This window comes from Methylobacterium nonmethylotrophicum, assembly GCF_004745635.1.
Taxonomy (GTDB): Bacteria; Pseudomonadota; Alphaproteobacteria; order Rhizobiales; family Beijerinckiaceae; genus Methylobacterium; species Methylobacterium nonmethylotrophicum.
The window spans coordinates 1-57,671 of sequence record NZ_SRLB01000026.1 but is presented as its reverse complement, the minus strand read 5'-3'; the positions used below and the strand labels follow the sequence as shown (position 1 = coordinate 57,671).

At 71.8% G+C, this 57,671-nt stretch carries 45 protein-coding genes (1 of these 45 running past the window's edge); 23 read left to right on the top strand and 22 right to left on the bottom strand.

Annotated elements, in window-relative coordinates:
* Positions 1–1,268: the 5' portion of a DUF4082 domain-containing protein gene (locus tag EU555_RS26885; RefSeq protein ID WP_135418460.1), read on the bottom strand. 3,796 nt of this gene lie to the left of the window's left edge; 1,268 of the gene's 5,064 nt are visible here — the first part of the coding sequence; the start codon lies at positions 1,266–1,268; the stop codon falls past the left edge of the window.
* Between the two features lie 936 nt (positions 1,269–2,204).
* On the opposite strand from EU555_RS26885, the gene EU555_RS26880 reads away from it, so the two are divergent.
* The 3 genes from EU555_RS26880 to EU555_RS26870 all read left to right on the top strand — a co-directional run bounded on the left by EU555_RS26880 (position 2,205) and on the right by EU555_RS26870 (position 6,999).
* On the top strand, positions 2,205–3,575 hold the full coding sequence (locus EU555_RS26880; protein ID WP_245524518.1) for a carbohydrate-binding domain-containing protein: 1,371 nt from the start codon (positions 2,205–2,207) through the stop codon (positions 3,573–3,575).
* Positions 3,576–3,949: 374 nt separating this feature from the next.
* Complete coding sequence (locus EU555_RS26875) at positions 3,950–5,695, top strand: type I secretion system permease/ATPase (protein ID WP_135418481.1); 1,746 nt, start codon at positions 3,950–3,952, stop codon at positions 5,693–5,695.
* Positions 5,692–6,999 (top strand): HlyD family type I secretion periplasmic adaptor subunit, encoded by a 1,308-nt coding sequence (locus tag EU555_RS26870; protein ID WP_135418459.1) that lies wholly within the window; start codon positions 5,692–5,694, stop codon positions 6,997–6,999. The genes EU555_RS26875 and EU555_RS26870 overlap by 4 nt, the downstream gene beginning before the upstream one ends.
* Before the next feature lie 505 nt (positions 7,000–7,504).
* On the opposite strand, the gene EU555_RS26865 is transcribed toward EU555_RS26870, so the two are convergent.
* Positions 7,505–9,157, bottom strand: a complete 1,653-nt coding sequence (locus EU555_RS26865; RefSeq protein ID WP_135418458.1) for a B12-binding domain-containing radical SAM protein — start codon at positions 9,155–9,157, stop codon at positions 7,505–7,507.
* A gap of 234 nt (positions 9,158–9,391) precedes the next feature.
* Here EU555_RS26865 and EU555_RS26860 point away from each other — a divergent pair, with 234 nt between their 5' ends.
* Positions 9,392–9,685, top strand: a complete 294-nt coding sequence (locus tag EU555_RS26860) for a hypothetical protein (protein WP_135418457.1) — start codon at positions 9,392–9,394, stop codon at positions 9,683–9,685.
* Positions 9,686–9,973: 288 nt separating this feature from the next.
* On the opposite strand, the gene EU555_RS26855 is transcribed toward EU555_RS26860, so the two are convergent.
* The 3 genes from EU555_RS26855 to EU555_RS26845 form a co-directional block, all read right to left on the bottom strand.
* Positions 9,974–11,740, bottom strand: coding sequence for an ABC transporter ATP-binding protein (locus EU555_RS26855; protein ID WP_135418456.1), 1,767 nt, complete (start codon positions 11,738–11,740; stop codon positions 9,974–9,976).
* Positions 11,741–11,961: 221 nt separating this feature from the next.
* Positions 11,962–13,302, bottom strand: coding sequence for an MFS transporter (locus tag EU555_RS26850; RefSeq protein WP_425375157.1), 1,341 nt, complete (start codon positions 13,300–13,302; stop codon positions 11,962–11,964).
* 65 nt (positions 13,303–13,367) lie between these two features.
* Positions 13,368–14,057, bottom strand: coding sequence for a PRC-barrel domain-containing protein (locus EU555_RS26845; protein WP_425375156.1), 690 nt, complete (start codon positions 14,055–14,057; stop codon positions 13,368–13,370).
* A gap of 530 nt (positions 14,058–14,587) precedes the next feature.
* On the opposite strand from EU555_RS26845, the gene EU555_RS26835 reads away from it, so the two are divergent.
* The 7 genes from EU555_RS26835 (at position 14,588) to EU555_RS26805 (ending at position 20,109) form a co-directional block, all read left to right on the top strand.
* Positions 14,588–15,346, top strand: a complete 759-nt coding sequence (locus EU555_RS26835; RefSeq protein ID WP_135418452.1) for a pyridoxine 5'-phosphate synthase — start codon at positions 14,588–14,590, stop codon at positions 15,344–15,346.
* Positions 15,343–15,744, top strand: a complete 402-nt coding sequence (acpS, locus tag EU555_RS26830; protein WP_135418451.1) for a holo-ACP synthase — start codon at positions 15,343–15,345, stop codon at positions 15,742–15,744. The genes EU555_RS26835 and acpS overlap by 4 nt, the downstream gene beginning before the upstream one ends.
* A gap of 136 nt (positions 15,745–15,880) precedes the next feature.
* Positions 15,881–16,672, top strand: coding sequence for a signal peptidase I (gene lepB, locus EU555_RS26825; protein ID WP_135418450.1), 792 nt, complete (start codon positions 15,881–15,883; stop codon positions 16,670–16,672).
* 95 nt (positions 16,673–16,767) lie between these two features.
* Positions 16,768–17,478: a ribonuclease III gene (gene rnc, locus EU555_RS26820; protein WP_245524521.1), complete on the top strand. Its 711-nt coding sequence runs from the start codon at positions 16,768–16,770 to the stop codon at positions 17,476–17,478.
* Positions 17,475–18,416 carry a GTPase Era gene (era, locus tag EU555_RS26815; protein WP_135418448.1) on the top strand — a complete coding sequence of 314 codons (942 nt, stop codon included), beginning with the start codon at positions 17,475–17,477 and terminating at the stop codon, positions 18,414–18,416. The genes rnc and era overlap by 4 nt, the downstream gene beginning before the upstream one ends.
* Positions 18,417–18,422: 6 nt before the next feature.
* Positions 18,423–19,346 carry a class I SAM-dependent methyltransferase gene (locus tag EU555_RS26810; protein ID WP_205821000.1) on the top strand — a complete coding sequence of 308 codons (924 nt, stop codon included), beginning with the start codon at positions 18,423–18,425 and terminating at the stop codon, positions 19,344–19,346.
* A 13-nt stretch (positions 19,347–19,359) separates the two neighbouring features.
* Positions 19,360–20,109, top strand: coding sequence for a pseudouridine synthase (locus EU555_RS26805; RefSeq protein WP_135418447.1), 750 nt, complete (start codon positions 19,360–19,362; stop codon positions 20,107–20,109).
* Positions 20,110–20,273: 164 nt separating this feature from the next.
* Here EU555_RS26805 and EU555_RS26800 read toward each other — a convergent pair whose 3' ends face one another.
* The 4 genes from EU555_RS26800 to EU555_RS26785 all read right to left on the bottom strand — a co-directional run bounded on the left by EU555_RS26800 (position 20,274) and on the right by EU555_RS26785 (position 25,111).
* Positions 20,274–21,212, bottom strand: coding sequence for a DUF3616 domain-containing protein (locus EU555_RS26800; RefSeq protein ID WP_135418446.1), 939 nt, complete (start codon positions 21,210–21,212; stop codon positions 20,274–20,276).
* Complete coding sequence (locus EU555_RS26795; protein WP_135418445.1) at positions 21,202–21,831, bottom strand: DUF2272 domain-containing protein; 630 nt, start codon at positions 21,829–21,831, stop codon at positions 21,202–21,204. Before EU555_RS26795 ends, EU555_RS26800 begins: the two co-directional genes overlap by 11 nt.
* Positions 21,832–21,842: 11 nt before the next feature.
* Positions 21,843–22,733 carry a hypothetical protein gene (locus EU555_RS26790; RefSeq protein WP_135418444.1) on the bottom strand — a complete coding sequence of 297 codons (891 nt, stop codon included), beginning with the start codon at positions 22,731–22,733 and terminating at the stop codon, positions 21,843–21,845.
* Between the two features lie 758 nt (positions 22,734–23,491).
* A complete protein-coding gene (locus EU555_RS26785; RefSeq protein ID WP_135418443.1) occupies positions 23,492–25,111 on the bottom strand; it encodes an ABC transporter substrate-binding protein in 1,620 nt (539 codons plus the stop codon).
* 236 nt (positions 25,112–25,347) lie between these two features.
* Here EU555_RS26785 and ahcY point away from each other — a divergent pair, with 236 nt between their 5' ends.
* From ahcY to addB, 6 genes are all read left to right on the top strand, one after another.
* The gene (gene ahcY, locus EU555_RS26780; RefSeq protein WP_135418442.1) at positions 25,348–26,754 is read left to right on the top strand and encodes an adenosylhomocysteinase; all 1,407 of its coding nucleotides are present in this window, start codon (positions 25,348–25,350) and stop codon (positions 26,752–26,754) included.
* Positions 26,755–27,123: 369 nt separating this feature from the next.
* The gene (locus EU555_RS26775; protein WP_135418441.1) at positions 27,124–29,607 is read left to right on the top strand and encodes a sensor histidine kinase; all 2,484 of its coding nucleotides are present in this window, start codon (positions 27,124–27,126) and stop codon (positions 29,605–29,607) included.
* Positions 29,608–29,847: 240 nt separating this feature from the next.
* On the top strand, positions 29,848–31,377 hold the full coding sequence (gene tsaE / locus EU555_RS26770) for a tRNA (adenosine(37)-N6)-threonylcarbamoyltransferase complex ATPase subunit type 1 TsaE (protein WP_205821002.1): 1,530 nt from the start codon (positions 29,848–29,850) through the stop codon (positions 31,375–31,377).
* A gap of 24 nt (positions 31,378–31,401) precedes the next feature.
* Positions 31,402–32,145 carry a nucleotidyltransferase family protein gene (locus EU555_RS26765; RefSeq protein ID WP_135418439.1) on the top strand — a complete coding sequence of 248 codons (744 nt, stop codon included), beginning with the start codon at positions 31,402–31,404 and terminating at the stop codon, positions 32,143–32,145.
* Between the two features lie 237 nt (positions 32,146–32,382).
* Positions 32,383–32,880 carry a GNAT family N-acetyltransferase gene (locus EU555_RS26760; RefSeq protein WP_135418438.1) on the top strand — a complete coding sequence of 166 codons (498 nt, stop codon included), beginning with the start codon at positions 32,383–32,385 and terminating at the stop codon, positions 32,878–32,880.
* Positions 32,877–36,020, top strand: coding sequence for a double-strand break repair protein AddB (gene addB / locus EU555_RS26755; RefSeq protein ID WP_135418437.1), 3,144 nt, complete (start codon positions 32,877–32,879; stop codon positions 36,018–36,020). Before EU555_RS26760 ends, addB begins: the two co-directional genes overlap by 4 nt.
* Positions 36,021–36,216: 196 nt before the next feature.
* Here addB and EU555_RS26750 read toward each other — a convergent pair whose 3' ends face one another.
* The 4 genes from EU555_RS26750 to EU555_RS26735 form a co-directional block, all read right to left on the bottom strand.
* Positions 36,217–37,023, bottom strand: coding sequence for a hypothetical protein (locus tag EU555_RS26750; RefSeq protein ID WP_135418436.1), 807 nt, complete (start codon positions 37,021–37,023; stop codon positions 36,217–36,219).
* A 119-nt stretch (positions 37,024–37,142) separates the two neighbouring features.
* A complete protein-coding gene (locus tag EU555_RS26745) occupies positions 37,143–37,544 on the bottom strand; it encodes a DUF3618 domain-containing protein (protein WP_135418435.1) in 402 nt (133 codons plus the stop codon).
* Entirely contained in the window at positions 37,541–37,966 is a 426-nt protein-coding gene (locus EU555_RS26740; RefSeq protein WP_135418434.1) for a phage holin family protein, read from the bottom strand. The genes EU555_RS26745 and EU555_RS26740 overlap by 4 nt, the downstream gene beginning before the upstream one ends.
* A 15-nt stretch (positions 37,967–37,981) precedes the next feature.
* Positions 37,982–38,629 carry a hypothetical protein gene (locus EU555_RS26735; RefSeq protein WP_245524516.1) on the bottom strand — a complete coding sequence of 216 codons (648 nt, stop codon included), beginning with the start codon at positions 38,627–38,629 and terminating at the stop codon, positions 37,982–37,984.
* A gap of 314 nt (positions 38,630–38,943) precedes the next feature.
* On the opposite strand from EU555_RS26735, the gene EU555_RS26730 reads away from it, so the two are divergent.
* Positions 38,944–40,365, top strand: coding sequence for an alpha,alpha-trehalose-phosphate synthase (UDP-forming) (locus tag EU555_RS26730; RefSeq protein WP_135418433.1), 1,422 nt, complete (start codon positions 38,944–38,946; stop codon positions 40,363–40,365).
* A gap of 29 nt (positions 40,366–40,394) precedes the next feature.
* Here the strand turns inward: EU555_RS26730 and EU555_RS37535 are convergent, their stop codons facing one another.
* The gene (locus tag EU555_RS37535) at positions 40,395–41,495 is read right to left on the bottom strand and encodes a glycosyltransferase family 4 protein (RefSeq protein ID WP_135418432.1); all 1,101 of its coding nucleotides are present in this window, start codon (positions 41,493–41,495) and stop codon (positions 40,395–40,397) included.
* Positions 41,488–42,258, bottom strand: coding sequence for a polysaccharide deacetylase family protein (locus EU555_RS26720; protein WP_135418431.1), 771 nt, complete (start codon positions 42,256–42,258; stop codon positions 41,488–41,490). The genes EU555_RS37535 and EU555_RS26720 overlap by 8 nt, the downstream gene beginning before the upstream one ends.
* A 280-nt stretch (positions 42,259–42,538) precedes the next feature.
* Here EU555_RS26720 and EU555_RS26715 point away from each other — a divergent pair, with 280 nt between their 5' ends.
* From EU555_RS26715 to EU555_RS26695, 5 genes are all read left to right on the top strand, one after another.
* Positions 42,539–43,525, top strand: a complete 987-nt coding sequence (locus tag EU555_RS26715; protein ID WP_245524515.1) for a lipid II:glycine glycyltransferase FemX — start codon at positions 42,539–42,541, stop codon at positions 43,523–43,525.
* A gap of 2 nt (positions 43,526–43,527) precedes the next feature.
* Positions 43,528–44,808, top strand: a complete 1,281-nt coding sequence (locus tag EU555_RS26710; RefSeq protein ID WP_135418429.1) for a lipopolysaccharide biosynthesis protein — start codon at positions 43,528–43,530, stop codon at positions 44,806–44,808.
* Positions 44,802–46,175, top strand: a complete 1,374-nt coding sequence (locus tag EU555_RS26705) for an O-antigen ligase family protein (RefSeq protein ID WP_135418428.1) — start codon at positions 44,802–44,804, stop codon at positions 46,173–46,175. The genes EU555_RS26710 and EU555_RS26705 overlap by 7 nt, the downstream gene beginning before the upstream one ends.
* An 87-nt stretch (positions 46,176–46,262) precedes the next feature.
* A complete protein-coding gene (locus EU555_RS26700; RefSeq protein WP_135418427.1) occupies positions 46,263–48,392 on the top strand; it encodes a GumC family protein in 2,130 nt (709 codons plus the stop codon).
* 720 nt (positions 48,393–49,112) lie between these two features.
* Positions 49,113–51,110: a right-handed parallel beta-helix repeat-containing protein gene (locus EU555_RS26695; RefSeq protein WP_135418426.1), complete on the top strand. Its 1,998-nt coding sequence runs from the start codon at positions 49,113–49,115 to the stop codon at positions 51,108–51,110.
* Here EU555_RS26695 and EU555_RS26690 read toward each other — a convergent pair.
* The 7 genes from EU555_RS26690 to minE all read right to left on the bottom strand — a co-directional run.
* Positions 51,040–51,870: a WecB/TagA/CpsF family glycosyltransferase gene (locus tag EU555_RS26690; protein WP_135418425.1), complete on the bottom strand. Its 831-nt coding sequence runs from the start codon at positions 51,868–51,870 to the stop codon at positions 51,040–51,042. The two genes, EU555_RS26695 and EU555_RS26690, sit on opposite strands and share 71 nt — an antisense overlap.
* Before the next feature lie 3 nt (positions 51,871–51,873).
* Complete coding sequence (locus tag EU555_RS26685) at positions 51,874–53,073, bottom strand: glycosyltransferase (protein WP_342636498.1); 1,200 nt, start codon at positions 53,071–53,073, stop codon at positions 51,874–51,876.
* Entirely contained in the window at positions 53,070–54,032 is a 963-nt protein-coding gene (locus EU555_RS26680) for a GDP-L-fucose synthase family protein (protein ID WP_205820999.1), read from the bottom strand. Before EU555_RS26680 ends, EU555_RS26685 begins: the two co-directional genes overlap by 4 nt.
* 11 nt (positions 54,033–54,043) lie before the next feature.
* The gene (gmd, locus tag EU555_RS26675; RefSeq protein WP_135418423.1) at positions 54,044–55,141 is read right to left on the bottom strand and encodes a GDP-mannose 4,6-dehydratase; all 1,098 of its coding nucleotides are present in this window, start codon (positions 55,139–55,141) and stop codon (positions 54,044–54,046) included.
* Positions 55,142–55,541: 400 nt separating this feature from the next.
* Entirely contained in the window at positions 55,542–56,534 is a 993-nt protein-coding gene (locus EU555_RS26670; protein ID WP_135418422.1) for a Gfo/Idh/MocA family protein, read from the bottom strand.
* A gap of 263 nt (positions 56,535–56,797) precedes the next feature.
* Positions 56,798–57,337 carry a hypothetical protein gene (locus EU555_RS26665; RefSeq protein ID WP_135418421.1) on the bottom strand — a complete coding sequence of 180 codons (540 nt, stop codon included), beginning with the start codon at positions 57,335–57,337 and terminating at the stop codon, positions 56,798–56,800.
* Positions 57,338–57,437: 100 nt separating this feature from the next.
* Positions 57,438–57,671 (bottom strand): cell division topological specificity factor MinE (gene minE / locus EU555_RS26660; protein ID WP_135418420.1); only part of this gene is annotated, 234 nt, incomplete at its 5' end.

Sequence of the window (57,671 nt, the reverse complement as noted above, 5' to 3'; positions counted from 1 at the left end):
AACCGCGTGCGCCAGTAGACCTCGTTGCCGCTCCAGAACGACAGGTTCACGCCGGCATCCCGCGCCGCCTCGACGTTGTCGCGCTGCTGGCCCGACCAGTACTCGTCGTGACCGACGTCGAGGTACATCTTGTGGTTCTTGAGCAGGCTGCCGTAGCGGTCGGCATCCACGCCGGACATGTACGAGACGTCGTAGCCGTTCTGCTCCAGCCACATGATGGCCGGGAACTCGGCGCCGTAGATGTAGTCGTGCGGGCCGGCCGCGATGCCGCCGGCCCGGGTGGTGATGGGCCGGTTGTAGCTGACCGCGTAGGCGCGCCCGGTGCCCTGGCCGGTGGCCGGGCCGTTGCCGCCATAGAAATTGGCTCCGCCCCAGTGGTTGTAGGCCTGCCAGGTCTCGTCGGCGGTCTGGAAGATGATGTCGCTGTGGCTCGCATCGTCGCGGACGATGAACGGGATCTCGTTCTCGCCCGCCGTGCCGTCCTGGCGTGTCAGCTTGGCGATGTAGACGCCCGAGACCGCGTCCGCCGGCACACTCCACGAGGCCGAGACCGACCAGTTGCCGGCATCCACCAGGCCGGTCGCCGCGTCGCGCAGGGGCGTGGGCTGGGTCTGCAGCCCGGTATGCTGGAGCGTGTCGACCTTGCGCGCGCCCAAGCCCCCGTAATAGCCGAGCCGATAGATGTCGATCCGATAGTTCGTCGAGTTGGTGTTGATCTTGAAGTTGACCGTGTTGCCGACGTTGGTGCTGATGTCGGTGGCGAAGCCCTCGATGTTGGAGTCGCCGGCGCCGTTGAGGTTCCACTCGCTGGCCGGGCTGCCGGTCTTCTGATTTTCGAGGACGATCTTGTTGCTGGCGTTGGTGGTGACGGTCAGGGGCTGCAGCCGGGGCGTCGCCGTCGCGGTGGTGATCGGTCCGCTCAAGGACGGGATCTGGGTCTTCGACGGTCCGACGGCCGTCTCCGGTCCGCCCGGCGTCGCGGTCGTGGCACCGACCGGCGCGCCGCTGCCGTAGCCGGGCAGCTGTCCGTTCGCGGACAGGATGCTGTCGGGGGACAGGTTCAGGAGACGGGTCGGGCAGTTCACGTAGCCGCAGGTGCCGCAGCAATACGCGATGGTCGCCGGGGCCGCCGAGCCCGGGGTGACCGCGAGGTCCTTGAGGGGCGGGGCCGTGGTCGCGGCGGCATCGGGTACGCCGCTCGAGCCGACCGGCGCCGCGGCCACGAGCGCGGCAGCCGTGCTCCCGGGCTCCGTCCCGCCCGCCGTCATGGCATCTACCGTTGCCTGCTCGATCGTCTCGGCCGCTGAAGACGATGCATTGTTTCCCGTCTGGAGCGGATTCAGCGCCGGATCGACGGATGTTTCGTCGGAAAGGAGCATGGCATCTGCTCGTTATAGGAAGGGATTGCCGTGAACGACACTGTCACACCTGGATCTCCATTATGAAAGGAGCCTTAGGCCGGCTGCGCACCCCGCCAATTGGCGAGCCAGATGACTGTTGCCTACGCCTATCGGCGGTGTTTCACGATTGGTCGCGCGATGCTTGAGTTCGCGCCGGTCCAATCCGGTGCCGCCGCTTCGCTCCGGGCCGAGACGGCAAGTCGCGCAAATGGTGTCAGGTGTCGATCGTGGGCTGACCTTCGCGCTACGCGATGTGCTGACCAGATCGCGTCGCCGCTGCCTGGGGTGGTCTGCAGCGAGTGGCGCCGCTGCCCAGTCGACACCCAGCTTCGCCGCGAACAGGACCCGGCCTCGTCACCGCCGCCTCCCGGGCGTCCCATAACGGGACGATCATTCATCTGAGGGAGGGGGGCAGGCTTGAGCTTAGCGATGGCTCCTCGAACCTGTCGACCCGTGCGCAATACGGCCACGTTGCTGCGATGCATCGTGCGGCCGAGAGTTGCCGTCGACCATCACTCGCTTCAGCGTCACGCATCCGGCGCCGGAAGCCCTGTCCATTTCCTTGGCTTTCCCTGGCAGAATCGGCGAATCACCCACCAGCGACACCTGTCCGGGAAAATATTTGCTAAAATATCCTTAAGACTACGTTTTGTTAACCCGGGTTGACACCCAAACATTGCTACTTATTGTCCGGCTCGCGCATCGGATCAGGACCCAACCAGGCCCTGATCTTCTGGTGATGACGCCCTCATGCCACCGCTTCCTGCGGGTTCGGCTGCCCTTCCACTGACTTGGATGTGATACATGGCTTATCAAACGGTCGCGCAACCCTTTGCGCCGGACAGCATCTGGAACACCCCGATCGGGACGAGCGCTCAGTTCCAGGCCGAGTCCGGGGCGCAGACCGCCTCGATCCAGCACCAGGCCGGCGTGAACACCTGGATCGGCCAGGATGCGATCCCGATCTACCAGGCCAAGGCGACCGATCCGCTGGCGACCTGGAGCTACGAGGCCCGCGGGACGAATGCCGACTGGACCTTCGGCAACACCCCGGTGAACAACGGCACGTTCCAGATGCGGACGCCGACCGACCTGCAGTTCAAGACCGGCGACGGCTGGGCGATCATCGTCTCGGAGGACGGCCAGCACTACGTCGAGACCTGGCTCGGCGCGAAGACCGGCACCAACGCCTACCACGCCACCTACCTCGCCGAGAACACCGTCACGGGTGACGGCATCGCCAACACGCCGGGTGCGCACGAGGGCATCCGCGCCGCCGGCATGTCGCTGATGGGCGGCCTGGTGCAGAAGTCGGACCTCGATTCGCTCTCGATCGACCACGCCGTCGCGATGGCGATCGCGACCACCCAGGCCGGCACCAGCAGCACGCCCTATGTCTGGCCGGCCACCACCGCCGACAGCTACACCGGCAACTATGCCGGCAGCATCCCGCTCGGCTCGCTGTTCGCGATCCCGAAGGACGTCGACCTGACCAAGATCGGCATCACGACGCCGGAGGGCATGGCCCTGGCCAAGGCCTACCAGAACTACGGCGGCTACGTCACCGACACCGCCGGCCCGAACACGCTGCAGCTCGCCTATGTCGAGCAGGGCGCGAACCAGAGCCAGGTCGACAACCTGTTCAAGGACATGAACGCCATCCGCTCGCATCTCGAGCTGGTGACCAACAACACCGCCGCGACCCCGGCCGGCGGCGGCGACCACCCGGTGACGGCCCCCACCCCGACGGCGCCGGCGACCCCGACGCCGACCACCCCGGCGCCGGCGCCCGCGCCCATCGGCACGGCCCAGCCGAGCGTCACCCTCGGCAGCGGCTCCGACCAGCTGCTCCTGAAGGTCAGCCAGGACGCGTATCACGGCAACGCCCAGTACACCGTCTCGGTCGACGGCAAGCAGATCGGCGGCGTCCAGACCGCGCAATCCCTGCACAGCTCCGGTCAGTCCGACCTGATCTCGGTGCGCGGCGACTGGGGCCAGGGCAACCACGACGTGGCGATCAAGTTCGTCAACGACGATTGGGGCGGTTCGGCCGCGCGGGACCGCAACCTCTACCTCGACAGCGCCACCTATCACGGCGACGCCGTCCCGGGCGCCCACCTGACGCTGGAGAAGGACGGCGCCCAGCACTTCACCTTCCACGACTATCTCGTCTGAGGAACGTGATGCCCCGCCCGCCGGTCTCGAAACGGCCGGCGGGCGGGGTCCCGCGCGCCATCGATCTCCCACCGCCTCGTCGCGCCGCCGCACCGGGTCCAGCCGGCCGGGCTCGCCCTGCCGCGTGCCGCCACACGGAGCCCTTGATCCCCGTGACACTTCTCGATCTTCGCCTCCTGCAGCCCGGGCGCCTCCGCGACGTCGCGCGCGACCGGGCCGCCGCGGCCCTGCGGCGGGTCCACAAGCTGCGCGACCGGCGTGACGACCCCGCCGCGGCCGATCACACCGGGCGCGCCGCGCCGGGCTCCGGGCTCCGGCACGACGCGCTCACGGCCTTCGGCCTCGGACCGTCCCGGGCGGATTCCGCCCCGCCGATCGTCGCGGCGCTCGCGCAGCTGCGCCACGTCGTCCTCGGAGTCGCGGTGCTCAGCGGCGCCGTCAACCTCCTGGCGCTCGCCGGCTCGTTCTACATGCTCGAGGTCTACGACCGGGTCATCCCGAGCCGCAGCGTGCCGACCCTGGTGGGTCTCAGCCTGATCGTGCTGGTGCTCTATCTCGGCCAGGGCTTCTTCGACCTGATCCGGTCGCGCCTGCTGCTGCGGGCGGGGCGGGCCTTCGACGAGGCCTTGAGCCGGCGCGTCTTCCGCGCCGTCGTCACCCTGCCGCTGCGCGGCCGGGCGGAGGCCGACGAGCTTCGCCCGATTCGCGACCTCGACCAGATCCGCGGGGCCCTCTCCGGCGGGGGCCCTGGCGCGCTGTTCGACCTGCCCTGGGTCCCGGTCTACCTCGCGCTGCTCTTCGCCTTCCACGTCTGGATCGGGTTGACCGCGCTCCTCGGGGCGCTCGCCCTCGTCGGCCTGACGGCTTTGGCCGAGATCCTGACCCGCCACCACGCCCGCGACGCCCGCGAGGCGTCGGCCGCCCGCGGCTTCGTCGCCGAGGCGAGCCGGCGCAACGCCGAGACCGTGCGGGCGATGGGCATGGAGCCCGACCTCGCCGGCCTGTGGGCCCGGGTCAACGCCGCCTCGCACGCCACCCAGGAGCGCACCGCCGAGATCACGGGGGCGATCCACAACGCCGCGAAGGTGCTGCGGGTGGTGCTGCAATCGGCCGTCCTCGGCGTCGGCGCCTTCCTGGTGATCCGCCAGGAGGCCACCGCCGGAATCATCATCGCCGGCTCGATCCTGAGCGCCCGCGCGCTCGGGCCGATCGACCAGGCGATCGGCTACTGGAAGACGTTCTCCGCTGCCCGCGAATGCTGGCGCCACCTCGGCGCGGCCCTCGCCGCCGCCGGCGAGGAGCCCGACGGCGTGACCCTGCCGGCGCCCCGCGAGGCCTTGATCGTCGAGCAGGCGAGCGTCGGCCCGCCCGGCGGCCAGCGGCTCACCGCCCTCGACATCGGCCTGACGCTCAAGGGCGGGCAGGGGCTCGGCATCGTCGGCCACAGCGCCTCCGGCAAGTCGTCGCTCGCGCGCCTGATCGTCGGGATCTGGCCGCCGGCGCGCGGCGCGGTGCGCCTCGACGGCGCCCGCCTCGACCAGTGGCGGCCGCAGGATCTCGGCCGTCATGTCGGCTACCTGCCGCAGGAGGTCGAGCTGTTTCCCGGCACGGTGGCGGCCAACATCGCGCGCTTCCGGCCCGGCGCCGAGGCGCAAGGCATCATCGCGGCCGCCCGGGCCGCCCGGGTCCACGACCTGATCCTGTCGCTGCCCGACGGCTACCAGACCCAGATCGGCGAGCGCGGCGCGCTGCTCTCGGCCGGCCAGCGCCAGCGCCTGGCCCTCGCCCGGGCCCTCTACGGCGATCCGTTCCTGGTGGTGCTCGACGAGCCGAACGCCAACCTCGACCAGGAGGGCGAGGCGGCGCTCACCGAGGCGATCGCCGGGGTGCGGGCGCGCGGCGGCATCGTGGTGGTGATCGCCCACCGGCCGAGCGCGCTGGCGGCGGTCGATCAGGTGATGGTGATGGCCAACGGCCGGGTCCAGGCGCTCGGGCCGCGCGACGAGGTCCTGCCGACCCTCGGCCGGCCCCGTGCGATGCCCGCCGCCCCCACGGCAGGCTTCGCCGCCGGGTTCGCCCCCGTCACACTCAGGGCCGCCCAGGGAGGAAGCCCGCGATGAACCCGATCAGCCCCGCGACGCAGGCCTCGATCCGCCGGCATCTCCTCGCCGGCGCCGTCGGCGGCGCGCTCCTGTTCGTCGGTGCCGGCGGCTGGGCCGCCTTCGCCGAGTTCTCCGGCGCCGTCGTCACCGCCGGCTCGCTGGTGGTCGAATCCGACGTCAAGAAGGTGCAGCACCCGACCGGCGGCGTCGTCGGTGCGCTGCGCGTCAAGAACGGCGATCGGGTCGCGGCCGGCGACGTGCTGCTGCGCCTCGACGAGACGGTGCTGCAGGCCAACCTCGCCATCGTCACCCGCTCGATCGACGAATCGACCGCCCGCCGCGCCCGCCTCGAGGCCGAGCGCGACGGCGCCCCCGACCTCGCCTTCCCGGGCGAGCTGACGGCCCGGGCCGCCGATCCGGTGGTGGCCGGCCTGATGAGCGGGGAGCGCCGGCTCTTCCAGACCCGCGCCAGCGCCCGGGAGGGCCAGAAGTCGCAGCTCGCCGAGCGCGTCGGCCAGCTCGACGAGCAGATCCGCGGCCTAGACGAGCAGATCGCCGCCAAGGTGCGGGAGATCGCCCTCATCGAGCAGGAGCTCGGCGGGGTGCGCGACCTGTGGAACAAGAAGCTGGTGCCGATCCAGCGGGTGAGTGCGCTCGAGCGCGACCTCGCGCGGCTCGAGGGCGAGAAGGGGACCTTGATCTCCACCATCGCGCAGGTGCGCGGCCGGATCACCGAGACGCGGCTGCAGATCCTGCAGATCGACCAGGACCTGCGCACCGAGACCGGCAAGGAGCTGGCCGAGATCCGCAGCAAGACGTCGGAATATGCCGAGCGGCGCATCACCGCCGAGGACCAGCTCAAGCGCGTCGAGATCCGCGCGCCGCAGGACGGCCTCGTCCACCAGCTCGCGGTCCATACCGTCGGCGGCGTGGTGGCGCCGGGCGCCGAGATCATGCAGATCGTGCCGACGGCCGACCACCTGACGGTCGAGGCCAAGCTCGCGCCGCAGGACATCGACCAGGTCCATGTCGGGCAGGCGGCGTCCTTGCGCTTCTCGGCCTTCAACCAGCGCACGACGCCGGTCATCGCCGGGGCGGTATCGCGGATCTCGCCCGACCTGACCACCGACCCGCGCACTGGCCAGGGCCACTACACGACCCGCATCGCCGTGCCGGAGGACGAGCTGAAGCGCCTCGGCGCCGTCAGGCTCACGCCCGGCATGCCGGTCGAGGCCTTCATCCAGACGGAGGGCCGCACGGTGCTGAGCTTCTTCACCAAGCCGCTCGCCGACCAGGTCGCGAGAGCCTTCCGGGAGAAGTAGGAGACGGGGCGGGGCCCGCTGCCGCGATCGGCGGGGCGGGCCTCCCGGTCGCTAGTGTCCGGCCACGAGGCTGCCGGAGGCGCCGACCACGGCCGCCAGCAACCCGCAGGTCAGGACACCGATCATCGCGTAGGTGATGGTCTTCAGCATCGACGATCCTCGATTGGCCGGGCTGGATGATGCCTGCCGCGGTCACGCTCCGGTGCCCTTGCGACAGGCGGCACCCGCGTACAACGGCGAACCCAGCGGAAGGTTCATCGCATCGCACAAATCGCGCCGGCCCAATTGAAACGCGGGCATGCGACCGATGATCCCGGCCCGAGGCGCCGCTATACGGCTCCGCTCGCTCGCGGTGCCGCGGTGAAATTGCCGCTCGTCGGCGACGCGCCGCGGGTCGTGATCCGCGATGATCTTCCGGACATGGCCGGAAGACCATCACAGCAGGAGCGGCGCGCGAAGCCCGACGTTCCGGCCCCTTGCCGTCCCGGAGGCGCGAGGAGCGGCGTCAGGCCACGGCAGCGACGGGGTGCGGGGCACGGTCATCCTGGGCTGCCGGCAGGATCTCGGGCTCGCTCCAGTGCCCGGCATCGAGATCGGCGATGCGCGCGTCGATGGTCCGCACGACGTATTGCCCGAACGGATAGAGGTGGACGAAGTGCGCGACGTTGCGCAGGACCGCCTCGAAGGATTTCGGGCGGTGGCGCAGGCAGTCGGCGAGCGTGCGCCAGAAATGGCCGGCGAGTTCCGGGTGCCGGACGTGCAGGCACCAGAGGAGGCGCAGGAACGCGGCGGTGTCCCGGCGCAGGGTCTGCCAGTGGATGCGGCGCGGCCGCAGCGTCGGCCGGTCGAGCAGCCGCCCGAGCCGGCGCACCCGGGCGAAGTACGCCGCCGGGCTGTAGGTCGCCGCCACCACGTCGCGGTAATCCTGCATGATCTCCCGGCGCGGGCGCAGCGTGGTGAAGTTGAGCCCGGCGGTGCACATGTCGCCCGATTCGGTCATCGACTGGCGGAAACGGCCGAACAGGCGTCCCTCCTTCTCGAGGCGGCGCGACAGCTGGGTGTTGGGCAGGGCCGTGAGCAGCCCGACCGTCGCGGTCGGGATGCTGGTGTCGCGGATGCACGCCGTCATCGCGTCGGCGACGCTCCGCTCCTCGGTGTCGAAGCCGACGATGAAGCCGGCCGCCACGTACATCCCGGCCTTGTAGATGCGGTGGACGCTCTCGGCGATGCTGCGGCGGGTGTTCTGCTTCTTCTGGGTCTGGATCAGCGTCGCCTCGTCCGGCGTCTCGATGCCGACGAACAGCGCGAAGAAGTTGCAGCGGCGCATCAGCCGCAGCAGCTCGGGATCGTCGGCGAGGTTCAGCGACGCCTCGGTCGAGAACTTGAACGGGAAGCCGTGCCGCTCCTGCCAGGCCTGGAGGTGGGGCAGGAAGGCCTTCACCGCCTTCTTGTTGCCGATCAGGTTGTCGTCGACGAAGTCGACATGGCCGCGATAGCCGAGCTCCAGCAGGCGGTCGAGCTCGGCCAGCATCTGCGGCGCCGTCTTGGTGCGCGGCGCCCGGCCGTACAGCTCGATGATGTCGCAGAACTCGCAGGTGAACGGGCAGCCGCGCGAGAACTGGACGTTCACCCACAGGTAGTTCTTGAAATCCAGGAGGTCGAAGCGCGGGATCGGCGTCTTGGTGACATCCGCCTTGAACTTCGGCGCCGTGAAGCGGCCGCGTCGCTCACCGGCCTCCCAGGCGGCCACGAACTCGTGGATGATGCCCTCGGCCTCGCCGATCACGATGAAGTCGGCCTCCGCGAAGGCCTCGGGCGTCGAGGTCGGCGCCGGGCCGCCGAGGCAGATCGGCACGCCGAGGCGCCGGCATCGTTCCATCAGGGCGACGATGTCGGGCTCCTGCGGAAGCATGCCGCCGCTCATCACGAGGTCGGCCCCGGCGATGTCGGCGTCGGTCAGGTCCTGCGCGTTGCGGTCGATCAGCCGCAGGCGCCAGGTCTGCGGCAGCATCGCGGCCAGCGTGATCAGGCCGAGCGGCGGGGCGAGGCAGCGCGCGCCCTGCAGCGCGCAGGCCGCTTCGAAGCCCCAGAAGGAGTTGGCGTTGAAGCGCGGCGAGACCAGCAGGACGCGGGGCGCAGGCAGCGGCAAGTTCGGCATGGAGGTCTCCCACTCCCGAATTTGACCTACACTAGACGTCGACTGCGGGCGAAACTGTGATCGATTTGGCACGGAGCGTGTCGATGTTTGCCTTGATGGCAATGGTCAAGTTATCCGTGTCCGGAATCAGACTAACATTTGTTAATACATCGCCGGACAGCGGAGGGCTCGCCGCAGGCGCAGCCGTTTCTGGGCGACCTGAGCGGCGTGTCTCTCGCGACCGGAGCCGTTGCGGTGATCGCGCGCGGCATGACTTGGGGGGAATTGCGGCAGCGCACGAGGGCGCACCGCATCGCGCGCGACGCCGATCCGGCTGCGACAGGCACGCCGATTGGTCACACGAGCGGCATCGGCGAACTTCGGGTGATGCGCGAAGGTCGGGGTTCAGCCGATCGGTCCTGGAAAGCCCGCCGCGCGGGGATGCCCGGGGACGCACGCCATCTCTCAGGGCCGATGACGGTCACCCTCACCGGCGGCCTGAGCCCTGGCGAGGAGGCGCCGGGCAAGCTCCGTCGTCAGGTCGGATGATGACAGCCAACGACGGCCGTGAGCCCGCTATCGGGCTTCGACGTGACTCCGTCACGGGTCAGCCGAGTTTGCGCGACCGCCGGTCGCGCCGTCCGCAGAACGATCGAGCGCAGGATTTCTCCTCTTCCCCGGACAGCCCTGCGCCCGCGGGGAGAGGAGAGAACCCGCGATGTCCAGGTACGCGGGGCCCCGCACAACAGCGCGCAGGAGCAGTTGCGGTTTTCACGGCACAGGGGGCTCACCGCGACGCGAGCCCCTACCTCCCCGAGCGACGAGGCCGCGAGCCCGTCAGGCCGCCTCGCGCGACAGCTTGATGGTCTCGCGCTGGATCAGGTCGCGGTAGAAGCCGTCGAGGTGGACGAGGCGGTCGGGGGCGCCGTCCTGGATCACCTGGCCGCCGTCGAGCACCACGATCCGGTCGAAATCCTTCAGCGTCGAGAGCCGGTGCGCGATCGCGATCACCGTGCGGCCCTTCATCAGGTTGCCGAGCGCCTCGCGGATCGCCTCCTCCGACTCGGTGTCGAGGGCCGAGGTGGCCTCGTCGAGGAGCAGGATCGGCGAGTCCTTCAGGATGGCGCGGGCCACCGCGATGCGCTGGCGCTGGCCGCCCGAGAGCTTCACGCCGCGGTCGCCCACGATGGTGTCGAAGCCGCCCGGCAGGTCGCTGATGAAGTCGGTGCAGCGGGCGGCCTCGGCCGCGGCCCAGACCTCCTCGTCGGTGGCCTCGGGCCGGCCGTAGCGGATGTTCTCGCGCAGGGAGCGGTGGAACAGCGAGATGTCCTGCGGCACCACCGTGATCGCCTCGCGCAAGGATTCCTGCGTGACCCGGCCGATATCCTGGCCGTCGATCAGGATGCGGCCCCCCTGCGGGTCGTAGAAGCGCTGCAGCAGGGTGAACAGGGTCGACTTGCCGCCGCCGGAGCGGCCGACGAGGCCGACGCGCTGGCCGGGCTGGATGTCGAGGTCGAAGGCCGAGAACACCTCGCGCCCGTCGGGATAGTTGAAGGCGACGCCCTCGAAGGTGATGCGGGCGCCCTCGCCGACGAGGGGCTTCGCTTCCGGGTGGTCGCGCAGGTCGTGCGGCTGGAGGAGCGTGCGCAGGGCCTCCGACAGGCGGGCGGTGTGCTGGGTGACGTCGACGAGGGCCACCGCGAGGTCGCGGGTGGCGGCCAGGATGGTGATGCCGAGGGTGCAGACCAGCACCACCTGCCCGGCGGTCGCCGCGCCCGCCTCCCACATCTTGATTGCCCAGAACAGCAGGCCCAGCACCGCCACCACGGTGATCAAGGCATGCATGATGCGCAGGCGCTCGAGGTAGAGGAGCGAGCGGCGGCGCGCCTTCATCTCGGTGCCGATGGTCTGGTCGAAGCGGGCGAATTCGCGCTTGTAGGCCGAGAAGGCCCGCACGAGCGGCATGTTGCTCACGAGATCGACCATCTCGCCGTCGACGGAGGCGGCCTTCTCGGCGAAGTCGTGGTGCAGCGGCTTGCCGGCGGCGGCGATGCGGAACATCAGCACCACCACGCCGCCGCAGATCACCAGCAGGCCGAGCGCCATCGGCACGCTGACGCTGCCGACATACAGGATCGCCCCGAACGCCGCCGCGCAGGGCGGCATCACGTTCCACACGAACATGTTCTCGGCGGTGAAGATCGCGTTCGAGGTCGCGGTGATGCGGCTCGCGAGCGTCCCGGGCTGCCGGTCGGCGAAGTAGGACGGCGAGTGGCCGGTCAGGTGCCGGAAGAGGTCGCGCCGGATGTCGCCGGTGACGTTCACGAAGGTGAAGCTGGCGATCAGGCTCGCCACCCGCCACAGCATGTTGTCGGCGGCGATGAAGCAGATCAGGACGGTGAGGGCCGGCCAGATCAGGGTGTTGCCCTCGGGGCCCTTGCCGAGGGCGTCGACCACGCCCTTCAGGCCGTACTGGGTGCTGACCGAGCAGGCCACGGCGCCCAGGACCGCGACCAGGATGGCCGCGTGGGGCACGATGCGGCGGCGCAGGTAGCGGGCCACGAAGGCCCAGGGCCGGTTGGCGTACGCGCAGAGGTCATCCATCGTGGCGATCGATCCCGGTTCTTCGCACGCGTGCGGCCAGCGGTCGGGGGAGAGACGGGATGCAAGAACCCCGCCGCGATCTCCCCGCATCTCGTCCGCAAACCCCACCCGATTCTCGCAACGCGCAAGCGTCACCTTATGTTGCAGGCGAACGATGCTGCCCGCCGTGTAATCCGCCGATCCTGAACGGGAGTTGAGCGGCGCTGCAGCGCACCCATCCCTCAACCGGTGGTTTTCGCCGCCGGCCGCCGGGTCTCCGGCATGATCAGCACCACCAGCACGAAGGCCGCGAAGGCCACCGCGGCGAGGCCCAGGAAGGCGGCGTGGGAGCCGAAATGGTCGGCCATGTAGCCCGACAGCGTGGTGCTCGCCGCCGCCCCCAGGCCCATGGCGGTGCCGACCGCCCCGAGCGCCATGTTGAAGCGGCCGGTGCCGCGGGTGCAGTCGGCCACGATCAGCGGCACCATCACGCCGAGCACCGCGGCCGAGATGCCGTCGAAGATCTGCACCGCCACCAGCAGCTCGGGCGCGTCGGTATAGGCGAACAGGAGGCCGCGGATCGGCAGGGCGGCGAAGCCGATGACGAGGAGCGGCCGGCGCCCGTAGGCCTGGGCGGCACGGCCGACCGCCGGGGCGATCAGTGCCATCACCAGTTGCGGAGCCATGATGCAGGCGGCGATCAGGATGGTGGCGGTCTGGCTCGTGCGCACCGTGAGCACGCTGCCGACGAGCGGCAGCATCGCCGCGTTGGCGACGAAGAACAGGGTGATGCAGGCGGAAAAGCACAGGAGCGCCCGGTTGGTGACGAGGAGCTTCAGGCTCGCCCAGCCGCCCGGCGCCTCGCCGCCCTCGGGCGCTTGCGGGCGCACCACGTCGATCTCGCTCGCGCGCACGAACCACAGGGCGGCGAGCGTCGGCAGCGCCAGGGCGGCCGTGACGTAGAACACCGCCTCGCTCGAGAGATAGTAGCCGCAGGCGCCCATGCCGGCGGCGGCGAGCGCGTTGCCGATCGAGGAGAAGCGGGCGTTGCGCCCGAGCCGCTCGCCGAGGGCGGCGTGGCCGACGAGGCCGAGGCTGATCGCGGCGATCGCCGGCGTCAGCGTGCAGCTCGCGATCGAGTGGGCCGCCATCGAGAGCGCGACGATCAGGAAGGTCGGGAACAGGGCGAGGCCGGCGGCGGAGGCGCCGATCACCGCCACCGACAGGGCGGCCACGAAGCGCTTCGAGCGCACCCAGTCGACGAAGGCACCGCCCGGGACCTGCCCGAACAGGCTGAACAGGCCGCCGATGGTCAGCACCAGGCCGATATCGGACTGGGTCCAGCTCTGGGAGGTAAAGTAGACCGCCACGAACGGGCCGAACCCGGTCTGCAGGTTGGCGACGAAGAACGTGAAGGCGTCGAGGCCGCGGGTGCTGGTGAGCGACGGCGCCGGCTTCTCCCGCCGCCGGCCCGCAGGGAGGCCGCCCCGGTCGCGGGCCGGGTCATGGCGCGGCGAATCCGGCCTTGGCGGATCCTGCCTTGGCGCGTCCTGCCTCGGGTCCTGACGGAGGTCCGGTCGCATCTCGGAACGAGGGACCTCCCGGTCACGGTGGGCGAGGGGGCGGCGGTGAACCTGGCGCGGTCGCGTCATTTGTCCGGGGGGTTGCGCGCCGTGGCCTGGTCGGCGTCCGGCGCTGCCGACCCGGGCGCCGCCGGCGCCGGGGCGGGAGCGGGCACGGCCGATGCCGGCGGAGCGGCGGCCGTGGCGGGCGCCGGGACCGGGCCGGCGGGCCCGAGCACCACGATCGGGTCGCCGGGCTTGTATTCGGGCGAGACCCGCACCTGGTTGCGGTTGAGCTGCAGCACCGCGCGGCCGGGCTTGTTGTCGGCCGAGAAGTGCAGGGCGCGCCAGTCGACCGCGATCTTGCGCGAACCGACGCCCAGGAAACCGCCGAAATCGATGATCGCCGCCCGGGGCCGGCCGTCCTTGTCGACGATGATGTCGATGATCCGGCCCATATCCTCGCCGGCGGCGCTGCGCACCGGCTTGCCCAGCACCCCGTCGTAGTCCTGCGTGTCCAGCACCGTGGCGGGGGTGCCGGGCGGAACCGTCGGGGCCTGCGCGGCGGGCGCGGCAGCGGGATTCGCCGGGGCCGCGTTCGCGGGCGCCTGCGGCGCCGGAGCCTGCGGCACCGGAGCCTGGGCGGTCGGAGTCGCGGCCGGGGCCGTCTGGGCCGGCATCGCCGCCGGGGGCTTCTGCGCGTCCGCGGGCGCCGAGCCCTGCTGCGCCCCGGCGACCGTCACGGCCGAGAGCGCCGCGAAGGCCGCGAAGATCATCCGCTGGAGTCCGGGCAGGATGTGTCCTGGCAAGACGGTGCCTGGCAAGAGGGCCTCTCGTACGGTCACGCGACGCGTCCTGCCGGCAACCGCGGCCGAAGCCACGGGTTCCGGCAGGACGGGGTCCGGATGGCGGACGAACGCGGCGAAGTTGTGGGGGCGGGGCGGCAGGGGCAGCCGGGCGGGCGCGTCACCGCCGCGGTCGAGCCGTCGAGCAGACATCGTGGGCCTCCGGGGCAGGCGCGGCGGCCCGCCCGAGCATCGGTCGTCGGGTTGTCGCGGCGCGGGGCGCTGCCGCGCCGGGCGGCATCCGGGCCCGCGCCGCGGAGGGCGCACAGTGCGGCGCACCGGGCTGGGTGTCCAGGCGGCGGCCGGGCTCCCGCCGCGCTTTGCGGGGGAGTGTTGTGCAGGAGGCAAGGCCGTCCCGGATGCAAGGCGGCCTTGAGGCGGAGGCCGTCCGGCGGCGCGCCGGCTGGCGACGGCCGCCGGGCCACGCTACATCGCGGGCCATGAGCCCTGGAGCCCGTGCGATGCCCGCGTCACCCCTCCGCCTCGGCGTCAACGTCGATCACGTCGCCACCCTGCGCAACGCCCGCGGCGGCACGATGCCGGACCCGGTGCGCGCCGCGAAGGTCGCGATCGCGGCCGGGGCGGACGGCATCACCGCCCACCTGCGCGAGGACCGCCGCCACATCCGCGACGCCGACGTGGAGCGGCTGATGCGCGAGATCGACCGGCCGCTGAACTTCGAGATGGCGGCGACCGACGAGATGCTGGGGATCGCGCTGCGCCTCAAGCCGCATGCCGCCTGCCTGGTGCCGGAGAAGCGCCAGGAGCGCACCACCGAGGGCGGGCTCGACATCGTGGGCGGGCGCGAGCACCTCGCCCCGGTCATCCGGCAGCTCGGCGAGGCGGGGATCCGGGTCTCGCTCTTCGTCGAGCCGGAGGTGCACGTCATGGACGCCGCCCGCGCCCTCGGCGCCCCCGTGGTCGAATTGCATACCGGCACCTATTGCGAGGCGGTGATCGCGGGCGATCGCGACCGGATCCGGATCGAGCTCGCGCGGCTCGCCCGCGCGGCCGAGCATGGCGGCGCCCTCGGGCTCGAGATCCATGCCGGCCACGGGCTCACGGTCGAGAGCGTCGGGCCGGTGGCGGCGCTGCCGCAGGTGCGCGAGCTGAATATCGGCCACGCCCTGATGGCCGAGGCGCTGTTCGACGGGCTCGCCGCGTCGATCCGGGCGATGCGGGCCGCGATGGAGGCCGGCCGCCCGGGACGCGCCGCATGATCGTCGGCATCGGCTCCGACCTCTGCGACATCCGCCGCATCGAGCGCTCGCTGGAGCGGTTCGGCGACCGCTTCACGCACCGGGTCTTCACCGAGGGCGAGCGCGCCCGCAGCGACCGGCGCGCCGCCCGCGCGCCGTCCTACGCGCGGCGCTTCGCCGCCAAGGAGGCCTGCTCGAAGGCCCTCGGCACCGGCATGAGCCACGGCGTGTTCTGGCGCGACATGGAGGTGGTGAACCTGCCCGGCGGCCGCCCGACCCTGCGGCTCGCGAACGGCGCGGCCGAGCGCCTCGCCGCCCTGATGCCGCCGGGCCACCGCCCGGTCGTCCACGTCACGCTGACCGACGACCCCCCGCTCGCCCAGGCCTTCGTGGTCATCGAGGCGCTGCCGGAGACGTGATTCGCGAAGGCCTGCACCATCGCGTTGCGGTGGGGCAAGCGTTGGTCTAGACCCCCCGCACCGCGCAAAGAGCCGGCCGCGTGCTATCGGCGGGTGCCCAGGCGAATTCTGCACGGACCGCCGGAGAGATGGACTCATGGATCGCGCACGCACGGACCAGGACCTGAAACGCGGCAAGGAGGCCGGCCTCTGGGACTCGATCAAGGAGACCGTCAAGGTCGGCGTCCAGGCGCTCCTGATCGCCGTCGTGGTCCGCACCCTGCTGTTCCAGCCGTTCAACATCCCGTCCGGCTCGCTGATCCCGACCCTCCTGATCGGCGACTACCTCTTCGTCTCGAAGTACTCGCTCGGCTACTCCAAGTACTCCCTGCCGCTCAGCGAGTACCTGCCGTTCGAGGCCAAGGGCCGGATCTGGGGCGCGGAGCCCAAGCGCGGCGACATCGTGGTGTTCAAGCTGCCGAAGGACAACGCCACCGACTACATCAAGCGGGTGATCGGGCTGCCGGGCGACCGGATCCAGGTGATCGAGGGCGTGCTCAACATCAACGGCCGGCCGGTGAAGCGCGAGCGCATCGCCGACTACTCGACCACCGACGCCTTCGGCCAGCCGACCCTGGTGCCGCAATACCAGGAGACGCTGCCCAACGGCGTCACCCACGAGATCATCGAGCGCGACGGCGACCGCGGCCTGTGGGACAACACCCAGGTCTACACCGTGCCGCCGAACCACTTCTTCATGATGGGCGACAACCGCGACAACTCCACCGATTCCCGCGACCTCGGCAATGTCGGCTACGTGCCGTTCGAGAACCTGATCGGCCGGGCCGAGGTGATCTTCTTCTCGATCGACGAGGGCGCCGCCGCCTGGCAGGTCTGGAACTGGCCGTGGACGGTGCGCTGGAACCGGCTGTTCAAGCCGATCCACTGACGAAAGGCGTGAGGAGCTTGAGCGACACCCCCACGCCGCAGGCCGAGGAACCCGTCCCGGCGCCGGGGGACGCCCCGCCGCGGCGCAAGCGCGGGATCCGGCGCCGGCCCGACCTCTCGGTGCTCGAGGAGCGCATCGGCCACCGCTTCGCCGATCGCGACCTGCTCGTGCGGGCGCTCACCCATGTCAGCGCGACCAACGGCCAGGACAGCTACCAGCGCCTGGAATTCTTAGGCGACCGGGTCCTCGGCCTCGCGGTGGCGGACGGGCTCTACAACGCCCTGCCGGGGGCGGACGAGGGCGACCTGTCGCGGCGCCTGTCGAGCCTGGTGCGGCGCGAGAGCTGTGCCATGGTGGCCAATGCCTGGGAGGTCGGACCCCACCTCAATCTCGGCGGCGGCGAGGTCCATGGCGGCGGGCGCCGCAATTCGGCGATCCTCGCCGACGTCTGCGAGGCGATCCTGGGCGCGATCTTCCTCGATGCCGGGTACGGTGCCGCCAAGGCGGTGATCGACCGCGCCTTCGAGGCCGGTCGCCAGACCGAGGGCACCCGGAGCCGCGACCCGAAATCGGCGTTGCAGGAATGGGCGCAGGCACAAGGGTGGCCGACGCCGACCTACGTGGTGGTGGAGCGGGCCGGGCCCGACCACGCGCCGCAATTTCGCATCGAGGCCCGGGTCACCGGCGCCGCGCCCGGCATCGGCATCGGCGGCTCGAAGCGCCTGGCCGAGCAGACGGCCGCACGCGCGCTCCTGGCGCGCGAGGGGCTGTGGACCGGGGACGAGCCCGGGGAGCAGACGGAATGACCGACGACACGACCAACGAAGCCGAGGATGCCGGCCCCCCGAAGGAGACCCGTGCGGGCTTCGTCGCCCTGATCGGGGTGCCGAATGCCGGCAAGTCGACCCTGCTCAACAGCCTCGTCGGCACCAAGGTGTCGATCGTCTCGCGCAAGGTGCAGACCACCCGGGCGCTGGTGCGCGGCATCGCCATGGAGGGCGCGTCGCAGATCATCCTCGTCGACACCCCCGGCATCTTCGCGCCCAAGCGCCGCCTCGACCGGGCGATGGTGACGTCGGCCTGGAGCGGCGCGGCCGATGCCGACGCGGTCTGCCTGCTGATCGACGCCCGCAAGGGGGTCGACGAGGAGGTCGACGCGATCCTCAAGCGGATGCCGGAACTCAAGCGGCCGAAATTCCTGGTGCTCAACAAGATCGACGTGATCGCCCGCGAGCGCCTGCTGGAGCTCGCGGCCTCCGTCAACGCCCGGGTGCCGTTCGAGCGCACCTTCATGATCTCGGCGCTCACCGGCGACGGGGTCGACGACCTGCGCCGCGACCTCGCCGCCCGGATGCCGCCCGGCCCCTGGCTCTACCCCGAGGACCAGGTCTCCGACGCCCCCCTGCGGATGCTGGCCGCCGAGATCACCCGGGAGAAGATCTACGACCGGCTGCACGAGGAGCTGCCCTATTCCTCGACCGTCGAGACCGACCAGTGGCAGGTCCGGCCCGACGGCTCGGTCCGGATCGAGCAGACGATCTTCGTCGAGCGCGAGAGCCAGCGGAAGATCGTGCTCGGCAAGGGCGGGCAGACCATCAAGGCCATCGGCCAGGCCGCCCGGATCGAGATCGCGGAGGCCGCCGAAGCGAAGGTGCACCTGTTCCTGTTCGTGAAGGTGCGCGAGAACTGGGCCGACGATCCCGAGCGCTACCGCGAGATGGGCCTGGAATTCCCCCGCGGCTGATCCGTCGTGACCGATTCCCTCATCCCTCGGCCGGGCGTCTACGGCCACCCGCCCGCCGACCTGGCCGAGGTGCCGGACGGCGCGGTGCAGTTCTCGCCCCTCGTGCCGGGATCGACCGCCCTTGAAGATCTGGCACCGGGCTCGCTCGGCAGCCTCGCCGTCCTGGCGCCGCCCGGCACGCTCGAGCGCCGCCATGCCCTGGCGCTGGGCCTGCGGGCGCTTGGCGCCGGTGCGCCGCTCACCGTGCTCGCCCCGAAGGACCGGGGCGGCTCGCGCCTCGCCCGCGAGCTGTCCGCCTTCGGCTGCCGGCTCGACGAGACCGCGAAGCGCCATCACCGGATCGTCCGAACCGTGCGGCCGGAGGCACCGACCGGCCTCGACGATGCGGTCGCCGAGGGCGCGGGCCGGCTAATGCCCGAACTCGGCCTGTGGTCGCAGCCCGGCATCTTCTCCTGGAACCGGATCGATCCCGGCACCGCCCTGCTGATCGCGCACCTGCCGCCCCTGTCGGGCCGCGGCGCCGATCTCGGCTGCGGTCTCGGCGTGCTGGCGCGGGCCGTGCTGGCCTCCCCGACGGTGACGGCGCTGGCCCTCGTCGACAACGACCGCCGGGCGGTCGCGGCGGCGCGGCGCAACGTGGAGGATCCCCGCGCCTCGTTCGCGTGGAAGGATGCTCGGGCGACGGACGCGGTGCCGGAGCGCCTCGACTTCGTGGTGATGAACCCGCCCTTCCACGACGGCGGCGCCGAGGACCGGGCGCTCGGTCAGGCCTTCATCCGCCGCGCCGCTGCAGCGCTCCGCCCCGGCGGGACGCTCTGGCTCACCGCCAACACCCATCTGCCCTACGAGGCGACGCTCGGCGAAGTCTTTCGCGAGGTGACGCCGCGGGCGGCGGCCAACGGCTACAAGATCCACGAGGCGCGCAAATGAGCGCGAAGGGCCGATGAGTGCGAAGGGGAAGGTGCCGTCGGTCCGGCTCGACCGGCTGCTCGCCAATCTCGGCTACGGCTCGCGCCGCGAGATCCAGATGCTCGCCCGCGCCGGGGCCGTGGTGCTGGACGGCGCGGCCCTGCACGACGCCGACCGGCGCATCGCCCTCGACCCCGACCTGTCGGCGCGCCTCACCGTCAGCGGCAAGCCCCTCGATCCGCTCCCGGGCGTCGCCCTGATGCTGCACAAGCCCCTCGGCGTCACCTGCTCGCACAAGGAGGCCGGCCCCCTCGTCTATGGCCTGCTGCCGCCGCGCTGGCGCCGCCGCGAGCCGCCGCTCTCGACCGTCGGCCGCCTCGACAAGGAGACCTCCGGCCTCCTGCTGCTCACCGACGACGGCGCGCTCCTGCACCGGATCATCTCGCCGAAGGCCAGCGTGTCGAAGCGCTACCAGGTGACCCTGGACCGACCCCTGCGCGGCGAGGAGGGCGCCATCTTCGCCTCCGGCACGCTGATGCTGGAGGGCGAGGAGAAGCCGCTGCTGCCGGTCTCCCTCGAGGTCCACGGACCGACGCGCGCCGCCGTGACCCTGACGGAGGGGCGCTACCACCAGGTTCGGCGGATGTTCGCGGCCGTGGGCAACCACGTCACGGCTTTGCACCGCGACCGGGTCGGGGCGCTGGACCTGCCGGCGGATTTGGCGCCCGGGCAGGTCCGGGTGATGGGGGAGGGGGATGTGGCGCGGGTGTTCGCAGCGGGGTGAGCGGCGCCCGCTGCACCCTTTACTGCCCGCTTTCTCGGTTCACATTGCTATATAATATATCATCGATATTTGGAAATATCTAGCTATTCGTTCTCATTCGTCTCCGTATCTTGCGGTCGAGTGGTGTGCTATAGTATGTTACATATTCAAAATTTTTATGCGATCTATTTTCTGAGATCGATTGTTTGACTGGGAAAATACCGGCGACCTTTGAACTTCAGTTTGTCCGTGCAACGATCGCCATTGTCGCCGAAGAGTTGGATCTGGGTCTGCGTCCAAGCCACCAGCGCCTCCGGCACCGTTCCGGCCAGCGGGCCGATCTTGGGCCCGGGCGCAACCTCACCGTCGCCGTCCCACCAGAACAGGAGCGGATCCGGATCGGCGTCTTGCTCCGAGTCGGCGACGACGATGTAGGATCTGGCGCCATCCCCAACCCGTTCCATGCTCCGGATGCCACGGCCCGCCAGGTCGAGTTCGCGGACGAAGGTTGGACCAGGCTTCACGGCTGGCAGGGAGGTTGGCCGTCCGAGGCCCACCAGTCGGAAGGGATCGTCGAGTCGAACCACGATTGCCTTGCCGGCCGGGGTCCGCGGACCGCGCAGGCCGATCAGGAGGCCGCCGTCAGGCGTCGCCGCCAAGCCTTCGATATTGAGGTCCTTCGAGAGGGTGGCTTCGTCCATCGCCAGTGCGCCGGCGAGAGTTCGTCTGAGGTCCGCAAAGGGGACGCCCACCGCCGACAGGCCCGGGCCATCCGCGACGGCCGTGGCGAGCAGCAGTTTGCGCTCGGGCTTGTCATGTCCCTTCTTGGTAAGCGAATGCGAGCTGAGCCAGAAAATGGTGTTGCCGATCCTGGCCGCGCCCTCGATGTCGGTGATGTCGGGGGAGAGCTCGAACCGCGAGACGGGCTCGGTCCGGGCACGGTCGTACACCGTCAGCGTGCCGGTCTCGTCGTTGGCCACGACGAAGTGACGCTCGTCCAGCGTGGCGGCAGCAGAGACTTCGCAGGTCTTCTCGTACTCCGTCACCTGCGCTCCGGCCGGGGATGCGAGGGTCACGAGAACGAGGCTGACGGTGCCGAGCAGGCGGAGTTGGTCAGAGCGCATTCTTCAAGACTCCCAGAAACGAGCGCCGCCCATCCCTGACCTGCCCCTTGGTGTCGAGGCGATAGGTCGTCCGGGTGACGGCCTGCGAGACATTGCCGCCGATGACGTCGACCTCGCCCGGCCTGACATCAACCACGATGTCCGAATGGCTGCAGAAGGTGGACGCCGTGCCGTTGCGGATCGCCGTCAATTCCCGATGGGCGCTGGCGAACGTGGCAGGAGGGCGCCGGCATTCGTCCCCGGTGCGTGAGGCCCAGAGCAGATCGCCGACCTCCAATCGCGCTGTCGCGACATCCACGAGCGTGAGACCCGGATGCTGGCCGCCATCGATGGCGGCCATGTACCGCGAGTGGTTATCGCTGTACGGGAAGCGGTCGCCTGCATTCGCCTCGCGGAAGCAATAGCAGATGAAGGCACCGGACCATGGTGGCTTGTCTCTGCCATCCAGGCTGCTTCCGGCCGCTCGCCAGTATTCGCCGACATAAACCCAGAACGGATGCTGGGCTTCCATCCTCTTGTGGGTGAAGCCGAGGCGCTGGCCGTCGATCTTCTCGACCGGGCCGCCCCAGCGGATCCATTCGCGACGGGCGATGCCCGCGAGGTCCAGACGGATCGACATCACGGTTATCCTCAGACAAAATCGCCCAAAGCACGTGACCAGCGTCGTCGCCTCAACCCCGCCCGGCGAGGTTGAAGGGCCGCCTTGAGATTGCGACAGCGTTCGGGCTGACCGTCGCTGCCGACGTCGAGCAGGGCAGCGTAGGGGTTGCGGTCGAGAAGTGCCTTCTGCAGGTCGTCGAATCCGGCGCGGCCCTGATGGCGGACATCCATGATGATGCAGCAGAGGTCGGCGGTGCGGTCATCGAGCCCGAGCCGACGATCGGCCTCCCGCATCAGGCGACGGGCGGTGTTCACCATGTGCTGAACCTGCAGAAGCCGGGCGTCGGCATGCGTCGTCGTCCAGTGGATCAGCTTGGCGGCCGCGATGACCTCTGCGTCCTCGACCTCATCGAGGGTCGGGTTGAGGTACTTTTGTAGCCGCTCCGTCGAGTCTTTGCTCTCCATCTCGACACTTTTGCCGTCTTCGATCTTGACGATGCGTCCGTTCTCAAGCTGCAGATTGGGGAAATAGTCCATCGCCTCCGGTCGCCGCAGCATGTCGCGGAACCAGAGGATGAAATCGCCGTCCGGCACATGGACCGCCAGCTGACCGAAGCCGAACGTAAACCTCGCCCGATCGTACGTGTTCAAAGAGATGAAGCTCTGACCCTCGCAAATTGCCGTTGGTTCGATAAATTCTGCCCAAAACTGATAAACGTCTGTGAAATCTGCTGCAGTGTAGAGTTGCTGCTTCGCTTCTTGGGAACCGAAGAAAGTGCCGTCGTTGGACAGCCCGAACCGCTCGACCCCAGTCTTCTTGCTGCGAAATTTCACTTTCTCCGCGATGCGGAACGGCGTTCCCTTGTCAGGGCGAGCCGAGAAGTGCCTGCCATCTCGGACGATGTCGAAATGAATGGCCATGTGACCCCCCAGGCCTCGATTTAATGGTCACCTGTTTTTCAAGTCATCGCAAGCGGAAAATCAACCACGTGTGCAATGCAACACATCGCCGAAGCCGATCGTGGAACCGTTGCAGACCCGCCATGCCGATCAGTCGCGTCTTGGTCGTGCTGACTGGGATTTTTAAGGCAAACTTCGTACAGATGATGTTGCAGGAATTTTTGTGGTGAATGCCGATCGACTATATTGTTTATATCGAGAAATTTTGCCTGACAGCGCGCAGGTGTGCGTTCAGTATTTTCAATCCGTCAATGATCAATAGATTGGAACACGATTCGGCTTTGGATTGCAGATGCGGCAATGAGGATGGGGTTGTCGGCGAGAGGCGGCCGAAGGGTCAAGCGGGACACGCGCTCCTCCCGCGACGGTCAGGTGCCAAGTCCACCCGCCCGTTCCGGACTTCCCATCCTTCAGAGCTTTCCGCGCTCGTTCCATGGCGCAGCCGGCCACCGAAGCGAAGTAAGTGCACCTCACACAACTCCCGCTGCGCCGAGACAGCCACGCTGAGCAAGACCGGCGATCGGGAGTTTTGTGAGAGACACTAAGCAACATTCGCCGAAACGGTCACCGGTTCAGCGGTGAAAATGATGCAAAAACACGAGACCAAGCAGAGTTGCGCCACGCAACTCTGCTTGGCATTCCCGCCCGTCGAGGCGGTCTCCCGGCTCCGGCTGCGCGTCGGCGCACCGCCGACGCGCCTTCATCCCGCGACTCGCCCCTCACCCCAGCGTCGTCAGATCCTGGAACCAATGCTGCGCCTGCGTATACCCCCTCACCTTGGCTGACAGGGCGTGCGGGTTGGTGTCGTGCACGACCCAGACCTGCACCGCGTCGTCAACCACGATCTCGTGGATGCGCGCCAGCATCCTGTCCTGCTCGGCAGGGTCGAAGCTCGCCCGCACCGCGTCGCAGAGCTTGTCGACCTCCGGGTTGCGGTAGTGGCTCCAGTTCACGCCGGTGGGGGCCACCTGCTTCGAATCGTAGAACCGCAGGATCGCGTAGAGCGGGTCGGAGGTGACGTAGGCGATGTTGCTGCCGGTGATGCCCTTCATCGACGGGTCGGCGGCGCCCTGGCGCCAGCCCGTATAGGCGACCTCGAGCTCGACCGCCTGGAATTCGAGCGCGATGCCGATCTCGGCCCAGGATTGCTGCACGAACTCGTTGATTGGCAGGGACAGCATCTGGCCCGAGCCGCCGGTCGGGATGATGAACTTGGTGCGCAGCGGGTTCTGGGGCGAGTAGCCCGCCTCCTTCATCAGCTTGCGCGCCGCGTCGATGTCGTAGCCGATCTTGAAGCTCGGCTTGCCGAACCACGGGCTCGACGGCTGCACCTGGCCGACGGCCGGCGTGGCGAGGCCGCCCATCAGGGCGGCGACGCCCTCGCGGTCGATGGCGAGGTTGGCGGCCTTGCGCAGGCGAAGGTCGCGCCACGGGCTGCCCTCCAGCATCGACAGGTGGTAGTTCCAGACATGCGGCGTGTCGTTGCCGGTGACCCGCATGCCCGCCCCCTTGAGGCGCGGCACCGCGTCGGGGGCCGGCAGCTCGATCAGGTCGGCATTGCCGGAGAGGAGCGCGTTGGCCCGCGCCAGGTCCTCCGGGATGCAGGCGAGCGTGAGCTTGCCCAGCCGGGGCATGCGCTTGGGGTTCCAGTAGGTCGGGTTCGGCGTGAGCTCCAGGCGCACCCGCGGCACGAGCGCGGCGAGCCGGTAGGGGCCGGTGCCGGAGGGCTGGAAGGCGAACTTGGTCCAGTCGCGCCCGACCGCCTCGTACTGCGCCGGCGACGAGATCAGGAACCACAGCATCTGGTAGGGAAACAGCGCGTCGACCGCCTTGGTGGTGACCTGCACCGTCATGGCGTCGAGCTTCCTGTACGACGCCACCGAGGGCAGGCGCGGGCGCACCTGCGAGGCCTGGCGCTGGTCGTAATGCGGTGCCTTGGCGTCGAGCACCTTGTCGAAGTTCCAGATCACCGCGTCGGCGTCGAAGCCTGAGCCGTCGTGGAACTTGACGCCCTCGCGCAGGCGGAAGATCCAGTTGCGGCGGTCGGCCGGATCGCTCTCCCAGGATGTCGCGAGCCCCGGCACCAGCTTGCCCGGCCGGTCGGCGACGTCCAGCTCCCAGGCGACCAGGGGATCGTACAGGGTGAGCCCGGTGAACTGGTAGCCGCCGGCGCCCCGGTCGGGCTGGCCGGTGGTGAGCGGCAGGTCGAACAGCGAGATGCCGTAGGTCAGGCTGCCGGAGGCCGTCCCCTCGGCCAGAACGGCGCCGGTGGGCCCGAGGGCCGCGAGGGCCGAGGCTCCGGCGAGCAGCTGACGGCGCGAGAGGGAGGGCTGACGCATGAAAAAGATCCCGGAGAGGCGCGCGGCCCGTCCGGCCGCCGCGTTGACGCGCCTGACGTCTGCAAGAGGCGTGCAACGGGCGTGCAGGCGGGGACGCGCCCCGTCGCCGCGCCCGGTCGCGGCCGAGTCACGCGCATCGAGTCGCGCGCATAAAGACATCTTTATATGTTGATTGCCTCCTGGTCGGCCGGCTGCTATAGGCCCCGTCGAACCGGCCCACACGGGAGACGACACCGATGCCGCGCACCCAGGACTACATCGTCAAGGACATCGGCCTGGCCGATTTCGGCCGCAAGGAGATCGCGATCGCCGAGACCGAGATGCCCGGCCTGATGGCCGTGCGCGAGGAATACGCCGCGAGCCAGCCTCTGAAGGGCGCCAAGATCGCCGGCTCCCTGCACATGACGATCCAGACCGCGGTGCTGATCGAGACCCTGAAGGCGCTCGGCGCCGACATCCGCTGGGTGTCGTGCAACATCTACTCGACCCAGGACCACGCCGCCGCCGCGATCGCCGCCGCCGGCATCCCGGTCTTCGCCATCAAGGGCGAGACCCTGAAGGATTACTGGGACTACACCGCCAAGCTGTTCGAGTGGCACGACGGCGGCATGCCGAACATGATCCTCGACGACGGCGGCGACGCCACGATGTTCGTGCATCTGGGCCTGCGCGCCGAGAACGGCGACACCGCCTTCCTCGACAAGCCGGGCTCGGAGGAAGAGGAGATCTTCTTCGCGCTCCTGAAGCGCATGCTGGCCGAGAAGCCGAAGGGCTGGTTTGCCGGCCTCGCCGAGTCGATCAAGGGCGTCTCGGAGGAGACCACGACGGGCGTGCACCGCCTGTACCTGCTCGCGAAGGAGGGCAAGCTCCTCTTCCCGGCGATCAACGTCAACGACGCGGTCACCAAGTCGAAGTTCGACAATCTCTACGGCTGCCGCGAATCGCTGGTCGACGGCATCCGCCGCGGCACCGACGTGATGATGGCCGGCAAGGTCGCGATGGTCGCGGGCTTCGGCGACGTCGGCAAGGGCTCGGCCGCCTCGCTCCGCAACGCCGGCTGCCGCGTGCTGGTGTCCGAGGTCGACCCGATCTGCGCGCTCCAGGCCGCGATGGAGGGCTACGAGGTCACCACCATGGAGGACGCCGCGCCGCGCGCCGACATCTTCGTGACCGCGACCGGCAACAAGGACGTCATCACCCTCGACCACATGCGGGCGATGAAGGACCGGGCGATCGTCTGCAACATCGGCCACTTCGACAACGAGATCCAGGTCGCGGGTCTCAAGAACCTGAAGTGGCAGAACATCAAGCCGCAGGTCGACGAGATCGAGTTCGCCGACGGCCACCGCATCATCCTCCTGTCGGAGGGCCGCCTGGTGAATCTCGGCAACGCGATGGGCCATCCGTCCTTCGTGATGTCGGCGTCCTTCACCAACCAGACGCTGGCCCAGATCGAGCTCTGGACCAACCCGGGCAAGTACGAGAAGAAGGTCTACACCCTGCCCAAGGCCCTCGACGAGAAGGTCGCGGCGCTGCATCTCGAGAAGATCGGCGTCAAGCTGACCAAGCTGCGCGAGGACCAGGCCGCCTATATCGGCGTCAACCAGGCCGGCCCGTTCAAGCCCGATCACTACCGTTACTGATATCGAACACGTCATCCAGTGATGAGACGGGGAGCCCGGCCGCGAGGCCGGGCTCTTCTTTTTGCGTGTGCGCTATGCCGCAGCGGTTGTACGCGCGGCGATGGAACCAGGTTCCGCCTTTGTTCTGCCTCAGGTGTGGCATTTCTGTGCCCTTGACGGTGCTCCGCGCCGGCATCGGCGTCCTGCCCGCAAATCACCCCTTCCGGCGCGGATTCGCGCCGCGCTAAACTCGGGACGAATCTGTGGTGAGGGGAGCCGCGCCGCTTTGGCGGCCGGCCCCGGTCTTCATCGATGCGTGGCGTTCAGGTGGTGAGGCGTGCCGGTCCGGCGAAGGACCGGCGCGCCGGTTCGCGTGGAGACGGACGGGTCATGGGGGTTGGACGAACGCCGCGCCGGCTCGGCGGCCGCGCGGGCGCCGGCGTATTGGGCGGCACCCTTGGCGGGGCACTCGGCCTTGCGGCCGCCGCCCAGGCGGCGGAGGGCGCCCCGGGCCTGCACGCGCACAACGCCGTCGGCGTCGCGGTGCTGATCGGCCTGACGGTCTTCGCCACCATCCTGTCGCTGCTCCACCTGCGCGAGCGCGGCCGCTGGGCCCGGCGCGAGCACACGCTCACCGCCGAGCTCGCCGAGCTGCGCGGCGCCCATGACCGGGCCGAATTGCTGCTCGGCTCCGAGCCGCAGGTGGTTGTGACCTGGGACTCGCGGGGCGAGCCCCGGATCGAGGGCGATGTCGGCATCACCGCGGAGGGGTCGCGGCCGGGCTCGGCCCGCCGGGTGCTCGCCTTCGGGGCCTGGCTCGTGCCGGCCGACGCCGCTGCCCTCGACGACGCCGTCGAGAGCTTGCGCGGGCGCGGCGAGCGCTTCCGCCGCACCGTCCACACGCTGCAGGGCCGCACCATCGAGGCGCAGGGGCAGGCGGTGGGCGGCCAGGCGCTCCTGCGCCTGCGCGAGCTCACCGGCGAGCGCCAGGAGCTGGTCGCGCTGCGCGCCACCCTGGAGGAGGCGCGCCACGGCCTCGGGGCCCTGGCCGGCCTCCTCGACGCGATTCCCCAACCGGTCTGGCGCCGCGGCCGCGACGGGCGCCTCGCCTGGGCCAATGCCGCCTACGTCGCCGCCGCCGAGGCCGGCGACGTCGCCCGCGCGGTGCGCGAGGGCGCGGAACTCCTCGAGCGGGCGGCCCGGGAGGAGGCGGAACGGCGCCGGGCCAGGGGCGCGGCCGGGCCGCTCCGGGTCTCGGCCGTGGTGGCGGGCGAGCGCCGCACCCTCGACGTCACCGAGGTCGCGACCGAGGCCGGCACCGTCGGCATCGCGGTGGACGTGTCGGAGCTCGAGCGGCTGCGCGCCGACCTGCAGCGCCAGATGGACGCCAACGTCCGCACCCTCGACCAATTGCCCACCGCCGTCGCGATGTTCGACGCGCGCCAGCAGCTGATCTTCCACAACGCCGCCTACCGCCAGCTCTGGGACCTCGACCCCGCCTTTCTGGAGGGCCGACCCCTCGACGGCGAGATCCTCGACACCCTGCGCAATGCCCGCAAGTTGCCCGAGCAGGCGGATTTCCGCACCTGGAAGGCCGGGGTGCTCGCCGCCTACCGGGCCGCCGAGGCGCAGGAGACCTGGTGGCACCTGCCGGACGGGCGGACCCTGCGCGTGCTGGCCGACCCGAACCCGCAGGGCGGGCTCACCTACCTGTTCGAGGACGTGTCCGAGCGGGTCCACCTCGAATCGCGCTACAACGTGCTGATGCAGGTGCAGAGCGAGACCCTCGACACCCTGCGCGAGCCGGTGGCGGTGTTCGGCACCGACGGGCGGCTGAAATTCGCCAACCGCGCCTTCGCGCAGGTCTGGCGCATCACCCCCGAGATGCTGGAGGTCCAGCCCCATATCGACCAGGTGATCGCGGTCTGCCGGACCTTGAGCCCGGCCGAGGAGCCCTGGACGCTGATCCGCGAGGCGGTGACCGGCCTCGTCGACGCCCGCCACGGCCTCGCCTGCCGGCTGGCGCTCAAGGACGGCACCATGCTCGACTGCGCCGCCGAGCCGCTGCCCGACGGTGCGACGCTCCTCACCCACATCGACGTGACGGCGAGCGTCAACGTCGAGCGGGCGCTGACCGAGAAGAACGAGGCGCTGGAGCGCACCACCCGCCTGCGCGACGAGTTCGTGCACCACGTCTCCTACGAGCTGCGCTCGCCGCTCACCAACATCATCGGCTTCACCGAGCTTCTCGGCGACGAGACCGTCGGCGCCCTCAACCCGCGCCAGCGCGAATACGCCGACCACATCATGCGCTCCTCGGCGGCGCTCCTCGTCATCATCAACGACATCCTCGACCTCGCCTCGATCGATGCCGGCTCGATGGAGCTGACGCGCGAGCGCGTCGACGTGCAGACCACGATCGCGGCGGCGGTGCGCGGCATCGGCGACCGCCTGGCGGAGGCCGACATCGCCCTCGTCCTCGACGTGCCGGTCGATATCGGCAGCTTCGTCGCCGACGGCAAGCGCATCCGCCAGATCCTGTTCAACCTGCTCTCCAACGCCGTCGGCTTCTCGGCCCCGGGCCAGCAGGTGCGGGTCTGCTCCCGCAAGGACGGCGGCAGCCTGGTGCTGGAGGTGATCGACCAGGGCCGCGGCATGCCGCCCGAGGTGATGGCGCGGGTGTTCGAGCGCTTCGAGAGCAACACGCTCGGCACCCGCCACCGCGGCGTGGGCCTCGGCCTGTCGATCGTGCGCTCCTTCGTCGAGCTGCATGGCGGGCGCATCGACATCGCCTCGGCTCCCGGCGCCGGCACCCGGGTCACCTGCACCTTCCCGGTCGGCGACGGCGAGGCCCACCTGGCGGCGGCCGAGTAGCCGGCGAGCGGCCGCCGCGGAGATCCGGTTCGTGCCGGCGGGTGACGGGATCCGGAAAATCCGGCACCTTGGATGCGCCGTCGCGGGCGCGGCGTCGCAAGTCCCGGGAGACGATCCCGGGGGCAAGTCCCCGGAGCGGGCCCCGGCCCGTCCGGGAAAGGTTAAGGTTCATGAGCTATGACGGGCCCGTGAGCCCCGGACGGGCCCGTGAGCGAGGATGGCGGAGTGGACCAGGAGGGCATGGCCGAGCGCACACCCTGGGAGATCGTGCTGCCGGACGAGAGCGCGACCGAGGATCTCGGCCGCTTCCTCGCCGAGATCCTGCGGCCCGGCGACCTGGTGGCGCTGTCGGGCGGGCTCGGCGGCGGCAAGACGACGCTGGCCCGGGCGGTGATCCGCGAGATCCTCGGCGACCCTGAGCTCGAGGTGCCGAGCCCGACCTTCACCCTGGTCCAGCCCTACGAGGGCCGGACCGGACAGGCGGTGGTCCATGCCGACCTGTACCGCCTGCGCGGCCCCGACGAGCTGGTCGAGCTCGGCTTCGACGAGATGACCGATCGGGCGATCGCGCTGGTCGAATGGCCGGACCGGCTGCCGCCGCGCCAGGGCCCGACGCTGGCGATCGACCTCTCGCTCAAGCCCGAATTCGGTGACGACGCCCGCCTCGCCCGCCTGATCGGCGGCGGAGGCCTGGGCGGCCGGCTGATGCGGGCGAGAGCGCTGCGCGTGCTGCTCGACCGGTCCGGCTGGGGCGAGGCCGAGCGCACCCACATGCAGGGCGACGCGTCGAGCCGCGCCTACGAGCGCCTGACCAACCCGGACGGTACGAGGGCGGTGCTGATGATCTCGCCGCCGAAGTCCGACGGGCCGCCGGTGCGCGACGGCAAGCCCTACAGCGCCATCGTCCACCTCGCCGAGAGCGTGCACGCCTTCGTGGCGATGGATCGCGGCCTGCGGGCGCTCGGCCTCTCCGCGCCAAAGATCCTCGGCGAGGACCTGGAGGCGGGCCTCCTGATCCTGGAAGACCTCGGCAGCGAGCCGGTCACCGACCAGAACGGGCCGCGCCCGGAGCGCTACGCGGAGGCCGTCAAGGTGCTGGCGCGCCTTCACGGCACGACGCTGCCCGCGGTGCTGCCGGTGGCCGAGGGCCGCGACCACGTCCTGCCCGCTTACGACCGCGAGGCCCTGCTGTTCGAGGCCGAGCTTCTGCCCGAATGGTACGCGCCCTTCGTCGCCAACGCCCCGCTGGCGCCGGCGGCGCGGGCGGGCTTCGTCGCGGCGTGGAGCGAGGCGCTCCAGGGTCTCGAGGGCGAGGCCCGGACCTGGACCCTGCGCGACTACCACTCGCCCAACCTGATCTGGTTGCCCGAGCGCGACGGGATCGAGCGCATCGGCCTGATCGACTTCCAGGACGCGGTTCTGGGCCACCCGGCCTACGACGTCGCCTCGCTGCTGCAGGATGCGCGCGTCGATGCCAGCGCCGAGTTCGAGCTGCGCCTGCTCGGCCTCTACGCCCGCGAGCGCCGCCTGCGCGACGCCGAGTTCGACATGCAGGGCTTCGCCCGCGCCTACGCGGTGCTCGCGGCTCAGCGCGCCACCAAGATCCTCGGCATCTTCGCCCGCCTCGACCGGCGCGACGGCAAGCCGGGCTATCTCGCCCATCTGCCGCGCATCGAGGGCTACCTCGCCCGCAACCTCGCCCACCCGGCGCTCTCCGGCGTGCGCGCCTGGTACGCCGAGCACCTGCCCCGCCTCTGTCCCGCCTCCTGATCCGCCCGTCCGCGAAAACCTCCGATGACCGACATCTCGACCCCCGCCGTGACGCGCGCCTTCGTGCTGGCCGCGGGCCTCGGCAAGCGCATGCGCCCGATCACCGTCACGACGCCGAAACCCCTGGTCGAGGTCGCCGGCAAGTCCCTGGTCGACTACGCCCTCGACCGGATCGCCGAGGCCGGCATCCCGGAAGCGGTGGTGAACGTCCACTACCTCGCCGACCTGATGGAGGCGCACCTGGTGCGCCGGCGCTCCGCCCCGCTCATCACCATCTCGGACGAGCGCGACAGGCTGCTCGAGACCGGCGGCGGGGTGAAGAAGGCGCTCAAGCACTTGGGCTCCGCGCCGTTCATGGTGCTGAACTCCGATTCGTTCTGGCTCGAAGGGCCCCAGCCGAATCTCGGCCGGCTGGTCGCGGCCTGGGATCCGGAGCGGATGGACATGCTGCTGCTGCTCGCCTCCGCCGCCACCAGCCTCGGCTATGACGGGCCGGGCGACTTCCACATGGACAAGGAGGGGCGCCTGACCCGCCGGGCCGAGCGCGAGGTCGCGCCCTTCGTCTATGCCGGCGTCGCGATCCTGAAGCCCGAGCTATTCGCCGACACCCCGGAGGGCTCGTTCTCCCTCAACCTGCTGTTCGATCGGGCCATCGCGGACGAGCGCCTGTTCGGGCTTCGCCTCGATGGGCAATGGCTTCATGTCGGCACCCCCGAGGCCCTGCGCGAGGCGGAGGAGCGGGTGCGGGCGAGCGCGACGCAGCCGTGAGGTAGGTTTCCGCCGGATCTGGTTACTTAATTTGAGCACATCTCCCCTCTCCCGTGTGGGAGAGGGGCCGGGGGTGAGGGTGGCTCGGTTTCCGCAATGACCCTGAACCGTCGAGCTGCGCGGCTCGACGCTCGGTGGCTAATCCTGAACCCGAGCCACCCTCACCCCTACCCCTCTCCCACACGGGAGAGGGGATCCCGCGCCCTTTGATTTCAGAATTGGCTGGATAAATTTCCTATGATCTCCGGCTTCTCGATCGGCCCAATCGACGATCTCGAATCGGTCCTGACGCTCAACGCCGCCCACGCCGCCGAGACCTCGCATCTCGACGAAGCCTCCTTACGCGCCCTCGTCGCCCAGGCCTTCCTGGCCGCCACCGTCACCGGCCCCGACGGCCTCGCCGCCTTCCTGATCGCCCTCGACCAGGACGCCAATTACGCCAGCCCCAACTTCCGCTGGTTCCAGGCCCGCTTCCCCCGCTTCGTCTATGTCGACCGGATCGTCACCGCGCCGGCGCAGCGCGGCCGCGGGCTCGCCCGGGCGCTCTACGTGGAGCTGTTCGCCCGCGCCGCGGAATCAGGCCACGACCGGATCGCCTGCGAGGTCAACCGCCTGCCGCCGAACCCGAACTCCGACGCCTTCCATGCCGCCCTCGGCTTCTCGGAGGTCGGCACGGCGGAGATCCACGGCGGGGCGAAGACCGTGCGCTACCTCCTGCGAGAGACCGCCCGGTGAGCGAGGGGCACGTCTTCACCATCCCGCCGGGGCTGCCGTTCCTCGGCGCCCTGGCCGAGGCGCTGCTCTCCGGCCGCCTCGTCGGGGATCTCGCGGGCGGGCCGTTCGGCCTCGCCGCGGTCACGCTCTACCTGCCGACCCGCCGCGCCGCCCGGGCGCTGGCGGCGATCCTGGCACGGGAATGCGGCCCGGCCGCGCTCCTGCCCCGCATGGTGCCCCTCGGCGAGGCCGACGAGGCCGAGCTCGACCTGCTGGCCGCCGCCCCGGGCGAGCGCTGCGATGCGGTGCTGCGCCCGCCGATTCCCTCGCTCGAACGCCGGCTGATCCTCGCGCGGCTCGTCCAGGCCTGGGCCGGCAGCGTCGACCGCGCGCTGCTGCCGCTCGGCGACGACGTGCCGTTCCGGGTGCCGTCCTCGCCCGCCGACGCGATCGGGCTCGCGGCCGACCTCGAGGGGCTGATGGATTCCCTCACCGTCGAGGGTCTGCCCTGGGACGACATCGCCGGCGCGGTCGAGGCCGAGCATTCGCGCTATTTCTCCCTCACCCTCGATTTCGTGCGCATCGCCGCCGAGCACTGGCCGCGGATCCTGGCCGAGCGCGGGGTCAGCGATCCGGTCGCGCGGGGCCGCGCCCTGGTGCTCGCCGAGGCCGCGCGCCTCACCCGCGAGCGCCCGGCCGATCCGGTGATCGTCGCCGGCTCGACCGGCTCGGTGCCGGCCACCGCCCGGCTGATCACGGCGATCGCCGGCCTGCCCCGCGGCGCCGTGGTGCTGCCGGGCCTCGACCGCGACCTCGATCCGGCGGGCTGGACCGCGATCGATCCCGGCGGCGACGGCGAGGCGGCAGCCCATGCCCACCCGCAGGCGGTGCTGCATCGCCTCGTCGGAAAAACCTTCCTCGCCCTCGACCGGGCGGCGGTGATTCCTCTCGGCAGGCCGGATCCGGCCGCTGCGGCCCGGGCGGGCCTGCTCTCGCAGGCGTTGCGCCCGGCCGAGACCACCGATGCCTGGGCCGACCTCGATCCGGCCCTCCGCGACGCACTCGCCCGCGACGGCGCCGCCGGGATCCGGGTGGTCGAGGCCGCCGACGAGCGCGAGGAGGCGCTCGCCATCGCGGTCGCGTTGCGCGAGGCGCTGGAGCGGCCGGAGAGGACCGCCGCCCTCATCACGCCGGACCGGGCGCTCGCGCTCCGGGTCGCGGCCGAGCTCAGGCGCTGGGGCATCGTCGCCGACGATTCGGCCGGCGAGCCGCTCGCCCGCAGCCCGGCCGGGCGCCTGGCGCGGCTCGCCGCCGACGTCGCGGCGCTCGACGCCAAGCCCGAGCGGGTTCTGGCGCTCCTCGCCCACCCGCTGGTGCGGCTCGGCCTCTCCCGTCCCGAGGTGGAACGCGCGGCGAGCGCCCTCGAGATCGGGTGCTTGCGCGGTCCCGCCCCGGCCAAGGGCTTCTCCGGCATCGCCGACGCCCTGCGCCTCGCCCGGACCGAGGAGCGCCCGCACGATCCCCGCCCGCGCCGGCGCCTGGCGCCCGAGGACTGGGAGGCGGCGGACGAGCTGCTGCTTCGCCTCACGGTCGCCTTCCAAAACTTTTCCGCCGACGAGGACGACGCGCCCGGCGACCTCATCGCCATCGCGAGGAATCACCGCGCCGCCTGCGACCTCCTGATGGAAGGCCCGGAGGAGGACGAGGCGGAGGGCGACGCCTCGGTGGGCGTGCTCGACGCGCTGTTCGACGACATGGAGCTGGCCGAGCCCGGCCTGCTCGCCGGCCGCTTCTCGGACTACCCGGCCTTCTTCACCGCGCTCGCGCGCGAGCGGGTGGTGGCGCGGCGCAACGACAGCCCGCATCCGCGCCTGCGCATCCTCGGCCTCCTGGAGGCGCGTCTCCTCACCGTCGACCGGGTGGTGCTCGGCGGCCTCGACGAGGGGGTGTGGCCGCCGAAGGCCGAGACCGACGCCTTCCTCAACCGGCCGATGCGCGGCCGCGTCGGCTTGGCCCCGCCGGAGCGGCGCCTCGGCCAGACCGCGCACGATTTCGTCCAGGCCCTCGGCTGCCCCGACGCGGTCGTCACCCGGGCGCACAAGCGCGAGGGCGCGCCGACGGTGCCGTCGCGCTTCCTGCAGCGGCTGCGGGCCTTCGCGGGCGAGGCGCGCTGGGCCGGCCTCGTCGCGGGCGGGCAGCGCTTCCGGGCGCTCGCCGCCGCCCTCGACGCCGGATCCGGCCCAGGCGCCGTCACCTTGCCGCCGCGCCTGCGCCGCCCGGCGCCCCGGCCGGATCCGGCCCTCTTTCCGCGCTCGCTCAGCGTCACCGAGATCGAGACCCTGGTGCGCGATCCCTACGGGATCTTCGCTCGCCACGTGCTCGGCCTCGACGCGCTGGAGCCCGTCGCCGTGCAGCCGAGCGCCAGCGACCGCGGCACCATCGTGCACGCGGTGCTGGGCGGCTTCGCGGAGCGCTTTCCCGAGGCCTTGCCCGCCCTCGACGAGGCCGACCGGGTCCTCTACGAGCTCGCCGCCAACGCCTTCGGGCCGATCGCCGACGCCTATCCGGAGCTCTATGCCGAGTGGTGGCCGCGCTTCGTGCGGCTGGCCGAGGCCTTCCTCGCCTGGGAGGCCGAGCGCCGGCCCGGCCTGCGGCGCGTCCACCCGGAGGTCGGCGGGCGCTGGTCCCTCGACATTCCGGGCGGCCACATCCTGACATTGCGGGCCCGGGCCGACCGGATCGAGACCCGCCGTGACGGCGGCCACACGATCATCGACTTCAAGACCGGCCAGCCCCCGAGCGCCCGCGAGGTCTTCGCCGGCTTCTCGCCCCAGCTGACGCTCGAGGCCGCGATGCTCGCCGCCGGCGCCTTCAAGGGCCTGAAGCCGGCCGCCGACATGCCGGACCTGCTCTACATCCGCGCCGGCGGCGGCAAGACCGCCCTCGATCCCCAGCCGCTCAAGCCCCCGCGGGGCGACGGGCGCACGCTGCCCGAGCTCGTCGGGGCCCATGTCGCCGGCCTGCGGCGGCTCGTCGGCGCCTTCATGGCCGGCGAGGCCGCCTACCTGTCCCGCCCCTACCCGAAATACGCCAAGGCCTATTCGGACTACGATCACCTGGCGCGGGTGCGGGAATGGTCGCTGGTCGATGGGGAGGAGTGATGCGCTACCCGCTCGAACTCTTCCGTCGATCAAGCGCGGGATCCCGTCTCCCCTAACGGGAGAAGAGAGATGCGCCAATGCTTTAGAGCTACCGGTCAAGCGGAAAGCTCTCAAACCCGCTCTGGTCCGTAACCTTCGCCACAACGAAAAAGGCCGGCCCCTCTCGGGGCCGGCCTCTCCTGCCGCAGACTGGATGTCAGTGCGTCTGCCGGCCCGGCTCGGCGGTGCCGGGCTGGGTCTTGCGCAGCTCGTCCGTGGCGGCGTTGGCGGCCGCGACGGCGGCGTCCTGGGCCTGGTCGAGGGCGCTCTCGACGAATTGACGGCCGCGCTCGGTCGCCTCGCGGGCGTAGCGCAGCCCCTGGTCGCGGACCTCGTCGGCATAGGCGCCGACCGTCTGGTCCTCCTGGCGGGTGCGCGGCAGGAGCGCGCCGAGCAGCATGCCGGCGGCAAGGCCGACGACGCCGACGAGGACCGGGTTCTCGGTGACGAAGCGCTCGACGGCACTCTGGCCCTGCGCGAACCGCTCGCTGCCGCGGTCGCGCAGGTCGGCGTAGCGCTGCGAACCGGTCTCGATCCGGTCGCTGGCCCAGTCCCGGGCCCGGTCGATCGCCTCCGAGCCGCGGCCCCCGACGGCGCCGTAGGTCTGGCTGGCCTGGGCGTGGGCGCGGTTGACGGCGTCGCTGGCGCTCTGCTTCAGGCGGTCGGCGGCGGCGTCGGCCTTGGCGCGCAGCTGCTCCGCGGTCTGGCTGATGCGGTCGCCGATCGCCGAGGCGGTCTCGCTCGCCCGCTCGGAGGCCTGGGCCGCCGCGTCCTTGACCGCGTCGCCCGCGTCCCGCGCAGCCTGGCCGGCGGTGCCGGCCGCGTGGCCGGCCGTCCCTTGGGCGGCGTCGAGGGTCTGGCGGACCGTGTCGTGGTCCTGGTGCAGGGTGCGCTCGGGCCCGGTGGCGGGGGTGTGAGCCGAGGGCGCGCCCGGATTGGCGGGGTTGATGGTGTGCTCTGCCATGACTCAGGTACTCCCTGGCAGGTCTCGACGGCGAAGTACGCTGGGGCCGTCGGAGCCTGCAGCCAATCGAAGATGCGACGGGGACGGGCCGCCGGCGCGGGACCCCGCGCCGGCGACCGCTACATCCGCAGGCCGGCCGCGTCGCCGACGCGGTCGGAGGCCGGGTGCGCGGTCGGCCGGTCGGGGTCGTAGACGCGGGCGGTGCCGGTGTTGAGCACCGGCACCGCCTCGGCCCCGGTGACCGTGGCGGCGAGGTGCTGGCGGCGCTGCGCGTCCTGGGCGACGCGGTGGATCAGCCACCCGACTCCCGCGGCGATCAGCAGCACCGGCACGGGATTGCGCCGCACCGCCGCGAGCGCCCCGTCGTAGAGGCCGCTCGCCGGCGAGTGCCGGACGGTGCCGAGCATCTCGTCGACGATGCTCGCCGGCGAGAGCCGGTCCTGGATCCGGTCGATCGTCCGGTCGAGGCGGGCCCGGGTCTCCTCGATGTCGTGCTCGAGCTCGTTGATCGATTGGGTCATCCCGACACCCTCTCGGACAGGACCCTCGCATCCTGGCGCACCTGGCGCGTCGTGCGGGTCGGCGTCAGCGTGGACAGGGACATCGCACTGCGGCCCCACAGGGCGAGCCCGATGCCGATCACCAGGAACACCGCCCCGACGATGAGCGCCGAGAGCGCCTCGGAATGGACCACCGTGGCGAGCCACTTCACCAGGGCGTCGGTGAGCACCAGGAGGGCGACGACCGCGAACACCGCGGCGCCGACCATCATGGCGAGCCCGAGGAACAGCGACCTCAGGTTGTTCGACATCTCGGTGCGGAAGAGGGCGATCTCCTTGCGGGCGAGGTCGGTGGTCTCCCGCAGGGCGTCCGCGAAGAGGCCCTGGATGCTGCCTGGGGAGGGGGCGCCGCCGGTCGGGCGGGCGTCGGTGGGGTCGGCCATCGCGGCAGCCTCCCGTCAGGCCGAGTAGCGCGGACCGGACGGGCCGGTGCGGTACGGGTCGGGACGGGTCGTCTCCGGCTCGCTATGGGCGCCGGGCGCCTCGCGCGGGCTGAAGGAATCGGGCGACTTGGCGGCGTAGGGCTCGCGGCTGCGGGTGCCGCGGGTCTCAGGACCCCGCGCGAAGGCCTCGCGCCCGTCGAGCAGGTGGGCCGGGTGGGCCGACGACTTGATGAAGCGGGCGGCCAGGAAGCCGGTGAGGAAGGTCGCCACCGCCACGGCGGCGGGGCGGCGGCGGGCCACCGACTCGATCTCGCTGTAGAACTCCTCGAAGCTGCGCTCGCGGATCGAGCCCGAGAGCTGCTCCAGGCCTTCCGCCGCGCTGTCGAAGAAGGCCTTCACGTTGGGCTGCTGGTCGAGCTTGCCGCCCGAATCGCGCAGGGCCTGGGCGAGGTCGGAGACCGACTGGGCGGCGTCGCCCTTGCGCCGGTCGACGTAGCCGTGAACCTGCTCGCGGGCCGATTCCACCAGGCTGAAGCCGCGCTCCATCGCCACGTCGCCGAGCTGGCGCACGTCGGACCTCAGGTCGTTCCAATCCGCCGGGCGCTCATCGTGCGATCCCCGGCTCTCTGCCCGGTGCTGTCCGTTGTCGTAACCCGCGCTCATCAGGCACACTCCGTATCTTTGGTGGCGCGGCGGGCAGGCCGGACGGCCGCCGCGCCGAACTCGTGCGACGATATTGCGTGTAACAGCAGCCAAGGCGCCCGGTTCCGGCCATTTCCGAGGACGAGTCCCGGCGGGATTCCTGTGGAGCGCCGGGCACAGCCGACGCGGGTGCCGAACCCGCGAGAATCCACCCGAAGGGTTGACCAAACCGCGCGGATCGCGCTTGCTTCCGGTGCGTTTTCTCCGTCGGGGGCGGATGGACGCGGCGACGTTCCCGCCCCACAAGGTCCGTGCAGCCGGAGTCCATACCCGCCGTGTCACGCCTCATCATCGTGTCGAATCGCGTCGCCGTCCCGGATGCGGGCTCCAAGGCGGTCGCGGCCGGCGGGCTCGCCGTCGCCCTCAAGGAGGCCTTCAACGCCTACAAGGGGCTGTGGTTCGGCTGGAGCGGCAAGATCACCGAGAACCCGTCCTCCGAGCCGGTGATCGCCGACCGGGGCCGGGTGCAGTACGCGGTGATGGATCTCTCGCCCCAGGACCACCGCGAGTATTACAGCGGCTTCGCGAACCGGGCGCTCTGGCCGATCATGCATTACCGCCTCGGCCTGGCGGCGTTCTCCCGGGCCGACTATGCCGGCTACCAGCGGGTCAACCGCATCTTCGCCCAGGCGCTCGCCGGCCTGATCGAGCCCGGCGACCTGATCTGGGTCCATGACTACCACCTGATCCCGCTCGCCTCCGAGCTCAGGGGCCTCGGCGTCTCGAACCCGATCGGCTACTTCCACCACATCCCGTGGCCGTCGGGCGAGGTGTTCAACACCCTGCCGGCCTCGACCGAGCTCCTGCGTGCGGTCTCGGATTACGACCTGATCGGGCTCCAGACCGACAGCGACGTCCACAACCTGTCGCGCAACCTCGTCGACGAATTGCGGGCGATCCCCCTCGGCGGCGGCTCGCTGATGGTCGACGGGCGCCGCACCCGCATCCGCAGCTTCCCGATCGGCATCGACGTCGACGGCTTCCGCCAGGCGGCGGAGCGCGCCGGCATGAACCGCACGGTGCGCGACACGGTGGCGGGCCTGCGCACCCGCAAGCTCCTCATCGGCGTCGACCGGCTCGACTACTCGAAAGGCGTGCCGGAGCGGATGGAGGCGGTCGAGCGCTTCTTCGCCTCGAACCCCGACCAGCGCGGCAACGTCGTGTTCCTGCAGATCGCCCCGAAGTCGCGCACCGAGGTGCCGGAATACGAGCAGCTCAGCCGCGACGTGAACGAGGTGCTCGGCAACATCAACGGGTCGCTCGGCGAGCCGTCCTGGACGCCGATCCAGTACGTCACCAAGGCCTATCCGCGCGCGGTGCTGGCCGGCCTGTACCGCGCCGCGCGGGTCGGCGTCGTCACGCCGATGCGCGACGGCATGAACCTCGTCGCCAAGGAATACGTCGCCGCCCAGAGCGACGACGATCCGGGCGTGCTGGTGCTCTCCAAGTTCGCCGGCGCCGCCCGCCAGCTGCCCGAGGCGCTGCTGGTCAACCCCTACGACCGGTTCGAGGTGGCGGAGGCCATCCGCGCCGCCCTCTACATGCCGAAGGCCGAGCGGGTCGAGCGCTGGCGCCCGATGTTCGAGCGCATGGCCCGCGAGGACGTCGACTGGTGGGCGCGCAGCTATCTCGGCGAGCTTGAGGGCTTCCGCACGATCGAGCGCGAGCCCCCGGCGGCGGCCGAGCGGGCGCAGTAGCGCGAAGGCCCGACGCACCGGCGGCCGCCTCACGCCACCGACGCGAGCCCCGCCAGGTAGCCTGCGACCGCGCGGTCGAGCGAGACCTCCGGCAGCACGCGCCCGGCCGCCTCCCGCAGGCGCGCCCGCCGGCCCGGATCGTCGAGGAGGTCCAGGGTCGTGCGCGCCCAGTCCGCGACCTCCATCGGCCGCACCACGCCGCAGCCCTGGGCCGCGAGCAGCTCGCGGGCGGCGCCGGAATGAGGCGAGGCGAGGACCGCCGCCCCGCTCTGCAGCGCCTCGTTGACGACGATGCCCCAGACGTCGCCGCGGCTCGGGAAGAGCAGCAGGCGGGCGGAGGCATGGGCCTCGGCCAGCGCCTCCTGGCTCAGGTAGCCGTCGAACCGGGCCGGGATCCCGGCCTCCGACAGGCGCGCCGCCATCTCGGCCCGCAGCGGGCCGTCGCCCGCCACCCGCACGCGCAAGGGCCGGCCGAGGGCGGCGCAGGCGCACAGGACGTCGGTGAAGAAGCGGGCGCCCTTCACCTCCTCGTTGAGGATGCCGCAGAACAGCACGTCGTAGGGCCTGGCCTCCGGGTCGGGCAGCGGCGGCTGCGGCGTCCAGGCCGGGAAGAGCGGCGCCCGGTGGATCCGGGCCGGCGCCAGCCCGTAGCCGGCGAGCAGCGTCCGGCCGCCCTCGCTCGGCGCCAGGCCGAAGGCCGCCCCCGGGACGATGACCCGGCGCAGCGCCCGGTGCGCCGGCGAGCGCGTCCCCGGATCGGTCTCCGGCACGCCGTCGGTGCGGATCGCGTAGGGGATGCGCAGGGAACGGGCCGCGAGCGCCGCCATCGCCATGGTGGGCGAGAAGTCGTTGAGGATCACCGCCGCCGGCCGCAACCGCGCGAGGCGGGTCACGACGCCCGGATTGACGTAGAGGTTGCGCACCGCGTCCCGGTGCCAGCGCAGGCCGGGCAGGACCGAGAAGTCGTAGCCGTCCGCCGCCGCGAGCTGCCACTGGCGCGCGGGCTCCCGGGCGGTGCAGGCGAGCACCGCGAGCGGGCGGTCGAGGGCGGCCGCGAGGGCGCGGTAGAGCACCTGGGTGTACGGGGCGAGCGCCCCCGTCACCACCACGACGGGACGGGGCTCACGCAAGGCGGGCTCCCATCAGGGCATCGAGCTCGTGCAGGGGCCATTCCGGCTCGAGGACGTGGCGCGGCAGCGCCGCCAGATCCTGGGTGCCGGTCGCGACGCCGCGGCGGGTGGTGAAGAAGCTGGCATAGCCGCTCGCCAGCGCCAGCGCCGGATCGCGCTCGGGGCGGTAGTCGCGCCCCGCCACGCCCCACGGGCAGGCGAAGTGCCGGACCGGGCGCCCCGTCGCCGCCTCGAGGGCGGTGCGCGACGACGCGATCTCCCGCCGGGCCGCGGCATCCCCCAGCATCGCGATGCGGGCGTGGCTGACGCCGTGCGAGCCGACCTCCATGCCGGCGGCGAGCCAGTCCTTCACCATGGCCCGGTCGGCGTAGGGGCCGGGCGGGCTTTGCGGCGGCGCGTCGAGCCAGTCGCTCACCAGGAACAGGATCGCCGGCACGCCGGCCTCGCGCAGCACCGGCAGCGCGACCTCGACCGTGTCGGCGTAGCCGTCGTCGAAGGTGACGAGGAAATGCCGCGCCGTCCCGGCCTCGCCGGCCTTGAGGAGCGTCACGGCCTCGTCGGCCCCGACAAAGCGGCCGTGACGCCGCAGGGCGGCGATCTGCGCCGCGAAGCCAGCCCGGTGGCCCTCGGGCACCCGGTGGTAGCACAGGGTGTAGAGGCCCGGCGGCGCGTGTGCCAGGCGGCGCACCTGCGCGAGGGCGCGCAGCAGCAGGGCCCGCATCACAGGATGGTCGCGGGCCAGAGTCTTGAACGTGTGCAGCATCCGCCCGCCGTCATGAGAGCGCCGTCCTCGACGTTGAGACCGGCCCGGCGCGTGAACAAGCCAAGAAAACAACGTAGTCCACAGCACCGTCGATCCCGATCGGCCGCGTCGCGGCGTCCCCGGCTCTCGTCGCACCGTCGCCGCTTCGGTCTGACGAAGCTTTGCGCTCATCATCGGCGGGCGGAAACGGTGCGGCGCTTGCGTTCCGGGGGGCATGGCGGCGGGCGATGTCGCGTCCTGGCACGGGGACCCCATGACCGGAACGGAACGTGAGACAGGTTTGCGGGTCGTCCCCGTGGCCGACGTGCCAGCGTGGGACGAGGCCGTGTGGGCGCAAGGACGCGGCACGATCTTCTCGGCCGCGGGCTGGGGCACGTACAAGGCGCGCCGCGGCGCTCGGATCGCACGGCTGAGCGTCGTCGACGACGCCGGCGACCTCCTCGGCCTGGCGCAGGTGCAGATCAAGCACCGGGGCCCGACCCGGCAGGTCTACCTCCAGGGCGGGCCTCTCCTCACCCGGAAGGGCGAGCGCCAGGGCGAGGCGGTGGTGCGCAGCCTGCTGGCGCACCTGTCCCTCGGCCCTCTCGACCTCGTGGTGGTGGATTTCAACCGTGCCGAGAGCCCGGGGGCGGTGCTCGGGCTCCTCGCCTGCGGGTTCCGGCCGGTGACGACGGCGAGCCGCCACACCCTCGAGGTCGACCTCACGGGCGGGCTCGACGCGGTGACGGCCGAGATGGACCCCCGCTGGCGCCAGCGCCTGCGCAAGGCCGAGCGCAACGCCGCGATGACCGCGCGCTTCCTCGACGACCCGGCCGAGCGGCTCGCTGCCTTCGACGCCTTCGCGGTGATGTACGCGTCGCTCAAGACCCGGAAGAACTTCGCCAACGACTTCGACTGCGCGGCCTACCGCGACCTCGCGGCGAACGACCCGCGCCACCTCATCCTCGCGGTGCGGGAAGGCGACGAGCTGTGCCTCGTGCGCATCGCGCATCGGAGCCGCGACCGCCTCACCGACTTCTTCACCGCCTCGACCGAGCGGGCCAAGGCGAATGCCGCCGCCTACCTGGCGGTGTGGAGCTTCGTCCGCCGCGCGACCGAGGACGGCTGCCGGGCGTTCGATTTCGGCGGCATCGATCCCGTCCGCAACCGGGGGGTCTACGACTTCAAGCGCGGGCTCACCCGCAACGTCGTGTCGAGCGGGCCGCTCTGGCTCTACGGCCGCAACCGCCTCGTCACCGCGGCGGCCGGGGCGGCGCTCGCCCGGTGAGGATGCCTTCCGCACTCCTCGCCCGCCTGCGCGGCCCGGCCCTGCTCTCGCTTCTCGATCAGGGGGCGGTCAGCGGCTTCGGCTTCCTCGCCGGGATCGCGGCGGCCCGCCTGATCGACATGGAGGCCTTCGGGCGCTTCGCCCTCGTCCTCATCGTCGCGGGCTTCGCGCAGGGGCTCCACAACGCGCTCGTCACCGCGCCGCTGATGACGCTCGCCGGCACCGTCCGCAGCCCGGCCCGCTACGTCGCGGCGGTCAGCGCCGGCGCCCTGGTGCTCGCCGTCGGCCTCGCCCTCGCGGTCGCCGGGGCGCTGGCGCTGTACTTCTCCCTGCGCGACGAGCCCGTCCCCGTCGACCTCGTCACGGCAGCCGGCGCGCTCACCCTGGCGCAGAACCTCCAGCTCACCGCCCGCCGCGTGCTCTTCGCCTATGAGGGGGGCGCCCAGGCGCTCGCGATGGACCTCGCCCGGGCGGCGGCCTTCCCGCTCGCCGTCGCGGGGATGTGGGCGGCGGGGATCCCGCTCAACGCGGCCCGGCTCGTCGAGCTCCTCGCGCTCACGGCGTTCCTGACCACGCTGCCGATCCTCGCCGGCCGGGCGGTCGAGCCCGGGCGCCGGCGCCTCGCCGCGACCACGGTGCGGCACTGGCAGATGGCGCGCTGGCTGCTGCCGGTGGTGCTCGTCACCTTCGGGCAGGAGCAGCTGGTCTGGATCCTGGCCGGCGGCACCCTCGGGGACGAGGCTCTGGGAGGATTGCGGGCGGCGCAATACCTCGTCGGCATCGTGCTGCTGATGCTGTCCGCGACCGAGAACGTGGTGCCGACCGGGGCGGGGCGGGCCTACGACACCGGCGGCGAGCCGGCGCTCCGGGCCTACCTCCTCGGCGTCACCCGCCGCCTCGGCCCCCCGGTCGGGCTCCTCCTCACGCTGGTGGCGGTGCCGGCGGACCTGTGGCTGCGCCTCGTCTTCGGCGAGCCCTACGTGCCGTTCGCCGCCTGCCTGCGCTGGCTGGCGCTCGGCGTCGTGTTCATCTTCCTGCGGGACATGGTGGCGCAGATCTTCCGGGCGCGGCGGCGCACCGACGTGATCTTCCGCGCCTTCGCGGTCAGCTTCGCGGTGTCGCTGGCGCTGCTCCAGCCGCTGCTGACCCGCTACGGCGCCGCCGGGGCCGCGGCGGTGGTGACGGCCGCGCACGGCGCCTCCCTCCTCGCCCTGCTGGCGGCGCTCGGCCGCGCCCGCATCCCCTCCGCCGGGGCGCCCACGGAGAGTCCGGAGCGATGCTGAACGTCCTGATCGCGACCGGGGTCGCGACCTGGTTCTCGGTCGCCTACCCGGTGCTGCGCCGCCGCCTCGCGGTGCGGGCTCCCTCCGGCGGCGCGCCGCTGTTCTGGCCGCTGGCCCTGCTGGTGGTGTTCGCCTTCATGCCCCTCGTCTTCTCGGTCGAGCGCACCGACGGCAATGCGGTGCTGGAGCAGGGGCTGACGGCGTCGAACGTCGTCACGATCGTGCTCACCGGCCTCACCGGCCTCTACCTCGCGGCGAAGATCGCCGCCGACCGGCGGGTCCTGACGCTGCCGTTCTGCATGCCGTACCTGCCGTTCACCCTGATGATCGGCATGAACGCCCTGAGCGCCGCCTGGTCGATCGTCCCGCTCTACACCCTCTACCGCACCGCCGAGCTCGCGATCTTCACCCTGACCTCGATCCTGATCTTCGACCGGCCGGACATCCAGCGCCGGCTCGGCGACATCCTGGCCATCGTGACGCTGTCCTGGCTGGTCGCGGTGACGCCCGAGATCGTGACGAACCTCGCCTCCGGCATCGTGTTCTCGTCGGCCAAGAACAACATGATGCCGCTCGTCTGCGCGGCTCTCGGCTTCGCGGCGGCGTTCGGGCCGCGCCGGCCCCGGCGCGGCCTCTACCTGGTGCTGGCAGCGGCCGGCTTCGTCATCGCCGGGTCGGCGGCCTCGACGGGCGCGCTGATCGCGGTCGGGCCGGGCCTGATGATCGCCTCCCGCCGCCCGGGCCTCCGCCTCGCCGGCATCGTCCTCGCCCTCGCGTCGGTCGCGGTCTTCCTGTTCCTGATGGTCGGCCTGTCGAACTTCCCGGCCCTGCTCGACGTCCTCTCGGTCATCCTCCAGAAACCCCGGGTCGAGCTCGCCAACGCCACCGGCCGCGGCCAGTTCTGGCCGACCTTCATCGCGGCGACGCAGGACCGCCTCCTCGGCTCCGGCTTCTCGGCCGCGGACCGCTTCGTGCAGCTCCTGATCCCGACGACGGAGCTCGCCGACGAGCTCGGCCGCGACGCGGTGTTCATCACCAGCTCGCACAACATGTTCCTGAGCGCCTGGGCCGGAACCGGGATCGTCGGCCTGTGCTTCGCCCTCGTCACCCTGATCGAGCCGATCCGCTTCGCGCGGGCCGCCGACCGCGGCACCCGCCGCCTCGTCGCCTGCCTGATCCTGATGCTGGCCCTCAACGGCATGACGACGCCCGGCCTGTACCAGGACTGGAACGTCAACGTGCTCGCCTACGTGGCGGTGCTGGCCTACGCCCGGGCCGCACGGCGCGCCGCCGAGGCGCCCGTCGTGCTCGCGGCCGGTCCGGTCGCGATCCCGCACCGGGCCGATCCGGCCTGGCCCGCGGCTTGAAGCCCTCGCGTCAAACGGAATGGTGTCCGGCCCGGTCGTCCCGGGACGAACCATGTCCGATCCGAAACGGGAGCCTCGGGGCCCAGCATGACGATGGTCGAGAATGTCCGGAACGGGCTGCTCATCGGCGCGGCCCCGCGGGACGAGGGGGGGCGCGAGCCCTGGTTCCTCGACCCGCGGGAGATCCTCCGCTCCGTGCGCCTGCGCTGGATCACGGTGCTCCTGCCCGTCCTCCTGTTCCTCGCCGTCGCGGCCGCCTGGACGCGGCTCAACCCGCCGCAATACGCCGCCTCGACCCAGATCCTGATCGATCCGCGCGGGCTGCAGGTGGTCAAGGACGGCCTCACCCCGCCGGACCAGGCGAGCGACGCCAGCCTGCTCCTCGTCGACAGCCAGCTCCGGGTGCTGACCTCCGACGACGTGCTCGGCCGCGTCGTCGACCGCTTCGACCTCAGCCAGGACCCCGAGTTCCAGGGCCGCCCGACCCTGATCGGAGCGGTCAAGGACCTGATCGGGCGGCTCACCGGCCGCACCGAGCCGCCGGCCGATCCGCGGCTGACGGCGCTTCGGATCCTGCGCGACCGGACCGGGGCGCGCCGGCTCGAGCGCAGCTTCGTGCTCGAGCTCGGGGTGACCTCCGAGGACCGCGAGAAGGCGGCCCGCCTCGCAGGCGGCGTCGCCGAGACCTACCTCGCCCGCGACGCCGCGACCCGCTCCGACACGACGCGGCGCGCCGGCGAGGCGATCGAGGGCCGCCTCGCCGAGCTGCGCGACGCCCTGCGCAAGGCCGAGGACAAGGCGCAAGGCTTCCGGGCGAAGCGCAACATCGTCGGCACCCGCTCGCAGCTCGTGAGCGAGCAGCAGCTGACCCAGCTCAGCGACCAGCTCGGCGCGGCCCGCTCGCGCGCCCTCGAGGCCGGTTCCCGCGTGCGGCAGATCGAGGGCGTGCTCGCCGGCGGTCCCTCCGATTCCGTCACCGAGATCGTCCAGAACCCCACCATCACCGCCCTGCGCGGCCAGCTCGCCGGGGTGGAGCGCCTGCGCGCGGATGCCGAGGACACCCTCGGCCGGCGCCACCCGAGCTACCAGGCGGCGCTCGTGCAGGAGAAGGCCCTGCGCACCGCGATCGAGGCCGAGATCCGCCGCATCGCGGCGGCGAGCCGCAACGACTACCAGGCCGCCCAGGCCAGCGAGCGGTCCCTCGCCGCGACGCTCGAGCGGCGCAAGGCCGAGGCCCTGAAGGTCGGCGACGACTTCGTGCAGCTGCGCGAGCTCGAGCGCCAGGTCGAGGCGAGCCGGGCGGTCTACGAGGCCTTCCTGGTCCGGGCCCGCGAGCTGCAGGAGCAGCAGCGCCTCGATACCTCGGCCTCCCGCATCATCTCGCCGGCCTCGCCGCCGGAGAAGCGCCTCGGTCCCCCGACGCCGGTGGTCTTCGTCGCCGCCCTGGTGGCGGGGCTCGGCGTCGGCCTCGTCGGCAGCCTCGGCCTCGAACTGCTCGCCGGCCGCGTCCGCTCCCGCCGCCGGCTCGAGGGGCATCTCGGCCGCACCGGCCTCGACGCCCTGCCGCGGGCCCCACGCGGGATCGCCGACGCGGCGGCGCTGCGCGGCGAATTCGGCTCGGTGCGGGGCGACGGGGCCTACGAGGTCGCGGTCGCGCGCCTGCGCCACCGCCTCGCGGCCGCGCCCGGCAAGAGTTCGGGCAGCGCCCCCCTCGTGGTGCTCGTCACCGCGGCGGACGACCGGGCCGGCAAGGCGGTCCTCGCCCGGTCCCTCGCGCTCTCGGCCGCCGCCGACCGCGAGCGGGTGATCCTGATCGACGCCGATCCGGAGGGGAGCCTCACCCGGGACCTGGGGCTCGCGGCGCGACGCGACCTCGCCGAGGCCTTGCGCGACCGCACCGCCCTCACCGAGGCCGTCGTCGAACTGCCCTCCGGCGTCAGGGTGCTGCCCCGGCCCGGCGACCTGCCGCGGAGCCTCGCCGGGAACCTCGCCGACGCGCTCCTGCGCAGCGACGCCGACCTCGTCGTCGTCGATCTCGGCCTCGTCGGGGGCGACGTGGTCACCGAGCGGCTGATCGCCGACGAGCGCATCCCGGAACTGCTCCTCGCGGTGAGCGCCAAGCGCAGCCACCTCGCCGCCGTCGATCGCGCCCTCAAGGCGATCGGACCCGCCCGGCGCCCGCGCCTCGTCGTCACGGATGCGGGGCTGCGGGAGTAGGGGATGGGCTTCTTGCTGGGATATCCGTGGAGATCCGGTTCTAAGTATCAGAGCCTGTTTGATTGCCAAGAACGGCATCACATGGGTCTCATCCGTCCAATCCACGACCTCATCCTGAGGTGCTGGCGATCGAAGATCGCACGTGAAAGGAGCCTCGAAGGAGGGCTCCAGAAGGCTCAGTGATCCCTGGAGCCCTCCTTCGAGGTCAGTCGATCTTCAATCGTGCGCGATCTCCGATCGCCGACACCTCAGGGTGAGGTTGAGGGTGGGATAATTTTGCAAGGCACGTCAAACCGGCTCTCAGATCGGCCCCCCCTCCCATACGGCAGGGCTGTCCGGCGAAAGAAGTGACGCGCTTTTCTCCTCTCCCCGCGGGCGGGGAGAGGGCCGTGTCACCGTTCAGGGGACGCGGCAAGCGCAGGCGCAGCCGGAGCGAGGGTGAGGGGGTCTCGACGAGTGAGACTCCTTCGGAGACACCCCCTCACCCTCGCGGCGAACCTGCGGCTCGCCGCTTCCTGAGCCCCTTCGGAGCTCAGGCCTCTCCCCGCCCGCGGGGAGAGGAGAGTCCCGCGCTTCGCGATTCCCCGTACAGCCCTGTTCATACGGGATGGGGATCCCGCGACTGCCTTCTGATCGTTGCCGGCCGCAATGCAAGTCATCAGTCAGTATCCGGCACGCGACCCGCCCCCAACCCTACCAGGCTCTGAAAGGAGCCCGCCCATGCGGACCCTGCTCCTCGTCACCGTGGTCGCTCTCCTCGGCATGGCCCACGTTCCCGCCGAGGCGGCTCCGGTCGAGATCCCGGTCGCGGCGGAGGGCGCGCGGCCCGGACCCGGCGGCGTCGCGAGCCTCGACCAGGCCGCCGCAGAGGCCCGGCGGCGGCGCGGGCGCGACCCGCGGGCGGCGATCGTCATCGCGCTGGCGCCCGGCACGCACCGGCTCGCCGGGCCCGTGCGCCTCGGCCCCGAGGACGGCGGCAGCGCCGAGGCGCCCCTGGTGATCCGTGGCCCCGCCGACGGCTCGGCCCGCCTCGTCGGCAGCGTGCGGCTCGATCCCGTCCCCATCGACCCGTCCTTGAGCGCCCGGGTGCCCGAGGCGGGGCGGGGCCAGGTCCGGGCCTACCGGCTGCCGCAGGCGGCGCGGGCCCCGGCGCGGATCCAGGCACCCATCGTCCTCAACGGCGGGCCGGCGCCCCCCGCCTTCGAGGTGTTCGACGCCGAGGGCGCGATGCACCCGGCCCGCTGGCCCGCCGAGGGTTTCGCCGAGGTGGAGTCGGGCGACGGGCCCGCCTTTACCCTGGCGGCCGTCCCACGGACCCTTCTTCGCGACGAACCCGACCTCTGGGCCGAGGGCTACTGGCGCTGGGGCTGGCTGTTCGAGGCGCTGCCGGTGGTCCGCTCCGCCCCGGGCGGGACGGGTGCGCGGCTCACCCTCGACCGCACGCCCTACGAGGGGATTCGCCCGTCCGCGCCCGTGCGCCTCGTCCACGCCCTGGCGGCCCTCGACCGGCCCGGCACCTGGTGGCGGGACGCGAGGAGCGGGATCCTGCTCGCCTGGCCCCGGGGCGGCGAGGCCGTGGAGGTCTCGGTGGCCGACGCGCTGCTGGCGATCGACGGCGCCGCCCACCTGCGGATCGAATCCCTGCGCCTCGCCATGGCCCGCGGCGACCTCGTGCGCGTGCAGGGCGGGCGCGACGTGGTGATCGCCGACAGCGCGCTGTCCTTCGCCGGCGGACGCGGGGCGGTGTTCGCCGGAACGCTGGACGGGGGCTTGCGCAACTGCGACGTCACCGCGACCGGCGCCGAGGCGGTGTTGCTCTCGGGCGGCGAGCGCCGCACGCTCGCCCCGGGCGGGCTCTACCTGCGCGACAGCCGCCTCACCGGCTTCGCCCGCAGGCAGCCGACACAGGCGCCGGCGGTCACCCTCGACGGCGTCGGCGCCGAGGTCTCGGGCAATGTCATCCGCGATTCGCCGGCCTACGCGATCCATATCCGCGGCAACGACCACCGGATCAGCGGCAACGAGATCGCGAACCTGCTCGCCGGCGCCACCGATACCGGCGCCATCTATGCCGGCCGGGACTGGACCGCCCGCGGCACGGTGATTGCCGGCAACTTCCTGCACGACATCCGGGGCGATGCCGGGCACGAGGTCAAGGGCGTCTACCTCGACGACATGGCGAGCGGCTTCACGGTCTCGGGCAACCTGTTCCTGCGGGTCGACCAGCCGGTCTTCATCGGCGGCGGTCGGGACAACCGGATCGAGGGCAACGTCTTCGTTGCCGCAAGCCCGGCCATCCACGTCGATTCCCGCGGGCAGACCTGGGCCAGCGACGCGGTGAGCGACCCGCAATCGGAGCTGCGCGCGGCTTTCTCGGCGATGCCGGTCGCCTCAGCCCCGTGGCGGGCGCGCTACCCGGGTCTCGCGAGCCTCCTCTACGACCGCCCGGCGGTCGCGAGCGGCAACGTCGTCACCGACAACCTCGTGGCGCTCGGCGAGCCGTTCCGCTTCACCGACGGGGGAAGCGAGGCCGAGCAGACGCTCGCCCGCAACCGCGGGCCGGCCGGCCCCCGCCCCGACCTGCCGGCGCTGGCGCGCAGTTCGGTCCGGCCGGAGGACTTCGCCGGCCTGGCCGAGGGCACCGGGCTCAGGCTGCCGACGATCCCGTTCGCCCGGATGCGCCGGGAGCGGACGGCCGGGGCGCCCTTCGGGCGCTGATCGCGTCCCACGCCGCGATCAGCAGGAAGCGCGGGATCGTGTCGAGGTAGCGCCGCCACAGGCGCCGCGGCTCGCGGGCGAGGCGGTAGGCCCATTCGAGCCCGGCGACCTGGAGCATCCGCGGCGCGCGCGGGATGCGGCCCGTCGCGACGTCGAAGGCGGCGCCGACGCCCATGGCGATCGTGCCCGGCAGGTGCGGGGCATGGGCCGCCATGAACAGCTCCTGCTTCGGGGTGCCGAGTCCGACCCACACGATCTGCGCCCCCGAATCCCGGATGCGCGCCCGCATCGCCTCGGTCTCGGCGGCGTCGAGGGGCCGGAAAGGGGGCGTCTCGGTGCCGGCGACCTGGAGCCCCGGGACGCGTGCGCGCATCGTCGTGGCGAGGAGATCCGCCACGCCCTCGCCCCCGCCGAGGAAGTAGTGGCGCCAGCCCGCGGCGGCGCCGGCCCGGCACACCGCCTCGACCGATTCGATGCCCGGCACCTGCTGCATGGTGGACAGGCCCCGCCACCGGCCGATCCAGCTCAAGGGGCGGCCGTCGGCGCAGACCAGGAGCGCGTCGTGGTGGGCGGCCCGCAGGGCCGCATCGGTCTGCGCCCGGACGACGCCGTGGGCGTCGCGGAAGACCACGAAGGTGCCGGGCTGGGCCGGCCCCTCGGCGAGGCGCCGCTCGAGGGCGCCGACGAGCCCGGCCATGTCGGTGGCCGAGACCGGGACGCCGCCGATCTCGAAGGAGGGGATGGTGGGATCGTGTGCCAAGAGTCAGGTTCCCGTTCTGGCGAGGGGCGCGTCCGCCGCGCGGGCGGCGACGGCGTCCCGGTAGATCGCGAGGAGCGCGCGCGTCGTGACGTCCTCGCGCCAGTCGCGCTCGTAGACGGTGCGGGCGGCCCGCCCCATCGCGGCCGCGGCCGCCGGGTCGTCGCGGATGCGCGCGAGGGCGAGGGCGAGGGCGGCGGGGTCGCCGGGCGCGGCGAGGAGGCCGGTGGTGCCGTCCGCGACCAGGCTGGCCAGCGCCCCGATCCGCGAGGCGACGACGGGCGTGCCGGCCGCGAAGGCCTCCGCCACCACCATCGGCAGGCCCTCGTACCAGAGGGACGGGACGACGAGGGCGGCGGCCCGCGCCATCGCGGCCTGCACCGCGTTCGGCGCGCAAGGTCCCCGGAGGTCGAGGCCCGGATGCCCGGCGAGCGCGCCCGCGAGCGGGCCCTCGCCGATCGCCGTGACGCGGGTCCCGATCCGGGCGGCGGCCTCGGCGAGGACGAGGAGGCCCTTCTCGGGGCTGAGCCGGCCGACATAGAGGAGGCCGTCGCGGGAGGCGCCCGAGGGCGGCCCCGGATCGGGCAGGCCGTTCGGGCGGATGCGGATCCGCCCGGCCGGGAAACCCGCGGCGACGAAGCGCTCGCGCGCGAACGGCGTCAGGGCGACGAACCGGTCGACGTCGCGCCGCCAGGTCCCGGCCCGGCGGTGGTGGTCGACCATGCGGGCGACCGCGAGCGAACCGAGCCGCGAGCCGCGGTAGCAGCGGAAGCGCACCGCCCGGTAGGGCGAGCCGGTGACGCACTCCTCGCAGGGCGCGCCGTCGCGCATCAGGAGGGCGCCCGCGCAGATCAGCCGGTAATTGTGCAGGGTCTGCACGGTGGCGTGGCCGGCGGCCCGCGCCGCGGCGTGGATGCCCGGCGAGAGCAGCGGGAAGAAGTTGTGCACGTGCACCACGTCCGGTGCGAAACGGCGCGCCGCCGCCATCACCCGCGCGATGCCCCGCGGCGCGTGCGTCGCCGAGAACGCCGCTTCGAGCCGGGCGAGGCCGGAATCGATCGCCTCGTTGTCGAGATAGACCACCTCGACCGCGCAGCCGGCCCGCTCAAGCGCAGCGACGTCGCGGGCCACCGCCGCGTCCTCGCCGCCGCGGATCTGGTAGCGGTTATGGGCGACGAGGATCCGCAGCGGAGCGCCGGCGCTCATCGGTATCGCCCGCCGCCGGCGAGGTAGTCGGCATAAGCCGCGGCCAGACCCTCGCGCAGGGAGATGCGCGGGCGCCAGCCGAGGGCGGTGAGTCGGGACACGTCGAGGCGCTTGCGCGGCGCGCCGTCCGGCCGCGACGTGTCGAAGGCGATCCGCCCGTCATAGCCGACGACCTCCGCCACCGTGCGGGCGAAGTCGGCGATCGACACCTCGTCGCCGGTGCCGATGTTGAGCGGGCCCGCCCAGGACTGGCGCTCCATCAGGAACACGCAGGCATCCGCGAGGTCGTCGGCGCAGAGGAATTCCCGCAGGGGCGTCCCGGTGCCCCAGACCGTGACGCTCTCCGCACCGTCGCGCTTCGCCGCATCGAAGCGCCGGATCAGCGCCGCCGGGACGTGGGCGTTCTCCGGGTGGTAGTTGTCGCCCCGCCCGTAGAGGTTCGTCGGCATCACCGAGACGAAATCGGCCCCGTATTGCCGGCGATAGGCGTCGCAGAGCTTGATCCCGGCGATCTTGGCGATGGCGTAGGGCTCGTTCGTCGGCTCGAGCGGCCCGGTGAGGAGCGCGTCCTCGGTCATCGGCTGGGGCGCGTGCTTGGGATAGATGCAGGACGAGCCGAGGAACATCAGCTTGGCCACGCCGGCCCGGTGCGCCGCCCCGATGACGCTGGCGGCGATCATCAGGTTGTCGTGCAGGAAATCGACCGGGTAGGCGGCGTTCGCGTGGATGCCGCCGACGACCGCCGCCGCGAGGAAGACCGCGTCGGGTCGGGTCCGGGCGAAGAATTCCGTCACCGCGGCCGGATCGCGCAGGTCGCACTCGGTGCGGCCCGCCGTCAGCACCTCGCACTCGACCCTGGCCAGCCGGCGCACGATCGCGCTTCCGACCATGCCGTGCGGGCCGGCGACGAAGACGCGCCTCCCGGCGAGCGGGAAGGCGAGGCCCGGTTCCGGGTTCATGGCCGGGGCCGTCATTCGGCGGCCTGCGACAGGGGGCGCAGCGTCGGCGCCGGCGGATAGGCGGCCTCGTGCCGGGCCGCCGCGAGGTCGCTCGCCACCATCTCGCGGACGAGGTCGGAGAAGCTGGTGCGCGGCGTCCAGCCGAGGCGCTCCCTGGCCTTCGTGGCGTCGCCGATCAGCAGGTCGACCTCCGCCGGCCGGAAGAAGCGCGGGTCGATCCGCACCAGGGGAGCGCCGGTCGCGGCGTCGCGCCCGACCTCGTCGGTGCCGGCCCCCTCCCAGGCGATCCGGCGGCCGACCTCCGCGAAGGCGGCCTCGATGAACTGGCGCACGGTGCGGGTCTCGCCGGTGGCCACCACGTAGTCGCCCGGCATGTCCTGCTGCACCATCAGGTACATCGCCTCGACGAAGTCGCGGGCATGGCCCCAGTCGCGCTTGGCCTCGAGGTTGCCGACCCACAGGCAGGTCTCGAGCCCGGCCTCGATCCGCGCCACCGCGCGGGTCACCTTGCGGGTGAGGAAGGTCTCGCCGCGGATCGGGCTCTCGTGGTTGAACAGGATGCCGTTGGTGGCGTGCATCCCGTAGGCCTCGCGATAATTCACCGTGATCCAGTAGGCGTAGAGCTTGGCCACCGCGTAGGGGCTGCGCGGGTGGAACGGCGTCGTCTCGGATTGCGGCACCGCCTGGACCAGGCCGTAGAGTTCCGATGTCGAGGCCTGGTAGAACCGGGTGCGGTCCTGCAGCCGCAGCTGCCGGATCGCCTCGAGGAGCCGCAGCGTCCCGACCGCGTCGGCATTCGCGGTGTATTCCGGCATCTCGAAGCTGACCGCGACGTGCGACTGCGCCGCGAGATTGTAGATCTCGTCCGGCTCGATCTCGGCGATCAGGCGCGTCAGCGCGCTGCCGTCGGTCATGTCGCCGTAATGCAGGTGGAAGCGGACATTCGCCTCGTGCGGGTCCTGGTACAGATGGTCGACCCGCGCCGTATTGAAGCTCGACGACCGGCGCTTGACGCCGTGGACCTCGTATCCCTTGGCGAGGAGAAGCTCGGACAGGTACGCGCCGTCCTGGCCGGTGACGCCGGTGATCAGTGCTTTCCTGGATGCCATCTCTCGCGATCCGATCTCTGCGGCAACCCCGACGGGTCAACCAAGTATACCGCCCGCCGTTCCGCCCTGGCAGCATCCCGGGCCGAGACCTTTTGGGCCCGAGCCGACGACGCCGCCGAAAAGAAGCGAAACGTTGGGCAGTGAGCCTGCGCTGAGATAACCCGTGAGCTGGGGATTTTCAGTCGCGGAGGACTACCGATCCCGGTACGTCAGGGCGACTCGACGCGATTCGTCACGCCGTTTCGAGACGAGTGCTCAAACTGACGCAGAATCAACTCGCGAATCGGATTCGGCTGCATTCGCAGCGGCCTATGGCGTGCCGGGCAACCGCGCGGCCGCCCCTCGGAGGGCGCCGGACGGAGGCCCGGCGGGCGAAGGTGTGACGCGATGTCCGACCGCTTCAGGCGGCGGCGGTTCCGCGGGCCAGGATCGCCTCGACGATCTCCTGCACCTCCAGCGCCTCCGACAGGGTGGCGAGGTGGTGGGGCTCGCCGTGGGTCATGCGCGCCACGCCCTCGAGCTGGCGGCGCAGGGCGATCGGCCGGGCCCGCTCGTTCGGCATCGCGTCGGGCGCGGGCTCGAAGCGGCCGTCCGGGCGGCGGCTTTCGGCGATCGCCCAGTCGCGCAGGCGCACGGCCCCGGCCTCGCCCGCGAGGGTCCAGGTGTTGTGGTCGTCCTGCTCCGTCGCACCGACCCGGCCCCGCAGCACGACCGGGACGTCGCCGGCCCGGAAGGTCGCTTCGATCGCCCGCTCGGACCGGCCGGGTTCCGGGAACTCGGCCGAGGCCTCGAGCCCGTGCAGGGGGCCGAGGAGGCGCCGGCTGAGGAACAGGAAATGCGAGACGACCTCGCGGGTGAAGCCGCCTTCCCGGGGTGCGTCGAGCCAGCCCGCGGCATCGGCCTGCCACGGCCGCGGCCAGCGCGCGAAGGCCACCTCGATCGTCAGGCGCCGCGGCGCACCGACCGCCCCTTGGGCGATCCACTGCACCAGGGCGGCGACGCCGAGGGAGGAGGCGAACGGGAAGTTCACGGCGCCGCGGCTGCCGGCAAGTGCCACGAAGGCGCGCGCGTCCGCGAGGTCGACGGCGAGCGGCTTCTCGCAGAACACGCTGCGGCCCGCCGAGAGCGCCGCGCGGGCGTAGCCGAGATGCGAGGCGGGCGGGGAGGCGACGTAGACGCAGTCGCTCGCCGCCACGACGGCGGCGGCGTCCGGGGCGAGGGGAAGGCCCGGGAAGCGCGCGGCGATGCGCGCCAGCGCCGCCGGGGCCGGATCCCACAGGGCCGCGACGCGGACGGGCGCACCGTCCTCGGAGAGGATGGCGTTCAGCATCCGCTCGCCCATGATGCCGGCGCCGATGATGCCGAGGGCGATAGGGTCGGTGGGGTTGCGCATCTGGGATCCCGGTGGCGGACGCTCCCCTCATAAGGCCGAACAGGCGGCGGGGAAACGCGCTCCGGTGCGATGGCGGTGGTCACCGGCTTCCTCGTCGCCGGGGCTCGCGGCCTCGGGCCGCACGGTGCCGCTCGCCGACGCGAGCACGGCCGATCCGCGGGTGAGCCGCACGCCGGCCGGGATGCGCGCGACCTGCGTGCCTGCCGCCGACCGTCGAGAGTCACGCCGGCGGTCATCGGGCCGCGGCCGGAGGCGCGCGGCCGTCACGCCTTCGGCACGTCGCCCTCGGGACCCTCGGGCGGCGGGGAAGCGGGCGGGACGTGGTCCTTGCGCCACTGGGCGAACAGGCTCTGGAGCACCGCGACGGTGTCGCGCACCGCCTTCGCCTCGTCCTCGACCGAGACGCCCTCAGAGACGGAGTTGCGCGTCGTCAGCACGGCGCGCTCCTCGATCTCGGCGAGGCGCTCGAGGAAGTCGGGCCGCGCGGCCAGGAGGTCGAGGGCGTCGCCCATGGCGGTGGCGAGCGTGGTGGCGAGGAGCCCGGCCGTCGCGACGTCGCCGACCGAGGCCTCGTAGGGCTCCGGCGCCTCGTCGTCCTCGTCCTCCTCGGCCGCGGCCTGAAGGCCCTCGACCAGGGCCTCGACGAGCTCGACCGCGGTGTCCTCCGGCACGGCGAGCCGCACCGCGACCTCGATGTCCTCGCCGCTGAAACCGGCGGTCCCGAGGGTGACCTGCAGGATGCCGGGCCGGCGCAGGCTGAGCGCCATCAGGGCGTTGGCGTAGATGGTGGGCGCGTCCGGCATGACCTCGACCTCTTCCGGGCAGGCGCGGGGGGAGCCCCCCGCGCCGACCGGGCCTATACCGCACCCCTGTGCGGGGTGGCGATCTCGGGCATCGGCGATCTCACGCGCTGGCGAGCCGGGCGACCTTGTTGTCGGGAAGCTCGATGTCGACGCCGAGGGTCGAGACGGCCTCGCCCCGCTCCATCGTCACCTTCACCTTCTCCTGGTCGATGGCGACGTGCTTGGCGATCACCGCCAGGATCTCCTCGCGCAGGATCGCCACCAGGTCCGAGCGCCCGAACGCGGTGCGCTCATGCGCCAGAAGGATCTGCAGGCGCTCGCGCGCCACCGGCGC

What these genes read in the sequence shown, in the direction of transcription:
- EU555_RS26785 (WP_135418443.1), bottom strand. Translation starts at nt 25,111, where the DNA reads ATGCGTCAGCCCTCCCTCTCGCGCCGTCAGCTGCTCGCCGGAGCCTCG.
- gmd (WP_135418423.1), bottom strand. Translation starts at nt 55,141, where the DNA reads ATGGCATCCAGGAAAGCACTGATCACCGGCGTCACCGGCCAGGACGGC.
- EU555_RS26700 (WP_135418427.1), top strand. Translation starts at nt 46,263, where the DNA reads ATGACGATGGTCGAGAATGTCCGGAACGGGCTGCTCATCGGCGCGGCC.
- EU555_RS26880 (WP_245524518.1), top strand. Translation starts at nt 2,205, where the DNA reads ATGGCTTATCAAACGGTCGCGCAACCCTTTGCGCCGGACAGCATCTGG.
- EU555_RS26850 (WP_425375157.1), bottom strand. Translation starts at nt 13,302, where the DNA reads ATGCGACCGGACCTCCGTCAGGACCCGAGGCAGGACGCGCCAAGGCAG.
- EU555_RS26835 (WP_135418452.1), top strand. Translation starts at nt 14,588, where the DNA reads ATGCCCGCGTCACCCCTCCGCCTCGGCGTCAACGTCGATCACGTCGCC.
- ahcY (WP_135418442.1), top strand. Translation starts at nt 25,348, where the DNA reads ATGCCGCGCACCCAGGACTACATCGTCAAGGACATCGGCCTGGCCGAT.
- EU555_RS26710 (WP_135418429.1), top strand. Translation starts at nt 43,528, where the DNA reads ATGCCTTCCGCACTCCTCGCCCGCCTGCGCGGCCCGGCCCTGCTCTCG.
- EU555_RS26845 (WP_425375156.1), bottom strand. Translation starts at nt 14,057, where the DNA reads ATGATCTTCGCGGCCTTCGCGGCGCTCTCGGCCGTGACGGTCGCCGGG.
- EU555_RS26750 (WP_135418436.1), bottom strand. Translation starts at nt 37,023, where the DNA reads ATGGCAGAGCACACCATCAACCCCGCCAATCCGGGCGCGCCCTCGGCT.
- acpS (WP_135418451.1), top strand. Translation starts at nt 15,343, where the DNA reads ATGATCGTCGGCATCGGCTCCGACCTCTGCGACATCCGCCGCATCGAG.
- EU555_RS26680 (WP_205820999.1), bottom strand. Translation starts at nt 54,032, where the DNA reads ATGAACCCGGAACCGGGCCTCGCCTTCCCGCTCGCCGGGAGGCGCGTC.
- lepB (WP_135418450.1), top strand. Translation starts at nt 15,881, where the DNA reads ATGGATCGCGCACGCACGGACCAGGACCTGAAACGCGGCAAGGAGGCC.
- EU555_RS26870 (WP_135418459.1), top strand. Translation starts at nt 5,692, where the DNA reads ATGAACCCGATCAGCCCCGCGACGCAGGCCTCGATCCGCCGGCATCTC.
- EU555_RS26665 (WP_135418421.1), bottom strand. Translation starts at nt 57,337, where the DNA reads ATGCCGGACGCGCCCACCATCTACGCCAACGCCCTGATGGCGCTCAGC.
- EU555_RS26745 (WP_135418435.1), bottom strand. Translation starts at nt 37,544, where the DNA reads ATGACCCAATCGATCAACGAGCTCGAGCACGACATCGAGGAGACCCGG.
- EU555_RS26720 (WP_135418431.1), bottom strand. Translation starts at nt 42,258, where the DNA reads ATGCTGCACACGTTCAAGACTCTGGCCCGCGACCATCCTGTGATGCGG.
- EU555_RS26735 (WP_245524516.1), bottom strand. Translation starts at nt 38,629, where the DNA reads ATGAGCGCGGGTTACGACAACGGACAGCACCGGGCAGAGAGCCGGGGA.
- EU555_RS26805 (WP_135418447.1), top strand. Translation starts at nt 19,360, where the DNA reads ATGAGTGCGAAGGGGAAGGTGCCGTCGGTCCGGCTCGACCGGCTGCTC.
- EU555_RS26705 (WP_135418428.1), top strand. Translation starts at nt 44,802, where the DNA reads ATGCTGAACGTCCTGATCGCGACCGGGGTCGCGACCTGGTTCTCGGTC.
- EU555_RS26685 (WP_342636498.1), bottom strand. Translation starts at nt 53,073, where the DNA reads ATGAGCGCCGGCGCTCCGCTGCGGATCCTCGTCGCCCATAACCGCTAC.
- EU555_RS26760 (WP_135418438.1), top strand. Translation starts at nt 32,383, where the DNA reads ATGATCTCCGGCTTCTCGATCGGCCCAATCGACGATCTCGAATCGGTC.
- era (WP_135418448.1), top strand. Translation starts at nt 17,475, where the DNA reads ATGACCGACGACACGACCAACGAAGCCGAGGATGCCGGCCCCCCGAAG.
- EU555_RS26765 (WP_135418439.1), top strand. Translation starts at nt 31,402, where the DNA reads ATGACCGACATCTCGACCCCCGCCGTGACGCGCGCCTTCGTGCTGGCC.
- EU555_RS26740 (WP_135418434.1), bottom strand. Translation starts at nt 37,966, where the DNA reads ATGGCCGACCCCACCGACGCCCGCCCGACCGGCGGCGCCCCCTCCCCA.
- EU555_RS26865 (WP_135418458.1), bottom strand. Translation starts at nt 9,157, where the DNA reads ATGCCGAACTTGCCGCTGCCTGCGCCCCGCGTCCTGCTGGTCTCGCCG.
- EU555_RS26775 (WP_135418441.1), top strand. Translation starts at nt 27,124, where the DNA reads ATGGGGGTTGGACGAACGCCGCGCCGGCTCGGCGGCCGCGCGGGCGCC.
- EU555_RS26800 (WP_135418446.1), bottom strand. Translation starts at nt 21,212, where the DNA reads ATGCGCTCTGACCAACTCCGCCTGCTCGGCACCGTCAGCCTCGTTCTC.
- EU555_RS26695 (WP_135418426.1), top strand. Translation starts at nt 49,113, where the DNA reads ATGCGGACCCTGCTCCTCGTCACCGTGGTCGCTCTCCTCGGCATGGCC.
- EU555_RS26790 (WP_135418444.1), bottom strand. Translation starts at nt 22,733, where the DNA reads ATGGCCATTCATTTCGACATCGTCCGAGATGGCAGGCACTTCTCGGCT.
- tsaE (WP_205821002.1), top strand. Translation starts at nt 29,848, where the DNA reads ATGGCCGAGCGCACACCCTGGGAGATCGTGCTGCCGGACGAGAGCGCG.
- EU555_RS26795 (WP_135418445.1), bottom strand. Translation starts at nt 21,831, where the DNA reads ATGTCGATCCGTCTGGACCTCGCGGGCATCGCCCGTCGCGAATGGATC.
- EU555_RS26855 (WP_135418456.1), bottom strand. Translation starts at nt 11,740, where the DNA reads ATGGATGACCTCTGCGCGTACGCCAACCGGCCCTGGGCCTTCGTGGCC.
- EU555_RS26670 (WP_135418422.1), bottom strand. Translation starts at nt 56,534, where the DNA reads ATGCGCAACCCCACCGACCCTATCGCCCTCGGCATCATCGGCGCCGGC.